General features: G+C 62.3%; 56 protein-coding genes and 1 tRNA gene (1 of these 57 running past the window's edge). 15 read left to right on the top strand and 42 right to left on the bottom strand.

What is annotated here, in order from left to right:
- Nucleotides 1-493, top strand: the final stretch of a protein-coding gene (gene lysA / locus LQT98_RS15020; RefSeq protein WP_048409608.1) for a diaminopimelate decarboxylase. It extends 743 nt beyond the left edge of the window; 493 of the gene's 1236 nt are visible here — the last part of the coding sequence; its start codon lies beyond the left edge, outside the window; its stop codon occupies nt 491-493.
- Nucleotides 494-530: 37 nt separating this feature from the next.
- Here the strand turns inward: lysA and LQT98_RS15015 are convergent, their stop codons facing one another.
- Together LQT98_RS15015 and LQT98_RS15010 are read right to left on the bottom strand one after the other, a co-directional pair.
- Entirely contained in the window at nt 531-827 is a 297-nt protein-coding gene (locus LQT98_RS15015) for a hypothetical protein (protein WP_156183829.1), read from the bottom strand.
- Nucleotides 828-1182: 355 nt separating this feature from the next.
- Nucleotides 1183-1476 (bottom strand): BON domain-containing protein, encoded by a 294-nt coding sequence (locus tag LQT98_RS15010; protein ID WP_048409606.1) that lies wholly within the window; start codon nt 1474-1476, stop codon nt 1183-1185.
- A gap of 268 nt (nt 1477-1744) precedes the next feature.
- On the opposite strand from LQT98_RS15010, the gene mltA reads away from it, so the two are divergent.
- From mltA to tyrS, 5 genes are all read left to right on the top strand, one after another.
- Nucleotides 1745-2956, top strand: coding sequence for a murein transglycosylase A (gene mltA, locus LQT98_RS15005; protein WP_231463241.1), 1212 nt, complete (start codon nt 1745-1747; stop codon nt 2954-2956).
- Nucleotides 2957-3394: 438 nt separating this feature from the next.
- The gene (locus tag LQT98_RS15000) at nt 3395-4861 is read left to right on the top strand and encodes an amino acid permease (RefSeq protein WP_053074351.1); all 1467 of its coding nucleotides are present in this window, start codon (nt 3395-3397) and stop codon (nt 4859-4861) included.
- Nucleotides 4862-4906: 45 nt separating this feature from the next.
- Nucleotides 4907-6829, top strand: a complete 1923-nt coding sequence (locus LQT98_RS14995; protein WP_231463239.1) for a pyridoxal phosphate-dependent decarboxylase family protein — start codon at nt 4907-4909, stop codon at nt 6827-6829.
- A 121-nt stretch (nt 6830-6950) separates the two neighbouring features.
- Nucleotides 6951-8180, top strand: coding sequence for an aromatic amino acid transport family protein (locus LQT98_RS14990; protein ID WP_231463237.1), 1230 nt, complete (start codon nt 6951-6953; stop codon nt 8178-8180).
- 72 nt (nt 8181-8252) lie between these two features.
- On the top strand, nt 8253-9527 hold the full coding sequence (tyrS, locus tag LQT98_RS14985) for a tyrosine--tRNA ligase (protein WP_048409601.1): 1275 nt from the start codon (nt 8253-8255) through the stop codon (nt 9525-9527).
- A gap of 109 nt (nt 9528-9636) precedes the next feature.
- Here tyrS and LQT98_RS14980 read toward each other — a convergent pair whose 3' ends face one another.
- From LQT98_RS14980 to LQT98_RS14925, 12 genes are all read right to left on the bottom strand, one after another.
- Nucleotides 9637-10317, bottom strand: coding sequence for an FCD domain-containing protein (locus LQT98_RS14980; protein WP_231463235.1), 681 nt, complete (start codon nt 10315-10317; stop codon nt 9637-9639).
- Between the two features lie 312 nt (nt 10318-10629).
- Nucleotides 10630-10708: transfer RNA gene (locus LQT98_RS14975), tRNA-Ile, on the bottom strand.
- Nucleotides 10709-10818: 110 nt separating this feature from the next.
- On the bottom strand, nt 10819-12750 hold the full coding sequence (gene rpoD, locus LQT98_RS14970) for an RNA polymerase sigma factor RpoD (RefSeq protein WP_048409600.1): 1932 nt from the start codon (nt 12748-12750) through the stop codon (nt 10819-10821).
- A 166-nt stretch (nt 12751-12916) separates the two neighbouring features.
- On the bottom strand, nt 12917-14701 hold the full coding sequence (gene dnaG / locus LQT98_RS14965) for a DNA primase (RefSeq protein ID WP_048409599.1): 1785 nt from the start codon (nt 14699-14701) through the stop codon (nt 12917-12919).
- 43 nt (nt 14702-14744) lie between these two features.
- Nucleotides 14745-15191, bottom strand: a complete 447-nt coding sequence (locus LQT98_RS14960; protein WP_231463233.1) for a GatB/YqeY domain-containing protein — start codon at nt 15189-15191, stop codon at nt 14745-14747.
- A gap of 188 nt (nt 15192-15379) precedes the next feature.
- The gene (rpsU, locus tag LQT98_RS14955) at nt 15380-15592 is read right to left on the bottom strand and encodes a 30S ribosomal protein S21 (RefSeq protein ID WP_039756346.1); all 213 of its coding nucleotides are present in this window, start codon (nt 15590-15592) and stop codon (nt 15380-15382) included.
- Nucleotides 15593-15721: 129 nt separating this feature from the next.
- The gene (locus LQT98_RS14950) at nt 15722-16516 is read right to left on the bottom strand and encodes a thiazole synthase (RefSeq protein ID WP_231463231.1); all 795 of its coding nucleotides are present in this window, start codon (nt 16514-16516) and stop codon (nt 15722-15724) included.
- Nucleotides 16517-16541: 25 nt separating this feature from the next.
- The gene (gene thiS, locus LQT98_RS14945; RefSeq protein WP_269326037.1) at nt 16542-16745 is read right to left on the bottom strand and encodes a sulfur carrier protein ThiS; all 204 of its coding nucleotides are present in this window, start codon (nt 16743-16745) and stop codon (nt 16542-16544) included.
- Between the two features lie 3 nt (nt 16746-16748).
- Nucleotides 16749-18905, bottom strand: a complete 2157-nt coding sequence (locus tag LQT98_RS14940; protein WP_048409595.1) for a RelA/SpoT family protein — start codon at nt 18903-18905, stop codon at nt 16749-16751.
- A 20-nt stretch (nt 18906-18925) separates the two neighbouring features.
- On the bottom strand, nt 18926-19132 hold the full coding sequence (gene rpoZ / locus LQT98_RS14935; protein WP_019103869.1) for a DNA-directed RNA polymerase subunit omega: 207 nt from the start codon (nt 19130-19132) through the stop codon (nt 18926-18928).
- A 137-nt stretch (nt 19133-19269) separates the two neighbouring features.
- Entirely contained in the window at nt 19270-19896 is a 627-nt protein-coding gene (gmk, locus tag LQT98_RS14930) for a guanylate kinase (protein WP_048409594.1), read from the bottom strand.
- Nucleotides 19893-20063, bottom strand: coding sequence for a hypothetical protein (locus tag LQT98_RS14925; RefSeq protein ID WP_156183828.1), 171 nt, complete (start codon nt 20061-20063; stop codon nt 19893-19895). The genes gmk and LQT98_RS14925 overlap by 4 nt, the downstream gene beginning before the upstream one ends.
- On the opposite strand from LQT98_RS14925, the gene LQT98_RS14920 reads away from it, so the two are divergent.
- The gene (locus tag LQT98_RS14920; protein WP_048409593.1) at nt 20062-21360 is read left to right on the top strand and encodes an NCS2 family permease; all 1299 of its coding nucleotides are present in this window, start codon (nt 20062-20064) and stop codon (nt 21358-21360) included. The genes LQT98_RS14925 and LQT98_RS14920 overlap by 2 nt on opposite strands.
- Nucleotides 21361-21463: 103 nt before the next feature.
- Nucleotides 21464-22012, top strand: coding sequence for an adenine phosphoribosyltransferase (locus LQT98_RS14915; RefSeq protein WP_019103866.1), 549 nt, complete (start codon nt 21464-21466; stop codon nt 22010-22012).
- Nucleotides 22013-22077: 65 nt separating this feature from the next.
- Here LQT98_RS14915 and LQT98_RS14910 read toward each other — a convergent pair whose 3' ends face one another.
- From LQT98_RS14910 to LQT98_RS14895, 4 genes are read right to left on the bottom strand one after another with little or no spacing between them, the layout of a single operon-like run.
- Nucleotides 22078-22839: a DUF4097 family beta strand repeat-containing protein gene (locus LQT98_RS14910; RefSeq protein WP_048409592.1), complete on the bottom strand. Its 762-nt coding sequence runs from the start codon at nt 22837-22839 to the stop codon at nt 22078-22080.
- 57 nt (nt 22840-22896) lie between these two features.
- Nucleotides 22897-23190 (bottom strand): hypothetical protein, encoded by a 294-nt coding sequence (locus tag LQT98_RS14905; protein ID WP_156183827.1) that lies wholly within the window; start codon nt 23188-23190, stop codon nt 22897-22899.
- A 34-nt stretch (nt 23191-23224) separates the two neighbouring features.
- Entirely contained in the window at nt 23225-24313 is a 1089-nt protein-coding gene (locus LQT98_RS14900) for a DUF1700 domain-containing protein (RefSeq protein ID WP_231463229.1), read from the bottom strand.
- 2 nt (nt 24314-24315) lie between these two features.
- Complete coding sequence (locus LQT98_RS14895; RefSeq protein ID WP_048409590.1) at nt 24316-24654, bottom strand: PadR family transcriptional regulator; 339 nt, start codon at nt 24652-24654, stop codon at nt 24316-24318.
- Nucleotides 24655-24980: 326 nt separating this feature from the next.
- Between LQT98_RS14895 and LQT98_RS14890 the strand changes: the two genes are divergently transcribed.
- On the top strand, nt 24981-26018 hold the full coding sequence (locus LQT98_RS14890) for a patatin-like phospholipase family protein (RefSeq protein WP_231463227.1): 1038 nt from the start codon (nt 24981-24983) through the stop codon (nt 26016-26018).
- 57 nt (nt 26019-26075) lie between these two features.
- Here LQT98_RS14890 and arcC read toward each other — a convergent pair whose 3' ends face one another.
- The 6 genes from arcC to LQT98_RS14860 form a co-directional block, all read right to left on the bottom strand.
- Complete coding sequence (gene arcC, locus LQT98_RS14885; protein WP_043591311.1) at nt 26076-27020, bottom strand: carbamate kinase; 945 nt, start codon at nt 27018-27020, stop codon at nt 26076-26078.
- A 133-nt stretch (nt 27021-27153) separates the two neighbouring features.
- The gene (locus tag LQT98_RS14880; RefSeq protein WP_048409588.1) at nt 27154-28164 is read right to left on the bottom strand and encodes an ornithine carbamoyltransferase; all 1011 of its coding nucleotides are present in this window, start codon (nt 28162-28164) and stop codon (nt 27154-27156) included.
- Between the two features lie 133 nt (nt 28165-28297).
- Nucleotides 28298-29530: an arginine deiminase gene (locus LQT98_RS14875; protein ID WP_048409587.1), complete on the bottom strand. Its 1233-nt coding sequence runs from the start codon at nt 29528-29530 to the stop codon at nt 28298-28300.
- An 84-nt stretch (nt 29531-29614) separates the two neighbouring features.
- Nucleotides 29615-31054 carry an arginine-ornithine antiporter gene (gene arcD, locus LQT98_RS14870; RefSeq protein ID WP_048409586.1) on the bottom strand — a complete coding sequence of 480 codons (1440 nt, stop codon included), beginning with the start codon at nt 31052-31054 and terminating at the stop codon, nt 29615-29617.
- Between the two features lie 508 nt (nt 31055-31562).
- Entirely contained in the window at nt 31563-31691 is a 129-nt protein-coding gene (locus LQT98_RS14865) for a DUF3149 domain-containing protein (protein ID WP_019103856.1), read from the bottom strand.
- Between the two features lie 250 nt (nt 31692-31941).
- Nucleotides 31942-32970 (bottom strand): CDP-6-deoxy-delta-3,4-glucoseen reductase, encoded by a 1029-nt coding sequence (locus LQT98_RS14860; RefSeq protein ID WP_231463225.1) that lies wholly within the window; start codon nt 32968-32970, stop codon nt 31942-31944.
- 38 nt (nt 32971-33008) lie between these two features.
- Here LQT98_RS14860 and LQT98_RS14855 point away from each other — a divergent pair, with 38 nt between their 5' ends.
- Nucleotides 33009-33929 carry an NAD-dependent epimerase/dehydratase family protein gene (locus LQT98_RS14855; protein WP_231463223.1) on the top strand — a complete coding sequence of 307 codons (921 nt, stop codon included), beginning with the start codon at nt 33009-33011 and terminating at the stop codon, nt 33927-33929.
- 38 nt (nt 33930-33967) lie between these two features.
- Nucleotides 33968-34648, top strand: a complete 681-nt coding sequence (gene trmB / locus LQT98_RS14850) for a tRNA (guanosine(46)-N7)-methyltransferase TrmB (RefSeq protein WP_231463221.1) — start codon at nt 33968-33970, stop codon at nt 34646-34648.
- Between the two features lie 32 nt (nt 34649-34680).
- Here the strand turns inward: trmB and LQT98_RS14845 are convergent, their stop codons facing one another.
- Nucleotides 34681-35166: a glutathione peroxidase gene (locus LQT98_RS14845; RefSeq protein WP_048409582.1), complete on the bottom strand. Its 486-nt coding sequence runs from the start codon at nt 35164-35166 to the stop codon at nt 34681-34683.
- Between the two features lie 57 nt (nt 35167-35223).
- Here LQT98_RS14845 and LQT98_RS14840 point away from each other — a divergent pair, with 57 nt between their 5' ends.
- Complete coding sequence (locus LQT98_RS14840) at nt 35224-35703, top strand: DUF1841 family protein (protein WP_048409581.1); 480 nt, start codon at nt 35224-35226, stop codon at nt 35701-35703.
- 299 nt (nt 35704-36002) lie between these two features.
- Here LQT98_RS14840 and LQT98_RS14835 read toward each other — a convergent pair whose 3' ends face one another.
- Both LQT98_RS14835 and LQT98_RS14830 read right to left on the bottom strand, forming a co-directional pair.
- Entirely contained in the window at nt 36003-36953 is a 951-nt protein-coding gene (locus tag LQT98_RS14835) for a D-2-hydroxyacid dehydrogenase (protein WP_231463219.1), read from the bottom strand.
- 11 nt (nt 36954-36964) lie between these two features.
- Nucleotides 36965-37747 (bottom strand): DUF2189 domain-containing protein, encoded by a 783-nt coding sequence (locus tag LQT98_RS14830; RefSeq protein WP_048409579.1) that lies wholly within the window; start codon nt 37745-37747, stop codon nt 36965-36967.
- 171 nt (nt 37748-37918) lie between these two features.
- Between LQT98_RS14830 and LQT98_RS14825 the strand changes: the two genes are divergently transcribed.
- Nucleotides 37919-38245 (top strand): FKBP-type peptidyl-prolyl cis-trans isomerase, encoded by a 327-nt coding sequence (locus LQT98_RS14825; protein ID WP_048409578.1) that lies wholly within the window; start codon nt 37919-37921, stop codon nt 38243-38245.
- A 66-nt stretch (nt 38246-38311) separates the two neighbouring features.
- Here LQT98_RS14825 and LQT98_RS14820 read toward each other — a convergent pair whose 3' ends face one another.
- Nucleotides 38312-38932: a DedA family protein gene (locus LQT98_RS14820; protein WP_231463218.1), complete on the bottom strand. Its 621-nt coding sequence runs from the start codon at nt 38930-38932 to the stop codon at nt 38312-38314.
- Nucleotides 38933-39045: 113 nt separating this feature from the next.
- Between LQT98_RS14820 and alr the strand changes: the two genes are divergently transcribed.
- The gene (gene alr / locus LQT98_RS14815) at nt 39046-40119 is read left to right on the top strand and encodes an alanine racemase (RefSeq protein WP_231463216.1); all 1074 of its coding nucleotides are present in this window, start codon (nt 39046-39048) and stop codon (nt 40117-40119) included.
- On the opposite strand, the gene LQT98_RS14810 is transcribed toward alr, so the two are convergent.
- From LQT98_RS14810 to rlmE, 6 genes are all read right to left on the bottom strand, one after another.
- Nucleotides 40065-40646, bottom strand: a complete 582-nt coding sequence (locus LQT98_RS14810; protein ID WP_231463214.1) for a rhomboid family intramembrane serine protease — start codon at nt 40644-40646, stop codon at nt 40065-40067. The genes alr and LQT98_RS14810 overlap by 55 nt on opposite strands.
- On the bottom strand, nt 40628-42571 hold the full coding sequence (locus LQT98_RS14805) for an ExeM/NucH family extracellular endonuclease (RefSeq protein ID WP_231463212.1): 1944 nt from the start codon (nt 42569-42571) through the stop codon (nt 40628-40630). Before LQT98_RS14805 ends, LQT98_RS14810 begins: the two co-directional genes overlap by 19 nt.
- Before the next feature lie 216 nt (nt 42572-42787).
- A complete protein-coding gene (glmM, locus tag LQT98_RS14800; RefSeq protein ID WP_231463210.1) occupies nt 42788-44122 on the bottom strand; it encodes a phosphoglucosamine mutase in 1335 nt (444 codons plus the stop codon).
- A 78-nt stretch (nt 44123-44200) separates the two neighbouring features.
- A complete protein-coding gene (gene folP / locus LQT98_RS14795) occupies nt 44201-45043 on the bottom strand; it encodes a dihydropteroate synthase (RefSeq protein ID WP_231463208.1) in 843 nt (280 codons plus the stop codon).
- Between the two features lie 89 nt (nt 45044-45132).
- Nucleotides 45133-47043: an ATP-dependent zinc metalloprotease FtsH gene (ftsH, locus tag LQT98_RS14790; RefSeq protein WP_048409572.1), complete on the bottom strand. Its 1911-nt coding sequence runs from the start codon at nt 47041-47043 to the stop codon at nt 45133-45135.
- Nucleotides 47044-47126: 83 nt separating this feature from the next.
- The gene (gene rlmE / locus LQT98_RS14785) at nt 47127-47744 is read right to left on the bottom strand and encodes a 23S rRNA (uridine(2552)-2'-O)-methyltransferase RlmE (RefSeq protein ID WP_048409571.1); all 618 of its coding nucleotides are present in this window, start codon (nt 47742-47744) and stop codon (nt 47127-47129) included.
- Between the two features lie 133 nt (nt 47745-47877).
- Here rlmE and yhbY point away from each other — a divergent pair, with 133 nt between their 5' ends.
- A complete protein-coding gene (gene yhbY, locus LQT98_RS14780; protein WP_048409570.1) occupies nt 47878-48198 on the top strand; it encodes a ribosome assembly RNA-binding protein YhbY in 321 nt (106 codons plus the stop codon).
- A 98-nt stretch (nt 48199-48296) separates the two neighbouring features.
- On the opposite strand, the gene LQT98_RS14775 is transcribed toward yhbY, so the two are convergent.
- The 8 genes from LQT98_RS14775 to LQT98_RS14740 form a co-directional block, all read right to left on the bottom strand.
- Nucleotides 48297-48725: a DUF4149 domain-containing protein gene (locus tag LQT98_RS14775; protein ID WP_048409569.1), complete on the bottom strand. Its 429-nt coding sequence runs from the start codon at nt 48723-48725 to the stop codon at nt 48297-48299.
- Nucleotides 48726-48784: 59 nt separating this feature from the next.
- Nucleotides 48785-49261 carry a transcription elongation factor GreA gene (gene greA, locus LQT98_RS14770; protein WP_048409568.1) on the bottom strand — a complete coding sequence of 159 codons (477 nt, stop codon included), beginning with the start codon at nt 49259-49261 and terminating at the stop codon, nt 48785-48787.
- 150 nt (nt 49262-49411) lie between these two features.
- Nucleotides 49412-52621, bottom strand: coding sequence for a carbamoyl-phosphate synthase large subunit (carB, locus tag LQT98_RS14765; RefSeq protein ID WP_048409567.1), 3210 nt, complete (start codon nt 52619-52621; stop codon nt 49412-49414).
- 91 nt (nt 52622-52712) lie between these two features.
- Nucleotides 52713-53363 carry a leucine efflux protein LeuE gene (leuE, locus tag LQT98_RS14760; protein ID WP_048409566.1) on the bottom strand — a complete coding sequence of 217 codons (651 nt, stop codon included), beginning with the start codon at nt 53361-53363 and terminating at the stop codon, nt 52713-52715.
- Between the two features lie 15 nt (nt 53364-53378).
- Entirely contained in the window at nt 53379-54506 is a 1128-nt protein-coding gene (carA, locus tag LQT98_RS14755; protein WP_231463206.1) for a glutamine-hydrolyzing carbamoyl-phosphate synthase small subunit, read from the bottom strand.
- A gap of 270 nt (nt 54507-54776) precedes the next feature.
- Nucleotides 54777-55526 (bottom strand): type II secretion system protein N, encoded by a 750-nt coding sequence (locus LQT98_RS14750; RefSeq protein ID WP_231463204.1) that lies wholly within the window; start codon nt 55524-55526, stop codon nt 54777-54779.
- The gene (gene gspM / locus LQT98_RS14745) at nt 55523-56032 is read right to left on the bottom strand and encodes a type II secretion system protein GspM (RefSeq protein ID WP_053074347.1); all 510 of its coding nucleotides are present in this window, start codon (nt 56030-56032) and stop codon (nt 55523-55525) included. The genes LQT98_RS14750 and gspM overlap by 4 nt, the downstream gene beginning before the upstream one ends.
- A gap of 1 nt (nt 56033) precedes the next feature.
- Nucleotides 56034-56801 (bottom strand): type II secretion system protein L (locus tag LQT98_RS14740; protein WP_231463202.1); only part of this gene is annotated, 768 nt, incomplete at its 5' end.

The raw sequence follows: 56801 nt of genomic DNA, 5'->3' as shown, positions 1-56801 counted from the left end.
CGCAAGCCGGCTAGGCCATCCGGTACGGCTGGAAATCGAGCCCGGCCGCTTCCTGGTGGCCGAGGCCGGGGCGCTGATCAGCGAAGTGCGTGCAGTCAAGATGATGGGCAGCCGCCATTTCGTACTCGTGGATGCCGGCTTCAATGACCTGATGCGGCCCGCGCTGTATGGCAGCCATCACGAGATTTCAGTGCTGACGGCTGAGGGCGAGCAGAAGAGCGGGAACATTCCCAGCGTGGTGGCCGGTCCCTTGTGCGAATCGGGCGATGTATTCACCCAGCAAGAAGGCGGCCTGGTGGAAAGCCGCATGCTGCCCGATGCCCAGGTTGGCGATTTGCTGGTGTTCCACGACGCCGGCGCTTACGGCGCCGCGATGTCCTCCAACTACAACAGCCGCCCGCTGTTGGCAGAAGTCCTAGTGGATGGCGACACCAGCCGCCTGATCCGCCGCCGCCAGACGATGGCGGAACTGCTGGCCTTGGAACAGGTGTAGCGCGAACCACGCGGCCGGCTCAAAGCCGGCCGCGCGCTCAGCACAATTTCAAATCCGCCAGCGTTTCCTGAAACGCCTGAAAAATATCCTGGTAGCTGGCGTAACCATCGAAGACCCCCACTACTTGCGGTGCCTGTAGGCCACGCGCCAGCAATTGCTGGCCGCGGCGCGAGCGTGGACTCAGCGCGCGCAGCCGCTGGCTGCGCTCGTCCCAGTAGACCAGCTTGGCCTCTTCCGAGCCCTCCAGTCTGGAAATCAGTTTGTCCACTTGCTCCGCCGGCTGTTGCTGCATGCGGTGAGAGAAGGTCCTGCCAAGTAGGGGTGCGTATGCCATGAGTCTGTGCCCGGTGCTTTGCAGTTGGACGGCATCCGCGCCAAACCGCTAATTTAAAAACCATGATCCGGCCACAGCCCCATTCCGGCGCCCATATGCCGCCAGCAAAAGCGGCCCCCGCCTCAAACAGGGGATTCAAGGCTGTCGGCCGACAGCACCTGACATTTTTCTGAATATGAGACGCCGCCACAATCGGATTAATCTTAAATTCAGCGCATAGATCCAACGCTAGCACGGCGGATATTCGTCTCGTGTTCCCGCCTGATCACCACATGGCGGTGGAAATGACGACAGGGCGCCAAAGCGCCCTGTCGCGTTGTGCTGGCCCGCCCAGCCGGCAGGAAGACCCGCTAGCTCAGTTCTTCGGCACCATATTGTTGATGACGAATTTGACGCCCGGCACTTTCTCGGCGATCTGACCGGCCTTGAACATCTGCTGATCGTCGGTCATGCCGCCTTCTATCGTCACTTCGCTCTTCTTGCTGCTCACTTTCAGCCCCAGCGTCTGCAGTTCGGCATCGCTGTTCAGCGCCTGCTGCACGCTGGCGGCCAGTTCTTCATCGGTCGGCGGGGTCTGTTCGGCATGGGCCAGGGCGGCAACGGACAACAGGGAACTCAACAGCAGCGCGCGAATGCAAAAACGTTTCATCAGTCTCTCCAGTGATATGGCCTGCAAGCGCTCAAGCCTCGGGCTCCAGCGCAAAAGTTTTACCGCATACTAGCGAGGAAACTTTTCAATTTTGTTGCCGGTCCATGACAACGTAGCGCAATGGCCGCGTCATTGGCGGCGACGCAACAATTGCTGACGCACGCAATCCCCCGTCATGCTTGGCGCAGCGTAGAATCAAGCCGGTTCGCAATCACCCCGTTGTCCAGTCCCGTTTCAGAGAATCGTCCGCATGTTAAGAAAATGGTTGTTGTTGCTGCTCGTCATCGGCCTCGCCGCCTGTTCCACCTCCAGCCCTCCCGGCAAGCCCGGCGGTGGGCCGCGGGACACCGGAACACCAAACGCGCTGCCGGCCTGGGGCCAGCAGGAGCTGGGCGATACGCTGGCCGCCTTGAAACAGAGCTGCAAGGCCATCGCCAAAAAACCCGGCTGGGCGGATGTCTGTCGCCAGGCGGATGGCATTTCCAATGAGAACGCCCCGGCCGTGCGCCAGTTTTTCGAAAACCGCTTTGCCGCCTGGAAAGTCAATGACGGCAGCCGCGATAGCGGGCTGATCACCGGTTATTACGAGCCGCTGCTCAGCGGCAGCCGCATGCGCAGCGCGCGCACGCCCTGGCCGGTCTACGGCATTCCGGCGGACTTTTACAGCGTGGACGTGCCGCAGGCGGCGCGCGGCAAGTCCAGCCTGATGGCTCGTCGCAGCGGCCCCAACCGGCTGACGCTGAGCCCGACCGGCGATATTGAAGTCCGCCCCGCCGACTTTCCCGCCGACGCGCGCGGCACGCGCTTGAAAGGCCGGCTGGACGGCAAGCGTCTGCTGCCATACTACACTCGCGCCGAAATCAATCAGGGCAAGGGTGTGGCCAATGCGCCCATTCTCGCCTGGGTTGAAGACCCGGTGGAGTTGTTCTTCCTGCAAGTGCAAGGTTCCGGCCGCATCCAGCTGGATGACGGCAGCTTCGTCCACATCGGCTACGCCGAACAGAACGGCTATGGCTATCAATCGATAGGCAAGTGGCTGGTGGACAAGGGCGAACTGACCATGAGCAATGCATCGATGCAGGGCATCAAGGACTGGCTGGCGCGCAACCCGCAGCGCCAGCAGGAACTGTTCGCGGTCAACCCCAGCTATGTGTTCTTCAAGACCTTGCCCGGAGACAACGGCGGTCCGGTGGGCGCCTTGGGCGTGCCGCTGACCGGCGGCTACAGCATCGCGGTCGATCCGCGCTACATCCCTCTGGGCGCGCCGGTCTATCTCGTCACCACCTGGCCGCACTCGAGCCAGCCGCTGGCGCGGCTGGTTCACGCCCAGGATACCGGCAGCGCGATCAAGGGCGCCGTGCGCGCTGATTTCTTCTGGGGCTACGGCACCGAGGCCGGCATGTACGCGGGCAGGATGAAGCAGCAAGGCAATCTGTGGATGCTGCTGCCCAAAGGCATGAACCCTTCCCAGGCGCTGTAAAACCTGTTTCGAGTCCACCGCGCATCATGACTCGGAACACGTTTTTCAGCCGCAACGCCTTGTTTCGCTCTTGCCCGAGACTTTGAGCAAGCGCTAAAAAGCCAGCCCTCTTCCGCGGCGCAGTCTCTTCGGCGCCGCGCTTGCTTTGTCTTCCCTGCCGGTCTCCCGACGCGTTCTCTCTTCCCCGTCTCACTGCGCATCGCGCGAAGTCCAGTCAAACCCCCTCCATCGCCGGATCCGCGAGCATAAGGCTCCAACTTAGGGAAACCCTTGCCAGACAAGGTTTTCCCCTGTCTTTTCAAATATTCCATGCGAATTATCTTTTATTGCATTTTCCTAATGTTGACTTTCATCAAATGGACACAAAGGCGAAATTACTAAGATTTTCGAAATTTTTAGTTTGAACGTTTTTATTGTTTTATTCGATGGAGATCAAAAATGACGACCGTAGATAAGACGCCTCCCAAGATCAGCGTCTTCGCCTTCGTCATGATCACCGCCGCCGTAGTCGTCAGCGTCCGCACGCTGCCGATGACCGCGCAGCCGGGGATGATGACGATTTTTCTAACACTGGCAGCCGCCTTGCTGTTCCTGGTTCCCACCGCGCTGGTGTCGGCCGAGCTCGCCACCGCCTGGCCGCAGGACGGCGGCCTGTTCATCTGGGTGCGCGAGGCCTTCGGCGAGCGCATGGGCTTTGTCGCGGTGTGGATGCAGTGGATACAGATGGTGTTCGGCATGACCTCCATCATCATGATCATCGCCGCCACTTTCGCCTATGTGTTCAACCCGGCCCTGGCCAGCAACAAGCTCTACATGCTGGCGATGATCCTGGGCATCTGGTGGGCTTGCACCCTGGTGAACATGCGCGGCGTGAAAACCCTGGGCTGGGTGTCCACCATCTGCGTGAGCCTGGGCGTATTCATGCCCGGCGTGGTGCTGATCGGCTGCGGCATCGCCTATCTGGCCGGCGGCCACCCGATCATGACCGATGTGTCCTGGAGCTGGAACAACCTGGTGCCTAGCTTTAGCGACAGCGGCACCCTGGGCTTGTTCATCGGCTTCATCTTCGTGGTGATGGGCATGGAAGTGTCCGCGTCCAACGTCTCCTCCATCAAGGATGCCCGCCGCAATTACCCGATCGCCATCATCCTGGTGTCGGTGATCATGGTGCTGCTGTCGGTGATCGGTTCCGCCGCCATCTTCGTCGCCATTCCCAAAGAAAAGATCTCGATGACCGCCGGCCTGATGCAGGCGTTCGAGCTCTATTTCAATCAATGGGGCATGGGCTGGCTCGCTCCGGTCATGGGCTTGTGCATCGGCCTGGGCCTGGTTGGCCAAGTGAACTCCTGGGTGCTGGGCCCGGTGCGCGGCCTGCAAGCCACCGCCGACTCCGGCGCGCTGCCGGAATTCCTGCAAAAGACCAATCGTCACGGCGTGCCGGTGACCCTGGTGCTGATCCAGGCGGTGGCCATCACCATCGTCGGCGTGCTGATCACCGTGATGCCCAATGTGGATAACTTCTACTTCATGTTGATGGGCCTGACCGGGCTCGTCTACCTGGTGGCTTACCTGTTCATGTTCTCCGCCGCCATCTATCTGCGCTACAAGCGCCCGGACGTGGAACGCAGCTTCCGCGTTCCCGGCGGCAAGCTCGGCATGTGGATCTGCTCCGGGCTCGGCCTCGCCATCTCGCTGCTGGCCGGCTACCTGGGCTTCATCCCGCCCGGCAGCTTCCATGGCTCCGCCCATGAATACCTGCAGTTCCAGCTCATCGGCCTCGCCGTCATGGTGGTGATCCCCTTCCTGGTTTACGCCTATGGCCAAAAGGCCAAGCACGCCCGCTCCGCCGGCGTCGCGCCGCGTACCTCGCCCGCCAGCAAGGCGCGTCCCGCCGAAGGCAAATGAACCCGCTGCTTCAGCCTCACTATCAAATTACAAGGTAAATCCGACATGACCAGCCAGAATTCTTCCTCGCTCAACGTCGATGCTCTGTTCATCGGCCCCAAATCCGAAAACCGCGTGTTCTTCAAGGAAATGATGGAATACGCCGTCTCCGAGCACCTGCACTGGCGCGCCGACTTCCACCCGGAAGACCCGGCGCTGGTGACACCGGTGGAGCAGCACGCCACCGACTTTCGCCAAACCCTGTACCGCACCGAAGGCATCCTGCGCCAGCTGTCTTCCAAGCTGAAGAACACCTCGGTGCCCTGGTTCTCCCCGCGCTATCTGGGCCACATGAATGCCGACACGCTGATGGTGTCGAACCTGGCCTACGTGATGACCATGATGTACAACCCGAACAACTGCGCGCACGAAGCCTCGCCCACCACCACCGAGCTGGAAGTGGAAGCCGGCCTCGATCTGTGCCGGATGTTCGGCTACGACCCCAAGCGCGGCTGGGGCCACATCACCTCCGGCGGCACCGTGGCCAACTATGAAGGCATGTGGGTGGCGCGCAATCTGAAGACCATTCCGCTGGCCATCGCCCAGCATGAAAAAGCGCGCGACCTGGTGGCCGGCAAGAGCGAACGCGAACTGCTGAACCTATCCCCCAGCGCGGTACTGGACCTGACCGACGAATTGAAAAAGCGTGGTCTGTTCGAAGAAGTGCGCGCGCTGTCCTGCCGCGGCGTCGGCATCAAGCAAGGCTCGCTGGGCAAGATCCTGGTGCCGCAGTCCAAGCATTACTCGTGGATGAAGGCGATGGACGTGCTGGGCATCGGCCAGGAACACATCGTGCCGCTGCCGGTGGACGAGAACTACCGCACCGACGTGGCCAAGATGCGCGAAATCACCTTCCGCCTGATCGAGGAAGGCCACCCCATCCTGGCCATGGTGTCCGTGGTGGGTACCACCGAGGAAGGCTCCATCGATCATGTCGATGAGGTGATCAAGCTGCGCGCCGAGTGCGAGCAGAAATACGGCGCCTCCTTCTACGTGCATGTGGACGCGGCCTACGGCGGCTATGTCCGCGCGATGTTCCTCGACGAAAACAATCAGTTCATGGACTACGACGCGCTGGTGGCGCGCTACCGCGCCGAGGACATCATCCCGGCCGGCGTGACCTGGCCCAAGCGCGAAGTCTATGAAGGCTTCAAGGCGATGGCCGAGGCCGACTCCATCACCGTGGACCCGCACAAGGTGGGCTACATCCAGTACGCGGCCGGCGCCGTGTGCATGAAGGACAAGCGCATCGTCGACCTGATCTCCTACCACGCCGCCTATGTGTTCGAAGAAGTGGACGAGGACGCCGGCGCCGACACCAAGGTGGTGCTGGGCTCCTCCATCATGGAAGGCTCCAAGGCCGGCGCCACCGCCGCCGCGGTATGGGCCGCCCATCGCCTGGTGCCGCTGAACATCGGCGGCTACGGCAAGGTGATCGCCCGCGGCATCGTGACCGCCGACTGGTTCGCCCAGCGCCTGGCCACGGCCAAGCCGCTGACCGTGGGCCGCCGCCAGTTTGAAGTGCGCCCCATCATGCATCCGGACTTCCACATGGTGAACTTCACCTTCAAGGAAATCGGCAACGACAGTCTGGAAGACCACAACCGCTTGAACAAGAAGATGTACGAGATCTGCTCCTACGCTTCCGGCCGCACCTACACCAACGACTTCCTGACCTCCTCGACTTCGCTGTCGGTGGAAGAGTATGGCGACACCCCGTGGCACTACGTGGCCAGCCGCGGCTTCAGCCGCGCCGAATGGGACAAGGTGGAAAGCGTCTACATCCTGCGCGCCGCGGTGATGACCCACTTCCTGCGCAAGGCCGAAGACTTCGACGCCTACTGGGAACAGTTGCAAAGCGTCTTCGCCGCCAAGCTGGCCCAGATCGTCGATCTCGACGACAAGGCCGATGCGCGCATCGCCGCCTGATACAAGCGCTCCCGGCCTGGCCGGGAGCTTTTTTTCATTACCAGACCCAACGCTGACTATGAGTTTGTCCGGCTTTTACGAACGCATCCTTCTCTTCATCAAGGATGGTTGAGGATTCCCCATGCAAGTCAATTTCAAGGCCATAGGCGCCACCTTGCTGATTTCCGGCACCATGCTGGGCGCCGGCATGCTGGCGCTGCCGCTGGTTTCCGCCGGCATGGGTTTCGGCTATGCCTGCCTGACCCTGTTTCTGATCTGGATGTTGATGACCTATACCGGGCTGATGCTGCTCGAGGTCTGTCTGTCCTTCCCCGAAGGCTACGGTTTCGACGCCATCGCCAAGGCGCTGTTCGACACCAAGGGCAGCTATCTGATCAACGCCAGCCTGCTGCTGCTGCTCTACGCGCTCTCCTCCGCCTACATTTCCGGCGGCGGCTCCACCTATAAATCCAATCTGCACCAGTACCTGGGCCTGTCGCTGTCCCCGGCCCTGGTATCGCTGGCCTTCACCCTGCTGATAGGCGGCATCGTCTTCGTCAGCACCAATGCGGTGGACAAGGTCAACCGGCTGCTGTTCAGCCTCAATGTCCTGATCTTCCTCACGCTCAGCACCGTGATCCAGCCCTATGTCGATACCGGCAATCTGTCGGAAAACTCGGACTCGGCCAAATACATGCTGGCCGCCATCCCGATGTTTCTGACCGCCTTCGGCTTCCACGGCAGCGTGCCCAGCATGGTCAAATACCTGGGCCGCGACCAGCCGCGCACGCTGCGCAATGTGTTCATCGCCGGCAGCCTGATCCCGATGGGCATCTATCTGCTGTGGGTGTTCAACACCCTGGGCGCGCTGCCGCGCTACGGCAGCCACAGCTTCCAGGCCATTTCCTCGCATAACGGCTCGGTGGGCATGTTCCTGGACGAGTTCCACGCGCTGGTGCCCACGCCGCAGGTCCCCTCACTGCTGTCCGCCTTCTCGTCCATCGCGCTGTTCACGTCCTATCTTTGCGTATCGCTCGGCCTGTTCGACGCCATGGCCAGCACGCTGAAACGCAGCGACGACACCCGCCAGCGCCTGCAGACCGCGCTGATCACCTATCTGCCGCCACTGGGATTCGCGCTGTTCTTCCCCAGCGGCTTCGTCGCCGCGCTGGGCGCCGCGGCCATCTTCCTGGTGATCCTGGCCATCCTGTTCCCGGCGCTGGCGCTGATCAAGCTGCGCCGCCAGGAAGATTACCAGCCCAGCTATCAAGTCAGCGGCGGCGGCACCCTGCACTGGGCGATAGGCGGCGCCGGCATCGCCATCATTCTGTTCCAGCTCTTGGTGATGCAGGGGCTGCTGCCCGTGTTCTGACGGCGCGTCCGCGCCGTCGTCCGGATGCGCGGCCGTAAACGCCGCGCATCGCAATCATGGAGGTACAACGATATGAAGCAATCGACCCTGATCCGGGATCTGCAGCAACGCGGCCTGATCTCGCAAGTCACCGACGCGGCGGCGCTCGACGCGCTGCTGTCCCGGGAAAAGGTCACCCTGTACTGCGGTTTCGATCCCACGGCCGACAGCCTGCACCTTGGGCATCTGGTGCCGCTGTTGCTGCTCAAGCGCTTCCAGATGGCCGGCCACCGTCCGATCGCCCTGGTCGGCGGCGCCACCGGCATGATAGGCGACCCAAGCTTCAAGGCCAGCGAGCGCAAGCTCAACACCGCCGATGTCGTGGCCGGCTGGGTGGAAAAAATCCGCCGCCAGGTTGAGCCTTTCCTCAGCTTCGAAGGCGACAACGCCGCATGCATGGCGAATAACCACGACTGGTTCGCCGCCATGAACGTGCTGGATTTCCTGCGTGACGTCGGCAAGCACTTCTCGGTCAACGCCATGATCAAGAAAGAATCGGTGCAACAGCGAATCAACCGCGACGACATGGGCATCTCTTTCACCGAGTTCGCCTACAGCTTGCTGCAAGGGCATGACTTCGTGGAATTGAACCGTCGTTTCGGCTGCAAGCTGCAGATCGGCGGCTCCGATCAATGGGGCAATATCACCGCCGGCATCGACCTGGTCAGACGGGTGAGCCAGCAGCAGGCATTCGGCCTGACCATGCCGTTGATCACCAATAGCGACGGCACCAAGTTTGGCAAGAGCGAAGGCAACGCGGTCTGGCTGGACCCGAGCAAATGTTCGCCCTACGCCTTCTACCAGTTCTGGCTGGGCGCGGCCGACGCCGACGTCTACCGCTTCCTGCGTTACTTCACCTTCCTGTCCAACGAGGAAATCGAAGTGATCGAGGCCGAAGACCGCGCCTCCGGAGGCAAGCCGCGAGCACAACGCATCCTGGCCGAGCAAGTGACCGAGCTGGTGCATGGCCAGGCCGCGCTGGCCGCCGCCCAGAGAATCACGCTCAGCCTGTTCGACAACGATGTCGAACAGCTCCGCGCCGAGGACTTCGCCCAGTTGGCCCAGGACGGCGTGCCGCGGCTGGTCTTGCCGCTGCAGCCCACCTCGCTGATCGACGCGCTGGCGGCCAGCGGCCTGGCCGCGTCCAAAAGCGAAGCCCGCACCCTGCTGCAAAGCGGCGCGGTCAGCGTCAACGGCGCCAAGGTGGATGCGCTGGAAGCCAGCCTTGGACAAGCCGAACGTCGCCATCAGCGCTATACGCTGTTGCGACGCGGTAAAAAGCAGTATTGCCTGTTGATTTGGGAGTAAGCGAGCCAGCCTGAAATCCGCTGCCGCGGGCTCCAGGCTGGAATGGCATCCGGCCGCCGCGCGGCGGCCGGATCGCGGCTAGCGTTTAAATAGATAGGGAGACGCGGCATCAGCCGGAAGGGAAAGTCTCCGCGCTCAGCCCTTCCACCACGCGCATCACATGGGAATAATGCTGATCCAGCAATTGCAGCGTCAAATCGGCATCCCTGGCCAGCACCGCCTGCATGATGGCGGTGTGCTCGCCTTCGTCGCTGTAGCGCTTGGAAGCCGGCAGCGCCGGATCGAACCAGATATGGCGGTAGCGCTCCAGGCGGTTGTACAAAGACTCCATCAAATCCAGGATCACCGATGAATGGCTGCCGCTGATGATGGCGAGGTGAAACGCCATGTGGCGGTCGGCCCAGGCCTGCAGATCCACTTCCGGGTCGTCCAGATCAATGCGGCTCAAACGGTGGTAGCTGGCCAGCACCTCCAGTTCCCAGGCCTCGTCGCCCTGCTCCAGCGAGCGCCTCACCGCCTCTTCGGCCAGCGCCCGCCGCACCAGCAGAATGTCGTGCAGCTCATGCCGGGAAATGGGCGCCACCCAGAAACCGCGCTGCGGCTCCATCACCACGTATTTGGACCAGCTCAAACGCAGCAGCGCCTCCCTGATCGGCGAGCCGCCGGCGTCGTAACGCGTCTTGAGTTCATGCAGCAATAGCTTCTGCGACGGGCGATACACGCCCAGCAGAATATCGCGCCGCAACTCCAGAAACACTTTTTCGGCCAATGTGGCGTTGCTGCTTGCCACCTTTTTTTCCTTCCGGGGCATTCGGTCTCTTCCACATGCTAATGCGCGACGATGCGCAAAACGCTAGATGATAACTTAAAAATTACATGTATATTGATTTTCGCCATCGGTATGGCGTGGGAATAGCTAAAAGCTACGTCCATTTGGCATGGAGATCAATAGGCGAAGATCAATTCAGTGAGATGGGCTGTTCGATGGCGAAGCAAACGCGGAGTCGCGGCTGCGGCACGGTTCCGAAAAACAAAAAGCCGACGAATCGTCGGCTTTTTGTTTTACATGCGGCATGCGCCGCCGCACGATTTGCGGGAATCCTGGTGGGCCCCCGGGGAGTCGAACCCCGCACCAACGGATTATGAGTCCGCTGCTCTAACCAAGCATGAGCTAGAGGCCCAGAGCAGCGCATTATAACAGCCCAAAAGCAAAACCCCAAGCGCCGAATACCGACAGCTTGGGGTTTTCATACCGTTCAGACCATTAGCCTAGACCGGTGTCGCAATCAGATCACTGGCCGCCCGGCTCATTGTCCAGGAAGCTGCGCAAGCGCTCCGAACGGGTGGGATGACGCAGCTTGCGCAATGCCTTGGCTTCGATCTGACGAATACGCTCACGCGTCACATCGAACTGCTTGCCCACCTCTTCCAGCGTATGGTCGGTGTTCATGTCGATGCCGAAACGCATGCGCAGCACCTTGGCTTCGCGCGGCGTCAACGTGTCCAGCACTTCCTTGGTGGCGTCCTTCAGGCTGGAATACATCGCAGCATCGGACGGCGCCAGGTTGTTCTGGTCTTCGATGAAGTCGCCCAGATGGGAATCGTCGTCATCGCCGATCGGCGTTTCCATGGAGATGGGCTCCTTGGAAATCTTCATGATCTTGCGAATCTTCTCTTCCGGCATTTCCATCTTTTCCGCCAGCTCGGCCGGATCCGGCTCGTGGCCGGTTTCCTGCAGAATCTGACGGCTGATGCGGTTCATCTTGTTGATGGTCTCGATCATGTGCACCGGAATGCGGATGGTGCGCGCCTGGTCCGCGATGGAGCGGGTGATCGCCTGGCGAATCCACCAAGTGGCATAGGTCGAGAACTTGTAGCCGCGACGATATTCGAACTTGTCCACCGCCTTCATCAGGCCGATATTGCCTTCCTGGATCAGATCGAGGAATTGCAGGCCGCGGTTGGTGTACTTCTTGGCAATCGAGATCACCAGGCGCAGGTTGGCCTCGATCATCTCTTTCTTGGCGCGGCGCGCCTTGGATTCGCCCGCCGACATCTGGCGGTTGATTTCCTTCAGCGCCTTGATCGGCAGCATCGCGCGGTCCTGCAGTTCGGACAGCTTGGTCTGCTTTTCAATGATCGCGTACTTGAAGCGAGTCAACGCCTCGGCCCAGGCCTTGCCCGAATTGATTTCGGTTTCGACCCAATCCGTATTGGTCTCGTTGCCCGGGAACACCTTGATGAAGTGGGCACGCTCCATGCGCACGCGGCTGACGCAGATGTCCTGAATGTCGCGTTCGTAGGTGCGGATTTCATTGACGCGGCTGCGCAGCGAGTCGCACAGGCTTTCCACCTGACGGGTGGAGAAGCGCACCAGCATGAACTCGGTGGTGATCGCGTCCTGCAGCTCCAGGTATTCCTTGCTCTGGGCACCCTTGCTGGACAGCACCTTGACCATCTTGTCGAACAGCATGCGCACGCCGGTGAAGTGTTCCAGCGCTTGCTGCTTCAGTTCTTCCAGGTTGACGCCGGAAGCATCGCCGGCTTCGCCGTCTTCCTCTTCGCCTTCCTCTTCTTCCTCTTCCTCGGCGTCGAGCAGCTCATCCTCGTCCACCGGCTCGGCATAGGCCGCGTCCGCTTCGGTAGGCGCGTTCAGGTCGATGAAGCCGTCGACGACCTCGTCGACGCGCACCTCGTCGCGGCTGACGCGTTCCACCAGCTCCAGCACTTCGGCGATGGTGCCCGGACAAGCCGAGATCGCCTGAATCATGTATTTCAGGCCATCTTCGATGCGCTTGGCGATTTCGATCTCGCCTTCGCGGGTCAGCAGTTCCACCGAACCCATCTCGCGCATATACATGCGCACCGGGTCCGTGGTGCGACCGAACTCGGAATCCACCGAGGACAACGCCGCTTCGGCTTCTTCCACGGCGTCTTCGTCGGCCACCGGCGGGGTGGAGTCGGACATCAGCAGCGTGTCGGCATCCGGCGCTTCGTCGTAAACCTGGATGCCCAGACCGGCAATCATCGTGACGATGTTTTCGATCTGCTCTGCGTCGGACACATCTTCCGGCAGGTGGTCGTTGATTTCCGCGTAGGTCAGATACCCACGCTCCTTGCCCAAGGCGATCAGCTGGCGCAGGCGTTTACGCTGCTCTTCCAGGCTCATCACTTCGGTTTCGTTTTCCTGCACATCTTTTTGATTTTCGGGAGAGGCCGCCATTTCGCTTCCTGCTTGAAATAAGCCGAAAAAAACAGTTGATAATAACACAAGCAAGCAATGCTGTTTGTGTAGCCCTGCGGGGCGCTTTCAAAAAGCCGCTGCATCGCTTGTCGGCGCGCCGGGCATGCCCGGCCGCCAAGCGGTCTGCCGCGGTAAGGCGACGTCGTCAAACATTCGGCGCCAGCAAATCCCGCAGCAATTCCCCTAACAATCTGACTTCTTCCGGAGTCAGGCCTTCGTTCCGGTCTTTTTGTTTTAGCCGCTCCACCTGAGTTTGACGCATCATTTTCAGGAGCTTGGCCGCGCCGTCCTGAAACTGCTGTCTGTCTTCCTCGCTGGGATCGGCAAACTCGTCCGGATCCTGCATGGCCTGCTGCAGAACACTATCCACCAGCCCTTCATATGGAGTGCCACGCAGGCTTTCCATCAATTGCGCCGTATTCGGCGGCTGGTCGTGCCCTTGCACGCATTCGGCCAACATGGCAAAACAAGCAAGCTCATCGGACAGTGCCATGCTGTCCGGCAAACGCACATCGCCGGCCCAAGCCGGGTTCAGCAGCAGCCATTTGATCAGCCGCGTCACAATGGACGCCTGAGGTGGGCGATGCGATGCCTCCGGCAAACGGTATTCCCGCTTGCCCTTGCGCTCCGGTTTCTTCTGGCCTGTCGTCAACATGTCGAATTCGTCGACATCCACACCGGCGAGTTCCGCCAGTCTTTTCTTGATGATGAAGCCGAGAGCCGGAGCGGCAATCTGTGCCAGCAGGGGGGCGGCCTGGCGAATCAGGTCGGCCTTGCCCTCCGGCGTGGTCAGGTTCACCTCGCGGCACAGCTCGCGGGTGAAGTAAACGGACAGAGGCAGACTCTGTTCTTCCAATACTTTTTCGAACGCTTCCGCGCCAAACTCGCGGATATAGCTGTCCGGATCGTGTTCCTGCGGCAGGAACAGGAAATTCAAGGCCTTGCCATCCTGCAATTGTGGCAGGCTGTTTTCCAGCGCCCGCCACGCCGCCTTCTGTCCGGCCTTGTCGCCGTCGAAGCAGAAATAGACTTGGTCCGCATGGCGCATCAGCTTGCGCGCGTGCTCGCCGGTGGTGGCGGTGCCCAGCGTGGCGACCGCGTAAGCGACGCCGAATTGCGCCAGCGCCACCACGTCCATATAGCCTTCGACCACCAATACGCGGTTTTTATCCCGTATCGCCTGGCGTGCCTCGTACAAGCCATACAGCTCGCGGCCCTTCTCGAACAGCGGCGTCTCCGGCGAGTTCAGGTATTTCGGTTCGCCCTTGCCCATCACTCGGCCGCCAAAGCCGATGATGGCGCCGCGCTGGTTGCGAATCGGGAACATCACCCGATCGCGGAAGCGGTCGTAACGCTGGCCCTTTTCCTCATTGACGATGACCAGGCCGGTATCGATCAGCTTGTCGTCCTGATAGTCGGGGAATACCGCTTCCAGGCTCTGCCAGCCATCCGGCGCGTAGCCCAGCCCGAAACGGGCGGCCACTTCTCCGCTCAAACCCCGCCCTTTCAGATAGGAAATGGCGTTGGGAGCGGATTTCAACTGCTGCTTGTAGTAGCCTGCGGCCATCTGCATCATCTGCTCAAGCGACAGCTTGCGCTCGCGCGCCGCGCGGCTGGCTTCCGGGTTGGCGTGGGCGCGGCTGTCCGGCACTTGCATGCCGACGCCTTCGGCCAGCAGCTTGACGGCATCGACAAAACCCAGCCCCTGGTATTCCATCACGAAGCCGATGGCCGAGCCATGCGCGCCGCAGCCAAAGCAGTGATAGAACTGTTTGGACTGGCTCACCGTGAACGATGGCGACTTTTCCTTGTGGAAGGGGCAGCAGGCCAGATAGTTCTGGCCGCCCTTCTTCAAGGGGACGTAACGATCCACCACGTCGATGATATCGACGCGGGACAACAACTGATCAACGAAATCCTGAGGAATCAAAAAGCGTCACCAAGGCGGGCCGCCTGCGCGGCCCGAATCCGGCTCAGGCGGCCAGCTTGGCCTTGATGCGGGCGGATACCAGCGCCATGTCGGCGCGGCCGGCCAGTTGCGGCCGCAACAGGCCCATCACCTTGCCCATGTCCTGCATACCGGCGGCGCCGCTGTCGGCGATGGCCTTGGCCACCAGCGCGTCGATCTCATCGGCGGACAATTGCTGCGGCATATAGGCCATCAGCACGTCCATCTCGAATTTTTCCTTGTCCGCCAGATCCTGGCGCTGAGCCGCTTCGTATTGGCTGACCGAATCCCGGCGCTGCTTGAGCATCTTGTCGATGACGGCGACGATGCCGACATCATCCAGCTCCACGCGCTCGTCCACTTCCTTCTGCTTGATGGCAGCCAGCAACAGGCGGATGGCCGCCAATTTGTCGCTTTCCCGCGCTTTCATCGCAGATTTCATGTCGTCGCTGATTCGCTGTTTGAGGCTCATTGCTAGCTTTCCGGAGAAGACCGCCACCCGTCGCGGGCGGCAAGTGCGCACAGATAGAGATTCAAACCCTGATGACATTGATTTTGGGCTGATCCAAAACCCATGCCGTCAGAGTCTGCAAACGGGAAACTACAAATGGCAAAACCGCAGGCTAGGCCTGCGGTCCTGCTTACTGACCGGAGGAACTCTTAGTAGAGTTTCGGCGGCAGCATCTGGCTGCGGATGCGCTTGTAGTGGCGCTTAACCGCGGCAGCGTGCTTGCGCTTGCGCTCGGCAGTCGGTTTTTCGTAGAACTCGCGGGCGCGCAGTTCGGTCAGCAGACCGGTTTTTTCCACTGCGCGCTTGAAGCGGCGCATTGCAACTTCAAACGGCTCGTTCTCTTTAACACGAATGTTCGGCATTGAATCAAGTATCCTTAGTTCCTAGCGTCCAGACGTGACTGGAGCTATAAAAAACAGCATTTTAACAACGTTACGCGGTTTGGAAAAGTCTGAAGCGTTCCGACCAAGTAATCTGTGGCGCTTTACGCATCACGGCTTGGCGGAAGAAATCACCCCCTCACTAGGAGAACTAGGTACTGCACTATAAAAACGTTTCGGCATCCGGCCGGCAAGATATGCCGAGCGGCCTGCTTCTACAGCCTGTTTCATGGCATGCGCCATCAACACCGGTTGTTGCGCGGCGGCAATCGCGGTGTTCATCAGCACGCCATCGCAGCCCAACTCCATGGCGATCGCCGCGTCGGACGCGGTGCCAACGCCAGCGTCAACCAGCACGGGAACCCTGGACTGCTCGATAATCAACTTCAAATTCCACGGATTCAAAATACCCATGCCAGAGCCGATCAGACTGGCCAGCGGCATGATGGCGCAGCAGCCCATTTGCTCCAGCTCGCGGGCGATGATGGGATCATCCGAGGTATACACCATCACGTCGAAACCTTCGGCGACCAGCACTTCGGCGGCCTTCAGCGTTTCCCTGACGTTGGGGAACAAGGTATTCGGGTCGCCAAGCACTTCCAGCTTGACCAAACGATGGTCATCCAGAAGCTCCCTGGCCAGACGCAAAGTACGAATGGCGTCATCGGCGGAATAGCATCCCGCCGTATTGGGGAGAAGGTTATACCGGTTTTTCGGCAAAAAGTCCAGCAAATTGGGCTCACCGGCATTCTGCCCCAGGTTGACCCGGCGAATCGCGACGGTGACGATTTCGGTGCCGGACGCATCCAGCGCTTGCGCGGTTTCCTCGAAATCCCGGTATTTGCCGGTACCCACCAGCAAACGCGAATTATAGGCCTTGCCTGCGATGATCAGTTGATCCGCCACTTCTGCACCTCTGTCAGCTTGCCGCTCAGCCTCCGCCGACGGCCACTACGATTTCGAGCTCGTCGCCGTCCGCCAGCCCCACCTTCGGGTATTGGCTGCGCGGCACGATCTCGCCATTCTTTTCCAGCGCCACGCGCTTGCCGCTCAGGCCCAGCGCCACCACGAGGTCGGCCACGCAGGCCACCGCGTCCAACTGCCGGCTCTCGCCGTTGATCCTAAGTGTCAGCATGTCTTATCTCCGTTGCACGCGCTGCACCACCGGCAGCAGCCTGATCGCGCCCAGCACCCGCTCCAGATGTTCGACGCCTTCCACTTGCAAGCGGAAGTGGATATTGAACAAGCCGTCGCCATCGCGGCTGCTGTCCTGGGTGTCGGCGCTTTCGATATTGGCCGAGGCCTGGGAGATCGCGGTGGCGATATCGGCCAGCGCGCCGCGCTCGTTGCGGGACAACACGCCGACGGTGACGCCGAACATGCGGTCGCGCTGCGCTTCCCAGTTGACGTCCAGCAGCTTGTCGTGATCGGCGCGCCGTGCGTTCGGGCAGCCCTTGCGGTGGATGACCAGACCCTGGCCCTTGGTGATCACCCCGAGGATGTCGTCGCCCGGCAGCGGATTGCAACACGGCGACAGCTGCACCATGCCGCCCTCGTTGCCGCGTATGGTCACCGGCCCCACTTTCACTTCCTCGCCCAAGCGTTCGCCGGCCAGTTCCAGCAAGCGTCGCGCCACCACGATGGGCATCAGCTTGCCGGCGCCGATGTCGGCCAGCACTTCCTTGTGCGAAGCCAGCTTCTCGCCGAAGGCGGCCAGATACTCCACCCACAACTCATCGCTCAAGGCCAGCGGCGTCACCGCCAGCGCGCCTATCGCCTGCTTCAGCAGTTTCTCGCCCAGACCCACCGCCTCTTCCTGCTGCAGGCTCTTCAGATAATTGCGGATGCCGGAGCGGGCGCGACCGCTTTGCACGAAGGTCAGCCAGGACGGATTGGGCTTGGCCTGGGTGGAGGTGATGATTTCCACGGTGTCGCCATTGCGCAGCACGGTGCGCAGCGGCACCAGCGCGTGGTTGACGCGGGCGGCGATGCAGCGGTGGCCGACATCGGTATGCACCGCGTAGGCGAAGTCCACCGGAGTGGCGCCTTGCGGCATCACCATGATCTTGCCCTTGGGCGTGAACACATAGACCTCGTCCGGGAATAGATCGATCTTGATGTGCTCGAGGAACTCGACCGGATCGTCGCTCTCCTCCTGCATGTCGAGGATTTTCTGCAGCCACTGATGGGTGCGCTGCTGCGCGGTATTGACACCGTCGCCGCTCTTGTACATCCAGTGCGAGGCGACGCCGGCCTCGGCGACGCTGTTCATCTCGCGGGTACGGATCTGCATTTCCACCGGCGTGCCATAGGGGCCAAACAAGGTGGTGTGCAAACTCTGGTAGCCATTGCCCTTGGGAATGGCGATGTAATCCTTGAATTTGCCGGGAATCGGCTTGTACAGGCTGTGCAACGCGCCCAGCGCCAGATAGCAGCCGGGAATGTCGTTGACGACGACGCGGAAGCCATAGATGTCCAGCACCTCGGAAAACGACAGGTGTTTCTCCTGCATTTTCTTGTAGATGCTGTAGAGGTTCTTTTCCCGCCCCTTGATGGTGGCTTCGATATTGCTCTGCACCAGCTTCTGGCTGACCGATTGCAAAATCTTGGTCACCACTTCGCGGCGATTGCCGCGCGCGGCGCGCACCGCCTTGGACAATACGCCATAGCGATGCGGATGCAAGTGCTTGAACGCCAGGTCCTGCAGCTCGCGGTAAACCTTGTTCAGGCCGATGCGGTTGGCGATCGGCGCGTAGATTTCCAGGGTTTCCAGCGCGATGCGGCGGCGCTTGTCCTCGCGCATGGAGTCCAGCGTGCGCATATTGTGCAACCGGTCAGCCAGCTTGACGATGATGACGCGGATGTCGCGCGCCATCGCCAGCACCATCTTGCGGAAGCTTTCCGCTTGCGCGGTTTCCTTGGTCTGGTACTCCAGCCGCTCCAGCTTGGACAGGCCATCGACGAGATCGGCGATGATCTTGCCGAACTTCTCGATCAGCGTCGGCTTGGTGACGCCGGTGTCTTCCAGCACATCATGCAGCAAGGCGGCGGCGAGACCCTGCACGTCCAGCCGCCACTCGGCCAGCATGCCGGCCACCGCCAGCGGATGGGTGATGTAGGGCTCGCCGCTCTTGCGGGTCTGCCCTTCATGGGCCGCGCGGCTGACCTCGAAAGCCTGCCGCAACAGCTGGACGTCTTCCGGCTTGAGATAACGCGCGACCGACTCGAAGAACGCTTGCGCTTCGCTGTCGATCAGGGCGTCGTAGTCGATTTCATCCTCAATGCCGGTTGCCATAACCCACCACCCACTTGCTATCAGGCTTTGCCGCGGCTCAGAACTTCCTTGCCGACGTGGCCGGCGGCGATTTCACGCAGCGCGACGACGGTGGGCTTGTGGCGGCCGGCTTCAACGAAGGGGCTGGCGCCGGAAGCAACCTGGCGCGCGCGGTAGGCGGCGGCCAGGGTCAGGTCGAAACGGTTCTGGATGCGGTCCAGGCAATCGTCAACAGTAATACGGGCCATGTGTTTTCTTTCCAATCAAGTTGCCAAGGGCGTTGTCGGTCGCCATGCTCGCGGCCGCAGCAACGCCCAGAGGGATCACTATATCTAAATTTTAGCCGACTCACCAACAGCGGCACAGGTCGGAGGCGAACTGGCGTTCAGCCGCCCTGCCCCATGCGCGCCAGCATGGTCGCCAGCTTGCGACACTGAATGGCGCTGCGCAGGCGGTTGGCGCGCACGATGCTGATCAAGTCGAGCCGGGCACGTTCGAAATCGTCATTGACCACGATGTAGTCGTACTCGGCGATCTTGTCGATCTCGGCGCGGGCGGAAGCCAGCCGGCGACGGATCACTTCCTCGCTGTCGGTGGCGCGGCCGCGCAGACGGCGCTCCAACTCTTCGATCGACGGCGGCGCGATGAAGATGCCGATCGCGTCCGGGAAGGTCTTGCGCACCTGCTCGGCGCCCTGCCAGTCTATCTCCAGCAGAATGTCCTGCCCCACGTCCAGGCGGCTGCGTATCCACGGCGCGCTGGTGCCATAGTAGTTGCCGTAGACTTCGGCGTGCTCGAGGAAATCGCCACGGTCTATCATGGACTTGAAGACCGCCTGATCGACGAAGTGATAATGCTTGCCGTCCACCTCTCCCGTGCGCGGCGGGCGCGTGCTATAGGAAATGGACAGTTCCACCGTAGGCTCGGCGGCTAGCAGCGCCGCCACCAGCGAGGTTTTCCCCGCGCCGGACGGAGCGACCACGATAAAGATATTACCGGTTGGCTGGCTCATGAGAAGGTGTTTTCCTGCCAAATGAGTAATTCTCCAGAATACCACAAGCCGCCATCCGCTGTTAATCGCCAAGTTATTTTCACGTCAAGATTTAGGTAAATCTCTTCAGGCTGAATAAAATGGCACGTTTTTTCTATCCCTATCGCCCCTGGAGCGCGTTTCGCCATGCAATTCCTTGACAGCTTCTTCAAGCTGAAAGAAAACGGCACCACGGTGAAGACGGAAGTCATCGCCGGCTTTACCACCTTCCTGACCATGGCCTACATCATCCTGGTCAATCCCTTGATCCTGTCCAGCACCGGCATGGACCTGAACGCGGTCTTCGTCGCCACCTGTCTGGCGGCCGCGCTGGGCACCGCCATCATGGGCCTGGTGGCCAATTACCCGATCGCGCTGGCGCCGGGCATGGGCCTGAACGCCTACTTCACCTTCAGCGTGGTCAAGGGCATGGGGCTGTCGTGGGAAACCGCGCTGGGCGCGGTCTTCATCTCCGGCATCGTGTTCCTGGCGGTCAGCCTGTTCCGCGTGCGCGAGGCCATCGTCAACGCGATCCCGCAGTCGCTGAAATTCGCCATCTCAGCCGGCGTCGGCATGTTCCTAGCCATCATCGCGCTGAAGAACGCCGGCGTGATCGCGCCGCATCCGGAAACCTATCTGACCCTGGGCGACATCCACAAGCCCACCACCCTGCTGGCCATCCTGGGTTTCTTCCTGATCGTGGCGCTGGAATACCGCAAGGTGCCGGGCTCCATCATCATCGGCATCCTGGTGGTGACGGTGCTGTCCATCGCCATGGGCCTGTCTCCGTTCAAGGGCGTGGTGGCGCCGGTGCCCAGCATGGCGCCGACCTTCATGCAGATGGACATCGCCGGCGCGCTGCAAGCCGGCCTGATCGGTGTGATCTTTGTCTTCTTCTTCGTTGACCTGTTCGACACCACCGGCACCCTGGTCGGCGTATCGCATCGCGCCGGCCTACTGGACAAGGACGGCAAGCTGCCGCGCCTGAAGCGCGCGCTGCTGGCCGACTCGGTGGCGATCACCGCCGGCGCGGTGATGGGCACTTCGTCCACCACCGCCTATGTGGAGTCCGCCGCCGGCACCGCCGTCGGCGGCCGTACCGGCCTGACCGCCATGGTGGTGGCCTTGCTGTTCCTGGCTTCGCTGTGGCTGTCGCCGCTGGCAGCCACCGTGCCCGCCTACGCCACCGCTCCGGCGCTGTGCTATGTGGCGGTGCTGATGGCGCGCGGCCTGGCCGAGATCGACTGGAGCGACCTGACCGAGTCCGCGCCGGCGGTGATGACCGCGCTGGCGATGCCGTTCACTTTCTCCATCGCCGACGGCATCGCCTTCGGCTTCATCAGCTACGCGGTGATCAAGATCCTGGCCGGCCGCTTCGCCGACCTCAAGCCGCCGGTGCTGATCATTGCCGCGCTGTGGGTATTCAAGCTGGCTTTCTTCCACTGAAACATCAATAATTGATGCGGACCCCAAGCCTGCCGCGCCGCGCGGCGGGCTTTTTCTTGCGGGCCGCGCCGCGACTCTCTTCATTTCGAAGTACAATTAGGCCATGGAAAACCTTAGTAATCTCGACTACTCCAGCTATCTGAAGGGCTGGATTCGCACTGTGCCCAACTGGCCGCAACAAGGCGTGATGTTCCGCGACATCACCCCGCTGCTGCAGAACCCCAAAACCTTCCGCATGCTGATCGACATCTATGTGCACCGCTACATGATGGAGAAGGTGGACCTGGTGGCGGGCCTGGACGCGCGCGGCTTCATCATCGGCTCGGTGCTGGCCTATGAGCTGAACGTCGGTTTCGTGCCGATCCGCAAGCGCGGCAAGCTGCCCTTCACCACGGTGGAAGAGGAATACGAGCTGGAATACGGCAATGCCGCGGTGGAAATGCACACCGACGCCTGCAAGCCCGGCGACCGCGTGATCCTGATCGACGATCTGGTCGCCACCGGCGGCACCATGATGGCCGGCTACAAGCTGCTCAAGCGCATGGGCGCCGATGTGTTGGAAGCGGCCGCCATCATTGAGTTGCCGGAGCTAGGCGGCGGCAAGCTGGTGCGCGATGGCGGCCTGGAGCTGTTCACCGTCTGCGCTTACTAAGCATCCGCTAGCGCCATGTGAAAACGGAGCCTCAGGGCTCCGTTTCGCTTTGATCCCAGCCTGCCTCAGTCGGCCACCACCTCTACCTTCAAGGCCTGGCCGCGCGCGTTCAGTTTGAGCGGCGCGCCCGCGGTGCTGGGCAGCTTGCTGTCCACCGCCGACGCGGTGCCGCGCACCTCGTATTGCAGGCTGGCGGATTTCGGCAACGACAGCTTCAAGGAGCCCGAGGTCGCGTCCAGCGCCAAGGTGCCGCTGGGCTTGGGATCGGTCAGTTTCAACTCCGCCTTCACCGCCTGGCCGTCCAGGCTGAGTTCGCGGCTGCGGCCTTCAAAGCCCAGTTTCAACGCCTGCCCCTTCAACACCAGCTTGTCGTAAGCGCCCTTGGCCTGTGCCTTGATCGCGCTGCCGGCCAAAGTCAGATTACCGGCCTTGCCGGCCAGCTCCAACTCCAGCGCCTGGCTGTCCACGCTGACCGCCTTGTATTCGCCGTTGATCGAACCCTTGACCGCGTTAAGGCTGACTTCCAGCAGCTTGCCCGGCTTTAGATTACCGGCGATTTCCAAGCGGCAACTCTTACCCAGCAGCTTGTCATTGAGCTTGACCGTGATGGTGACCACGCCGCCCTCCTGCCGTGCCTGGGCGCTGCACTTGCCCTCGTCCCAGCCGCTCTTGTTCAGGTCCAGCCGGTAGGGCTTCTGCGCATCCGTGCTCAGCTTCAGCACCGCCGCGTCACCCTTGATCACCAGCTTGTCTATCGTCCCCTCGGCGGCCAGCGCCGCTCCGGTCCACAACAGGCCCGCCAGCGCCAGCATCGTTTCCCTCTTCATCACGCATCTCCTTCTTTTTAGTGTCGAAGCCGCCGCAGAACCGGCGGCGCTCGTCCATCATTGCAGAAACAGCCAATACATCGCCACCACGCCGCAGGCGGCGGCCATCCCACCCAGCGCGTGGCGAGCCAGGCGCGCGCACTGGGCGCGCAGCAGACGCCGCCGGGCAAAGGCCGCAACCGCCAACTGCCGGGAATCCGCCAATGCGGCGATCAGCCGGCCCTCATTGCGTGGGTCCGCCACCGCATCGCGGATGTAGTCGCGGTATTCATCCAGGATCTTGCGCAGCTCCGCTTCCGGCAAGCGCACCATGGTCAGTTGCAACTGTTGAATGCATGCATCGTGTTTCATGTTTCTCTCCCAAATTCCGTTCAGATCCAGCGAGTCAAACCACGTTACCGCCCACCCCTTTACCTGCCACCAAGTCCATTTGATAGCGCACATAATTCACCAGGCCACGCCAGGTCAGCCGCGTCAGCCACAGGCAGAACATCAGCCCCAGCGCGCCTATCACCAACAGGATGAAGCCGCTTACCGCCGCTGAACTCCGCAGGGACAAGCCCGGGATGCCGTCGATCTCGAAATGCCCGTCGCCATCGTTCAACGACAGCCGGTTGTCGCGGATCACCAGCGAGCTGTCGCCATCGCGCAGCACCAGATTGGTCGGCTTGCTGGCCTCCCCCATGCTGGTGGCAGCCTCCGCCGAAATCATCCGCCAACGCAGCGACTCCCCGTCACCGCCCTGCACCAACTCCATGCGATCACCGTCACCCGACACCAGCACCAGCGATTTCAGTTCCGCGCGCTCCACGCTGACCGCGTGCTCGCCCTCCTGCTGGATCAAGCGCCGCGCCGCCGGAGCGCTGGCATCCACTCTCAGTTCGCCGTCGTCGTAGCTGACGGCAACCGGATCGCCGGCGCGGGTGCGCAGGCTGGCGCTCTCATCCGGGTCCAGGTTCAGCACCACCCGGCCCTGTCTCAAGGTGACGCCATGCACCAGTTCGCCGGCCGGACGCACTTGCAACTCAAAGTCGCCACCCTTGGGCGACAAGCTGGGCTCCAGCTCCGGCCAGCCAAACAAGGTGTTGCCGCCCCAGGCCGCCACCACCACCACGCCAGCGATCAGCAAGCTGCCGGACACCATGTAGCCGATGGACAGGCATAGCAGATAGAGCATGAAGGGCAGCGCCAGGAAGAAGTTCAACACCCCCAAGCCTGCCACCGCCGCGACCACCCGCATCAGGTTGCCGATGGAGCGATGGTTCTCCCATTGACGGTAACGCGCCTGCGCCTTCAACTCCTTGGCCAGTTTCTGCGGGCTGCCCAGCGCGGCCACCACTTCGTCCTCCGCGCGACCAGCCTCCAGCGCGTCATGGAAATACTCTTGGTAGTCGGCGAGGATTTCGCCGATTTCCTCGGCCGGCATGCCCGCCAGCGCCTGTTCCAGCTGGCTCAAGAATGTCTTGCGGTTCATGATTATTGTTCTCCCGACTGGTCTGCCACCGGCAGACGACTCAATACGCTGTTCACTTCATTGACGAATTCCCGCCACTCGCCCCGCATCACTTCAAGTTCCCGTCTGCCCGTCTCGCTCAGCGTGTAGTACTTGCGCGATGGTCCGGATGCCGACTCGACCAGATAGGTGCTGACCCAGGATTCATTCTGCAGCCGGCGCATCAGCGGATAGATCGTGCCTTCGCTGATTTCCATCGTTTGCGACAATTTGCTGACCAGTTCGTAGGCATAGCTGTCGGACTGGGCCAAAACCGCCAATACGCACATGTCCAGAGTCCCCTTCTTCAACTGGGTTTTCATTTCGTCCTTCCTTGAAACCGCCCGGTCCGGCTACCCGTCACTATCTTGCATTACACGATAGCTAATCGGACCAAGGCATCAATCTGCTAGTGATTGCACTATACGAACCACTACCTTGCAGCGCAAGGTATCTTTCATTGCTCAATGACAAACAGTTGAGTAGTGCATCTTTCTTGCAACAATAGTTTCCATCACATCCCATGCCATATTGCATTGCGGAATGCCGGCCAGCATCCATAATTCAAGCATGGCAATGACATGAAACTGCGTCGCGAACGCATCGTCAACGCATGGCGCAGCAGCGGCGACTCACCACGGGGATCTTCATGGCAATAGCAAACAAGCCCAGCATCGCGCTGGTATTGGGCGGTGGCGCCCCAAATGCAACCCTGATGGCCGGCGCGCTGGTGGCGCTGACCGAGGCCGGCGTCGAGTTCGACATCATCTCCGCCTCCGGCGCCGGCGCCATCGTCGGCCTCTTGTACGCGGCGCCGCGCAAGGGCACGCCGCTGGACAATTTGCGTCGCTTGTCCGATCTGGGCGTGTCCGACCCCATCTACCAACTGCTGCCGGTCAACTACAAGGTGTTCAACAAGCCGGGCCCCGCCGCCGAGTTGTGGCGCAGCTGGCAGAGCCAGAATCCGCTGCTGCAGAGCATTCAGCAACAGGCCGACCAGGGACCATGGCAACGGCTGCTGGCCGACTGGACTTCGCTGCTGCTGGCCACGCTGTGCCCCAGCGATCTGACGCCGTCCAGCCAAGGGCTGTGCGCGCACGTGCCCTTCATCGAACAAGTGGTGGATTTTGAACGCCTGCGCCAGATTGCGCCGCAGTTCTATCTGAACGCCTTCAATATCAGCCACGGCGAGATGCGCTGCTGGGACAAGAGCGAGATCAGCCACGAACACTTCCTGGCCGCGCTGTCCTTCCCCTTCATCTACCCGCCATACCGCCTGGACGACGGCGATTACATCGAGGGCGCCGCCATCGACACGCTGAACTTCAAGCAGCTGTTCCGCGATCATCACCACATCGACTACACCCTGGTGTTCGACGTGCTGGGCAGCGATCGCTTGCTGCACCCGCCGCGCAATCTCTACGATGCCTGGGTACAGTCCATCATCACCCCGCTGACCGAAATCGCGCGCGACGACCTGAAGTTGTTCGAAGCGCTGCACAACAAGGACGAGCACGGCCGGCCGCGCACCGAGGTATTGAAGATCCAGTTCGACGCGCTGATCGATCCCGAGCGCCAGCAGCAGGAACTGGACTGGTCCTACTCCAATCTGTCCCAGCTATACCAAATCGGCTACCAGGCCGGGCAGGACTTCATCCGTCTGCATCGCGCCAAGCTGCTGGGCTGAGATAAAAAAAAAGGCTGCCTGACGGCAGCCCTTGACGCTTGGCTAAGCACTCGCGATTCAGTACCAGCTGATGCCGGCCTTCTCGGTGGAGATCACCGTGCCGGCCTCGCCCTTGACGATCTTCTCGATGTCTTCCAGCGCGCCGATCACCGCTTTCTTGCCGGTCAGGCGGGCGAACTCGCAAGCGGCCTCCACTTTCGGGCCCATCGAGCCGGCGGCGAAACCCAGCTTGTCCATTTCGTCCGGATGCGCCTGCTTGATGGCCTTGGCTTCCGGCGTGCCCCAGCCGACGAACACGCTTTTCACGTCAGTGGCGATCACAAAATAATCAGCGTCGATTTCACGCGCCAGCAAGGCCGAGGCCAGATCCTTGTCGATCACCGCTTCCACGCCCACCAGCTTGTCGCCCTCGTACATGGTGGGAATGCCGCCGCCGCCGGCCGCGATCACGACCACGCCTTTTTCGATCAGCCATTTGATCGGGCGCATTTCGAAGATGCGCTTCGGTTTCGGGCTGGGCACCACGCGACGGAAGTATTCGCCATCGGCCTTCACGGTCCAGCCTTTTTCCGCGGCCAGCTTGTCGGCTTCTTCCTTGCTGTAGACCGGGCCGACGAATTTGGTCGGGTTCTTGAAGGCCGGATCGTTGGCATCCACTTCGGTCTGGGTCAGGATGGTGGCGATCGGCACTTCGAACGGCAGCACATTGCCGAGCTCCTGCTCGACCATGTAGCCGATCATGCCTTCGGTCTGCGCGCCCAGCACGTCCAGCGGATAGGGCGTCACTTTTTCGTCCACGTGGCGGGCGTAGGCATCGTTCTGCAGGCCCAGCAGGCCCACTTGCGGCCCGTTGCCGTGGCACATCACCAGGTTGTGGCCCAAGCGGGTCACGCCGGCCAGTTGTTCGGCGGCCACTTTGACGTTGGCGCGCTGGTTGTCGGCGGTCATGGCCTCGCCGCGACGTTGCAGGGCATTGCCGCCCAGAGCTACGACGACTCGCATATTCTGTTCCTTTTTTACTGCCGCGCCCGCCATTTGCAACGGCGAGCCGCGTTCTTGATGTGAAACCGGCCAAGGTTCCCGGTCAGGGAAGCCTTGGCCGGCAAAAGTGCAGCTAGGGATGCCTAGGGCCGGATCAATCGCCCAGCGTGGCCACCAGGATGGCCTTGATGGTGTGCATGCGGTTCTCCGCCTGCTCGAAGGCGATGCAAGCTTCGGACTCGAATACATCCTCGGTCACTTCGATGCCGTTGGCCAGGTCCGGGTATTGCGCGGCGATTTCCTTGCCCACCTTGGTTTCGCTGTTGTGGTAGGCCGGCAGGCAGTGCATGAACTTCACTTGCAGGTTTTCGGCGGCGGCCATCAGCGCGGCGTTCACTTGGTAAGGCTTCAGCAGCTTGATGCGTTCGGCCCAGACTTCGGCCGGCTCGCCCATGGACACCCATACGTCGGTGTGGATGAAGTCGGTGCCCTTGACCGCGGCCTTGGCATCTTCGGTCAAGGTGATGCGCGCGCCGGTCTTGGCGGCGATTTCACGGCACTGAGCAACCAGTTCGTCGGTCGGCCACAGGTGCTTGGGCGCGCCGATGCGCACGTCCATGCCCAGCTTGGCGCCGATCACCAGCAGGGAGTTGCCCATATTGTTGCGGGCGTCGCCCAGGTAGGTGTAGCTGATCTGGGAGATGGGCTTGTCGCTGTTTTCCCACATGGTCAGCACGTCGGCCAGCATCTGGGTCGGGTGCCATTCATCGGTCAGGCCGTTGTATACCGGCACGCCGGCGAACTTGGCCAGCTCGGTTTCCACCATGTGCTGGTCGAAGCCGCGGTATTCGATCGCGTCGTACATGCGGCCCAACACGCGGGCGGTATCCTTCATCGATTCCTTGATGCCGATTTGCGAACCGGACGGCCCAAGGTAAGTCACGTTGGCGCCCTGGTCGTAGCAGGCCACTTCAAACGCGCAACGGGTGCGGGTAGAGGTTTTTTCAAAGATCAGGGCGATGTTCTTGCCCTTCAGGTGCTGCTGTTCGGTGCCGGTGTACTTGGCGCGCTTCAGGTCGCGGGCCAGGTCGAGCATGTAGCGGATTTCGCGCGGGGTGAAGTCCAGCATGCGGAGGAAGTTACGGTTGCGCAGATTGAAAGCCATGATATTGCTCCTGATTAGAGTCTGGGCAAGCCGGCCGTCGTTTCCGGGGAAACCGGCGGTCAACCTGTCTTTTTGCACATGAATCTTGGGTTTTCCTCCCGGCCGCGCCCGCGGCCGGGACACTACAGCTGAATTACAGTTTCACTTCGTCGCGAGTGATCGGGCAGGTCATGCAGTGACCGCCGCCGCGGCCGCGGCCCAGCTCGGAAGCCGGAATCTCGATCACTTCCACGCCATGCTCGCGCATCAGGCGGTTGGTGTAGGTGTTGCGGTCATAAGCCACCACCACGCGGCGATCCAGCGCCACCACGTTGTTGCCGTCGTCCCACTGCTCGCGTTCGCGCTGGTAGGCGTCGCCGCCGGTCTGGATCACGCGGATTTCCTTGAGACCCAGCGCCTGGCGCACCACTTCCACCAGGTGCACGCCTTCGTGGCGTTCGAAACGGATTTCACCTTCACGATCACCGGCGTACATACTGGTGCAAGTGATGTCGTCCACCACGTCCGGGAACAGCGACAGCAGGTCGATGTCGAGGAAGCTGAACACGGTGTCCAGGTGCATCGCCGCGCGGGACTTAGGCATCTGGCAAGCGATCACGCGAGTGGCGCCGCCTTCCTTGCCCAGCACGCGCTTGGCCACTTGCACCACGGCCTGCGGGCTGGTGCGTTCGCCCATGCCGATCAGCACCACGCCGTTGCCGATAGGCATCACGTCGCCGCCTTCCAGCGTGGCCGGGCCATGTTCCTGGTCGCAGTCACCCCACCATACTTTCACCTTGCCGGCGAACATCGGATGGAATTTGTAGATGGATTGCAGGATCAGGGTTTCCTGACGGCGAGCCGGCCAGTACATCGGGTTCAGCGTCACGCCCTCATAGATCCAGCAAGACGGGTCGCGCTGGAACAGGCTGTTCGGCACCGGCGGCAGCACGAACTCGGACTGGTCCAGATAGCCGCCGAACAGGCCTTTCGGGTCGAATGGCAGTTCGAACTTGGCGATACCGCCCACCATGTGCTCGGCCAGTTGTGAAGACGGCATTTCATCCAGCCAGCTGCGCAGATCGTGCAGCATGCCGATACCTACGTTGTCGGCCTTGACCTTGCGATCCAGGATCCAGGCGCGGGAAGCCTTGTCATCCAATACCTTGGCCAGCGCCTCATGCACTTCCACCACTTCGATGCCGCGGGAGCGCATTTGCTCGACCATGTAAGCATGGTCTTTTTGTGCGCGTTCCACCCAGATCACGTCATCGAACAACAGGCCGTGGCAGTTGTCCGGGGTCAGGCGCTTATGCGCCAGGCCAGGACGGCACACCATCACAGTTCGCAACTTGCCGCACTCGGAATGAACACCAAACTTGGTCATGACAAACTCCTTAATGATATTGGGGGAGCTGGTGGAGGCCCGTGGATCTCGCGCGCCTCCGGTAATCTGCTACAGGGTTCCGGCTTAGAGCGTCAGCGCTCCGGTAGCCAGTTCATAGGCGGCGAACAAGCCCGCCACTACTATCAGTGCCGCCAGTACCGCTTCGGCGCCGGTGAATGCTTTCTCGCCGCGTTCCTTGCGAGCCCACAGGTAGAACAGCAGGCCCGGGGCGTACAGCACCATGGACAGGAACAGATACTTCAGGCCGGCGGCGTAGATCAGCCAGATGCCGTAGACCGAGGCGATGGCAGCGATGCTGAACTCTTTGCCGCTGGACTCGCCCTGGGCGTAGCCTTCACCGCGCTTGGCCACCAGCAAGGCATAGCCGGCACACAACAGGTAGGGAATCAGAATCATCGAGGTGGCCAGCGACAGCAGCGCCAGGTAGCCCGCGGAGCTGAACAGCGTGATGATCAAGAACAGTTGGATCAGGCCGTTGGTCAGCCACAGCGAGGCGGCCGGGGAGCCATTGGCATTGGTGGTGCCGAACACTTTGGGCATCACGCCGTCCTTGCCCGCCAGGTAGGGCGCTTCGGAAGCCAGCAGCGTCCAGGCTAGCAGCGCGCCGCCCACCGAAATCACCAGACCCGCGTTCATCAGGTTGGCGCCCCAGGGACCGATGGCTTTTTCCAGCACATAAGCGGTGGACGGGTTCTTCAGCGCGGCCAATTCAGTCTGGGACATCACGCCCAGCGACAGCACCGATACCGCAACCAGCAGGGCGATGGTCAGCAGGAAGCCGATCACGGTGGCCTTGCCCACTTCTTTCATGTTTTCCGCACGGCTGGAGAACATCGACGCGCCTTCGATGCCGATGAACACCCACACCGTCACCAGCATGGTGCTCTTGACCTGATCAACGACCGAGCCGAGCTTGGCCGAACCCCAGAAGTCCAGATTAAAGGTCTCCACCTTGAAGGCGAAAATGACCAGCAGGATGAACAGCGCCAGCGGCACCAGCTTGGCCACGGTGGTAATGGTGTTGATGAAGGCCGCGCCATGCACGCCGCGCAGCACCAGGAAGTGCAAGGCCCACAACAGGATGGACGCGCAGACGATGGCGGTGGTGGTATTGCCCTCGCCGAACACCGGGAACCAGAAGGCCAGCGCCGAGAACATCACCACAAAGTAGGACACATTGCCGATCCAGGCCGAAATCCAGTAACCCCAGGCCGAGTTGAAGCCCATGTAGTTGCCGAAGCCCGCCTTGGCGTAGCCATACACGCCGCCTTCCACTTCCGGCTTGCGATTGGCCAACATCTGGAAGGCGAATGCCAGGGTCAGCATCCCGAAGAAGGTGATGACCCAACCGATCAGGATGGCGCCGGCTCCGGCGCCCGCGGCCATGTTCTGCGGCAATGAGAAGATACCGCCGCCGATCATGGAGCCCACCACCAGAGCGGTCAGCGCGCCAAGCTTGAGCTTGGGAGCGCCGCCGCCTTGGGTTTCAGTTTCCGTAGACATTTTCGTTCTCCGTGAGAGTACATTAACCTGCAAATCTGTTGTTATATAATTAAATTCTTATCATCTGAGACAATGGTATACCCCGGATTTAGTCATCGCCAGAACAGTCGAACATCCGTTTGACCTGCGTCAAATAGCGCTGTTACATCGCATCCGCCCCATACGGACAATAGAACAAAAGCTTTATAAAAGCCCTGCTCCCAAATAGCAGGGCAATCCATGTTGCTGCGCACAAAATAGTTAATTAACTATGAATTTAATTTTTCTTATAAATAAAACGCAATATCAGCCGGCAATGGAATCATCAAAACGGAAAAAGCACGCTTGGTGTCGGAGGGGGAATCAGCCAGCAGCCAGCCGATATTTGGAACAAGGCAAGAAAAGCGGCAAGTGCAGGCAAAGCATGAATGCTGAGCGACGGAGCAAAAAAAAAGTGGATGCGGCCCACCACCGCATCCACCAACACACACATCAAGAGGATTGATTAAAGACTGTCCAGGTGGACGCCCTATTCCGGCTTTTTCACATTCTTGAAAATCGCCACCAAAGCGCCCAACACCACCAGCGTGGTCACCACAATGGTCACCAGGCTCAAAATACCGACGTCGTCGGAGAGAAGCAGAGTCAGAAGTTCCATCGCTACTCCTTAATCCGGGGCCATGCCCCATGTAGGTTTCTTGACCCTCATCTTAGCCAGTCCTGCCTGGAATCCATTGACCCAAATCAAACGGCATTATTCGTAAATTTGATGCAAGACAAATAACAAAGCCCTTGGCTATCGCCAAGGGCTCTTTTCTGAAAAATCAGTAATTTAGATCATTACAGTTTTAAATTCAGCAATACAGTTCGCGACGTCGGCACATAAAAAAACGTCCGCTGTCATTCCCTTACTTGCTGCCGCTCATGTCCTTGGACAGGAAGAAGGCGTCGGAGAAGAACTCATCTTCCGGCAAGCCGCACTCGCGGGTGAAGCTGCCATGCGCCGCCTCCACCATGACCGGCGCGCCGCAGGCATAGACCTGGTAACCGGACAGATCGGCGAAGTCTTCCAGCACCGCCTGGTGAACAAAGCCGACGCGGCCCGCCCACTCGTCGCCAGGCAGCGCGTCGGACAGCACCGGGATGAAGGTGATGTTGGGGTTCTGTGCCTGCCAACCACCGGCCAGTTCGGCCATATAAAGGTCGGCCTTGGTGCGCGCGCCCCAGTAGAACACCATCTCGCGTTGGATGCCGCTGTGGATCGCGTGTTCGATAATGCCCTTGACCGGCGCGAAACCGGTGCCGCTGGCAACGAAGATGATGGGCTTGTCGGAATCCTCGCGCAGGAAGAAGGAACCCAGCGGTCCCTTGAAGCGCATGATCTCGCGCTCCTTCATCTGGCTGAACACATAATCGGAGAAGGAACCACCGGGCTGGTGACGGATATGCAGTTCCAGAAACGCGTCGTCGTGCGGCGCATTGGCGATGGAGAAGCTACGCTTCTTGCCATCCTTCATCAGGATGTCGATGTATTGACCCGCCTTGAACTGCAGGCGCTCCGACACCGGCAGCTTGAGCTTGAGCACCGCCACGTCGTGGATCTTCTCTATCTTCTCGACGCGGCACGGCAGGGTCTTGATCTGGATATCGCCGGCGCCGGCCACTTCGCGCGCCTCGATGGTGATGTCGCCCTGCGGCCGGGAACAACAGAACAGCGCCATGCCCTGGGCGCGCTCTGCCTCGGTCAAGGCTTTTTCCTGGTAACCGTCCTGGCTCACTTCGCCTTCCAGCACTTTACCCTTGCAAGCGCCGCAGGCGCCGTCACGGCAGCCGTAGGGCAGGCCCACGCCCTGGCGCAGCGCCGCCTCCAAAACAGTTTCATGCGGCTCGACGCCAAATGTGTGCCCACTGGGGAGCACTTTCACCTGCGCTGTCATCTATTTCCTCTACTCGATATCTGGCTACAATGCGCACTATGCGAACCTTGCTGATCATCAGCGCCGGCGATGTCGCGCGCCGCGCCCTGCCTGAACTGGTCCGCCACTGGCGGGTACTGGCGCTATGCCGCTCCAGCGCCGCGGCGGCGGAACTGCGCCGTCAGGGCGTCACGCCCATCCGCGGCGACCTGGACCATCCCGCCTCTTTGCGCCGGCTGGCCGGCCTGGCCGACGATCTATTGCTGACCGCTCCCCCCCAGGAAACCGGCCGCAAGGACTTGCGCATGCGCAAGTTGTTGTCTGCGTTGGCAAAAGGTTGCAGGATACCACAGCGCTTGGTCTACATCAGCACCAGCGGCGTGTACGGCGACGCCGGTGGCGCCTGGCTGAACGAAAGCGCCCGCCCCCGTCCGCGCAACGACCGCGCCTGGCGTCGGCTGGACGCCGAGACCCAGCTGCGCCGCTTCGCCGCCGCCCACGGCAGCCAGCTCGTGGTGTTGCGCGCGCCGGGCATTTACGCTGACGAGCGCCTGCCGCTGAGCCGCTTCGCCACCCAGGCCCCGCTGATCGTTCCCGAGGAAGACAGTTGGAGCAACCACATCCACGCCGACGACCTCGCCGCCGCCTGCGTGGCGGCGCTGCAACAATGCCGCGGCGGAAGCCGCGTCTACAATGCCTGCGACGATCAACCGCTGCAAGTCAGCGCCTGGTATCGCCAACTATCCGCCACTCTGACGCTGCCACTGCCGCCGCTGCTGCCCCGCGACGCCGTCCGTAGCCAGCTCTCCGCGGGTCTATGGTCTTATCTGGCGGAATCGCGGCGGCTGGACAACCGACGCCTGCGCAGCGAATTGCTACCCCGGCTGCGCTGGCCAAGCACCGCCGACTATCTGGCCGCGCTGGCCCAAGCGCCGGAACGCATCACCGCCGTGCTCGCCTCGACGGCCAAGATTCGGTAACATCGCGGTTTTTTTGAGTTTTCAGCAGGCTTCACTCTATGGAAAATCCGGCATTTCAACGCGCCATCCGCAGCTTTGTACTACGTCAAGGCCACCTGTCTCCCGGCCAACAGCGCGCGATGGATGAAGGCATGCCGCGCTGGGGCATCGAATACCGCCCCGAGCGCGTCGACCTGGAACAGGCCTTCGGTCGCGCGGCGCCCAAGATTCTGGAGATCGGCTTCGGCATGGGCGGCGCCACCGCCGAAATCGCCGCGGCCAATCCGGACAAGGACTATCTTGGCGTGGAAGTGCACTCGCCCGGCGTCGGCAATCTGTGCAAGCTGATCGCGGAAAAGGAATTGAGCAATCTGCGCATCATCCGCCACGACGCGGTGGAGGTGCTGGACCATATGCTGGCCGACGGCAGCCTGGACGGCGTGCACATATTCTTCCCCGACCCGTGGCACAAGAAACGCCATAACAAGCGCCGCCTGATCCAGGCGCCGCTGGTGGAAAAGCTGATCACCAAGCTCAAACCCGGTGGCTACCTGCACGCCGCCACCGACTGGGAAGACTACGCGCTGCAGATCATGGAAGTCTTCAGCGCCCAGCCGCTGCTGGCCAACAGCGCCGACGGCTACGCGCCGCGCCCGGACTACCGCCCGCTGACCAAGTTTGAAGCCCGCGGCATCAAGCTGGGCCACGGCGTGTGGGACGTGATTTTCCGCCGGCGCTGATGCCCGCCCGGACCCGCCGCCAGCGGCGGGTCTCAGTCCTCTCTAGGCAGCAAGGCCTTGATATCCTCCAGCAGTTCATGCGGCTCCACCGCCGGCTCGTAACGCTTGAGCACCCTGCCCTTGCCATCGATCAGGAATTTGGTGAAGTTCCATTTCACAGGATGCGGATGGGTGGAATCGGCCTGAGTCAGCCAGCGCCATAGCGGGTGCGCTCGCGGCCCGTTGACGTCCAGCTTGGCGAACAAGGGAAAACTCACCTCGAAGCGTGTCCGGCAAAAACGCTCGATCTCGGCTTCGCCTCCCGGCTCCTGACCGCCGAACTGATTGCAGGGGAAACCCAGCACCACCAGCCCGCGGTCGCCCAGGCTTTGCTGCAAGTCCTGCAAGCCAGCGTATTGCCGGGTATAACCGCACTCGCTGGCGGTATTCACCACCAGGACGACTTGGCCGGTGTACGCCGACAGCGGCTGCTCGCTGCCGTCTATGCGCGCGGCGGAGAAATCGTAAAGCGTGGTCATGGCCACCTCCGTCTCGTATAATAAGGGCTCCCGAGAATCCACTCAGGCACTATCCGAATGTTGTTCAATCCCAGCCGGCAAGACGCCCGGCGCTTCTTTTTCGACACCTGGCAGAAATCCAAATCCGGCGCGGACTTGTCCGATCTGGAAAAGATGGTGCTTCCCATTCTTATAGACCACCCGGAGTATCACGCCATTCTGGATCGTCCGGAACAGTATATGGAACAGGAGTGGACGCCGGAAATGGGCCAGAGCAACCCCTTCCTGCATCTGGGCCTGCATGTGGCGATAGAGGAACAACGCTCCATCGACCAACCCTTCGGCATCCGTTCCTTGTATGCGCAGCTAGCCTTGCGCCACGGCAGCGAGCACCAGGCACAACACTCAATGATGGACTGTCTGGGCGAAATGATCTGGCATGCGCAGCGCCACGGCGGCGGTCCGGACGTGAACCGTTATATCGGCTGCATCCGCGGCAAGCTGGGCATGGGCGCGGAGGAGCAAGCGCGCGTCAATCCCAATGAAATCCCGGACTGAAGCGAAGCCGGCCCCCAGCCTCACCCACACGCCCGGCCCTGCCGGGCGTGTGGCATTGGCGCGAGCTTCAGGCAAAAAAAGAGCCGTGGGGGGAAACCCTCCACGGCGATCAAGCGGGGCAGCTCATACTGGCAGAGCCAGAAGAGCAACATCATCCTATTCTCATATTAAACATATTGCAAATTGTTTTTAAATAGTTAACAACAAATAAATTATAAAATCATTTATATAAACTATACGTTTAAAATATCGCCCATAAAAAAGCCGGCATGACGCCGACTCTTTCACCCCGCTCCACCTCAAACCAGGCGGTTGCGCGATTCCCCAGCCACGAAGGCGCCGATATTCTCCACCAATTGCGCGGCCAGCCGCTCCATCGCCTGCCGGCTGGCCCAGCTGATATGCGGTGTCACAATCAGATTGGGCAGGCGGGTCTTCAGCAAGGGATTACCGTTCACCGGCGGCTCCTCACTGAGCACGTCAACACCCGCGCCACCCAGTTGCCCGTATTTCAGCGCGGCCACCAGATCCGCCTCGTTGACCAGCCCCCCGCGAGCGGTATTGATCAATAGAGCACCGGGTTTCATCGCAATCAACTCCGGCTGCGCGATCAAATCGCGCGTTTCCTCGCTCAGCGGGCAATGCAGCGAAATCACGTCGGCCTGCGCCAGCACCGCGGCGAAAGCCGCATAGCCGGGTCTGACTTCGCTGGCGCCCTTGCGCTCGGCGAACAAGACCCGCATGCCCAGCGCGGCGGCCAGTTCACCCAAGCGCCGTCCGATGCCGCCCGCGCCGATGATGCCCAGCGTCGCGCCGCGCAAATCGCGGATCGGCGCGCCAAAATGGCAGAACTGCCGCGACTGCTGCCAGATGCCGGCGGCAACGTCGCGCTGATAAGCCGGCAGATTCTTGGCCAGCGCCAGCATCAGCGTCAACGCGTGCTCGGCCACGGTGTCATCGCCATAGTTGCGGATATTGCATACCGCGATGCCCAGTTCGCGACAGGCGTCCAGATCGACATGGTTGTAACCGGTGGCGGCGATGGCCACCAGTTTCAGGCCCGGCAACTGTTCCAGCGTGTCGCGGCGCAGTGGTACCTTATTGCTGATGACGATGTCGGCGCCCGAGCAATTCATCGCCGCGTCTTCGACGCTGGTGGACGGGAATTCATGGTACTCGGCCGGGAACGGCAGAAGCGGAACCGGGACAGGCAAGCTGTCCCGGTCAAGAAATACGACGGAGTGGGTCATCAGCTATTCAGTCATCTCTCGAAGGTGATCAAATCGCGGTAAGCATGCCAGCTGGCCAGCGCCAACACCGGCATGATGATGATCAGACCGAGAAAATAGGTCACGAAGCCCACCGCGCTCAGCGCCACAATGATAGCCGCCCATATCCCCATCGTCAGCACATTCTTCAGCACCGCCTGCACGCTGGCGATCATCGCGGTGACGGTATCGACTTCCTTGTCCAGCATCAGCGGGATGGACACCACGCTGACCGAAAACACCACTTGGGCAAACAGAAAGCCGACCGCGAAATAGGCGACCAGGAAGACGATATTATCCGGGTTGAACGCATTGACGACGATATCGTTCAAGGATGGCAGCGCAGCGGTGTCGTAGAACAGCGCGAACATCAGCAAGGACACGCGGAACCAGCCGAACACCAGCACCGCCAGCAAGGCCGCGTACAAGGTGAAGGCCGGCAGGTTCACTCGCCAGGCGGACATGCTGTGCGCCAGCTTGACCCGGCCGTGGCCGTCGAAGGCCTCCATCTGCTTGGCGATATCGTACAAGCCTATCGCCAGGAAGGGGCCGGCCAGCAGGAAGATGGTGGCGAAGGTGATGATCAATTCCGGCGAATGCTCGGAATACAAGGTCAGCAGATAGCCCATCAGCACGAACACCGCGCCGTAGAACAGGCAGTCGGCCGGCGCTTTCTGGAAATCGCGGAAGCCTTTTTTCAGCCACTGCAGCGGCCGCAGGGTTTCCACTTTGCGCGCAACCGGGCGGTCGCGCGGGATATCGTGAGTCACGTCCATGGCAAGTCCCCCTCAGGTATGGTGCGAGCAGCCCCGCATCCATTCCGTTATACCCCACGCGATGCAAAACACAAGCTGGCCATCCGGCTGCTATAATCCGCCGATTAGCACGGGGCCGCGCCCGGCCGCCTTGGCCCGGCCCCATCCCGCGCATCCGCGAAAGGAATTCCAATGAGCGAACTGATTATTGAAGAACTGGCAATCGGCGACGGCGCGGAAGCCGTCAGCGGCCAGGAAGTCACCGTGCATTACACCGGCTGGCTGACCGACGGCACCAAGTTCGACTCCAGCAAGGACCGCTTCCAGCCGTTCAGCTTCCCGCTGGGCGCCGGCTATGTGATCAAGGGCTGGGACCAGGGCGTGCTCGGCATGAAGGTGGGCGGCAAACGCAAGCTGACCATCCCGGCCGAACTGGGCTATGGCGCGCGTGGCGCCGGCGGCGTGATTCCGCCCAATGCCACTCTGGTATTCGAAGTGGAACTGCTGCAAGTGGGTTGAACCCCAACCACGCAAGGACGTAAAAAAAGCTTCCCCTGGGAAGCTTTTTTCATTGGTGGCGCTGGCTTATTTCTTCACGCACTGATGCTGGCGCCGGCGGCGCATCCAGACAAAGGCCACGCCCAGCAGCAAGGCCGCCACCACCGCCAGGATGCCGGCCTGGCCGCGATGCACCATGGTCATCAGCCACTCGCGATTGGCGGCGCCGTAATAGCCTAGATACACCCAGACCGGCACCGAGATCAACGCGGCGAAACCGTCCATCACCAGGAAACGCCAGTAGGACACCCGCCGTGTCATGCCGGCGGTGATGAAGATGGGGGAACGCAGGCCCGGCAGGAAGCGGGCGACGAACAGCACCCAATTGCCGTATTTTTCGAACTTCTCCTGCACCGCCTCGAAGCGCTCCTGGGTCAGGATGCGCGCGATGGGCCGGAATTTCAGCACTCGGTTGCCGAACACCCGCCCGGCGGTGAACATGATGCCGTCGCCGGCCAGCACGCCGGCCATGCCGACCACGAACATCCAATGCACATTGGTATAGCCTAGGCCGGAGATGATGCCTCCGGCCACCAGGGTGATGTCTTCCGGAATCGGCACGCCGAAACCGCATACCAGCAACACAGTGAACACGGCGAAATAGCCGTAGCCAGTGAAAAAATCGAGAAGTATTTGCAGAGTGTCCATTTTATTCCGCTTGCCGCCATGTCTCCGTTCAGGACGATCCTGGCGCGGCTGCGTTATCGGGGTACATCACCAGGGGCTTATAATAGCACACCTCCAACGCAGACTTTCTTGACATGACTCGCCCTATCCAGGTGGAAATCCACCGCTCCGCCATCCGCCACAACTACCTGCTGTCCCGTGCCCAGGCGCCGCAATCCAAGGCTTACGCCGTGCTCAAGGCCAACGCCTACGGCCATGGCCTGCTCGACGCGGTCCAGGCCTTGGCCGATGTCGCCGACGGCTTCGCCCTGCTCAATATCGAGGATGCCATCCGCCTGCGCCAAGCCGGCGTCCAGCAGGACATCGTGCTGCTGGAAGGCGCTTTCGACGCCGAGGAAGCCGCGGCGATGGCGCATTACCGGCTGGGCGGCGCGGTACATTCCCAACAACAGATAAGCTGGCTGGCCAAAGGTTCCGCCCAACAGCCGGTTTCTTGCTGGCTCAAGATCAATAGCGGCATGAATCGGCTGGGTTTCACGCCGGCCGAAGCCGCCGCCGCGCTGGCGCAATTGCGCGCGCAGCCCGGCGCGCGCGTCGACGCCCTGATGACTCACTTCGCCAGCGCCGACGACGACTACGGCGTCGCCGAACAATGGGGGCGCTTCCAGCCGCTGATCGCGCCCAGCGGTCTGCCGGTCAGCGCCGCCAACTCCGCCGCGCTGTTCCGCCACCCGCATACCCACGGCGCCATCGTGCGCCCCGGCATCGTGCTCTACGGCAGTTCGCCGTTTGCCGACACCGATGCCGCCGGCCTGGGCCTGCGTCCGGCGATGACGCTGAGCAGCCGCGTCATCGCGGTGCAAAAGGTGCCGGCCGGCGATGCCGTCGGCTACGGCCGCCGCCTGGTGGCCGAAGGCGAGATGCGCATCGGCATCGTCGCCTGCGGCTATGCCGACGGCTATCCGCGCATCGCCGCCAACGGCACGCCGGTCGCGGTGGACGGCCACCCGACGGGCACGGTCGGCCGGGTATCGATGGACATGCTGGCGGTGGATTTGAGCGAGCTGCCGCAGGCCGGCATCGGCAGCCGGGTCGAACTATGGGGCCCGCAAGTGCCGATAGAACGCGTCGCGGCTGGCGCCGACACCCTGGGCTATGAGCTGATGTGCGCGGTGGCACCGCGGGTGCCGCGCCTCGTCCATAACTGAAGCCAGCCGCAAGCGGCCAGCAAACCCAAGGCGGCGCCGCTCCAGTGCGCCGATACCAATACCGGTTCGCCGCCGCTCCAGCTAAGCGGGAACAGGCTCTGCCACGCCAGCCGCCCCAGCAAGACGGCCAGCCACAGGCCGCGCCAGCGCGGCTGGGTCAGCGCCAGCGCCGCCCACCAGCAGTAGACCAGGCCGGAGGCGCCGACGAAGGCCTGCGGCGCCGGCCACAGCCATTGCATCGCGGCGATGGCCGGCGGCGCCGCCAAGGCCAGCGTCAGCAGCAGCGGCGCTCTATCCCGCCCCAGCCATGCCAGCAAGGCCAGCGCCGCGCTATTGAGGCAGGCGTGGCGCGCGTCGGCGTGCACCCAGCCCCCACTCAGTAACCGCCACCACTCCGCGGCGTTCCACGGCTCGAAGCGCCATGACAGCGCCGCCGCGCCCCAGGGCGCGGCCAGCGGCAGCATGACGACGACGAGCAGCCATGGCCAGCCGTCGATGCTCCCCGGTTTCAGCTCTTGCGGCGCCACGCCGCCATCGCTGCCACCGCGCCAAGGCCCAGCAGCATGAGCAGCCCACCCTCGTCCGCCGCCGCCACCGCGTTGCCGCGGCGCGCCACATCGACGTACAAGGGATCATGGTCGGAGGAACGATAGGCATCCGCCGCATAGTACTTCTGCTGCTGTTCCGCGCTCTTGAACTCGCTGCTGTACTCCAGCGCCGTCGGCTCGTCGGCGTTGATGTGCCACTCCCCCGCGGCCAGCACCATGGAACTCAGCGCCTTGTCGGCCAAGGCGTGGTCCAGATTGCCGGACTCGCCGTTGAACACATAGGAATAGGCGTCGCGGCTCCAGCGCGCCAGCAGATTGTTGAAGCCGGCGCTTTCAAACGCGCGGATCGGATCTTCCTTAGCGTAGGAGTTCATATCTCCCAGCAGCAGCATGCCATCGTTGGGGCCGGGCTGCGGCCGGGTGGCGTACCAGGCCATCAGATCGCGCACTGCTTGCACCCGGGTCAGATTGCAATTGCCCTGGCCGTCGCCCTTGTCCACGTCGGACTGGCCGTCCACCACCTGGTCGGCGCAGCTGCTGCCCTTGGACTTCAGGTGATTGACCGCCACGGTAACCCGGCTCTTGCTCTTGGCGTCGAGCACAAAGGTCTGCAGCAATGCCGGCCGGTTCTTCTGCGGATTGCCTATCACCCTCACCTCGGCCTTGCCCTCCGCCGTCACCGTGGCCGGACGGTAGATCAGGCCGGTGGTGATCGCGTCGCTGCCCACCTGCGGCAGGCCGGGATTGGCGAAACGGTATTGCTTGGGCTGCGGCTGGCCCTGGTTCAAGGCGTTGACCAGGTCCTGGATCGCCGAATAGCGGTCGAAGCCGTCATTCTCGATTTCCATCAGTCCGACCACATCGGCGTCCAACTGACGAATCGCCGCCACGATCTTGGCTCGCTGACGCTCGAAATCCTGCTGGGTCTTGGCGCCGCGCGGCGTCGGGAAGCCCTTGCCCTGGCCATCGCCATTGAAGAAATTGAGCACATTGAAGCTGGCGAAACGCACGCTTTCCGGCAGGCGCTTGGGCGCGCCGGGACGCGGATTGCTGGCCACCGCGCGCGGCGCGGCCAGCGGCTGCAGCCGGTATTTGCCGAAGGCGTAGCTGACCACGCCGGTCACGCCATCCAGACGATCACCGCTGCGCAAGGTCTGGCTGGCGGACAAGCCGCCGGGCGCCGGCAGCCAGGCATTGGCGTTCTGGATCTGCAGGCCGTCGTCCAGCGTCAGCTTATCCAGTTGATTGGCCTCGCTCAGCGCCTTGGCCTCGGCGCTGCCGGGCAGGAAACGCTGGGTCGCGGTCCACAACCGCGGCTGGCTGGACAGCGTCAATTCGCCATAGCGGCCGTAGTCGTAATTGGCGGCGACATAGACCGGGCCTTCCAGCCTCACCGCCATGCCGGCCAACGCTTCCAGCTGGGCGCTGGATTGCAGCGGCAGGCGCAGGCTGGCGTAGGTCAGCGGCTCGCGGTAGACGCACTGCTCCACCGCGGCGATGCTGGCCGGAGTGATCTGAGTTTCGCTGGCGGCGTCGCCCTTGCGGCTGTACTCGGACACCTTGCCGGTGACGCGCACCACGTCGCCGGGTTTAAGCGTCGGCGCGGCCAGATTGCCGAGAAACACGAAGATGCCTTCCGAGGTGGCCGGGTCTGCATCCTGGTCCCGCGCCTCTTCTTGCAGATAGAAGCCACGCAATTGGCCGGTTCCGGTGAAGGCGCCGCTGACCACGCCCTCCACGGTCACGGTCTTGCCTTGTAGCGGGCTGCCGACGACGCGGCCCTGCACATCATGGATCAGGGTGGCGCCGGCGGCGCCACAGGCGGCCTGAGCCAAGGCCGGAACCGCCAGCGCCACTGCCATGGCGACCGGGCTCAAGGCCTTGAATGCTTTTGCTGTTTTCATGGTCTGGTTTCATCACGAGCGTAAGGAGCGCTGATTCTAACCAGAGCGCAATGACAAAAAGATGTCATTAGATACAGTTGCACGCAAAGTCACTATCTGTATGTTTCGCTTAAAAACAATAAGCTCCATTTCTTTCCAAATTCAGGCAATAAAAAACGCCAAACAGAAATTGTTTGGCGTTTTCATGCTGATGCCGGCAGCCGCCGGCTGTCGCGCTCAAGCGACTTGCCGAATCGCCTCCGCAATCGTCTGCGCCCATTGATCGGCGAGGATCTTGTCGTCGGCCTCCACCATCACCCGCACCACCGGCTCGGTGCCGGACGGGCGCAACACCACGCGGCCTCGGCCTTGCAAGGCCTGCTCGGCGGCGGCCAGCGGCGCCGCGGACGCGCTCTTCCAGTCGCAGCCATTATGACGGACATTGATCAGCGTCTGCGGATAAGGCTGCCAGTCGCTGCAGGCATCGGCCAGGCTCATGCCCAGATCGGTCAGGCTGGCCAGTACTTGCAGGCTGGAGATGATGCCGTCGCCAGTGGAATGGCAATCCAGGCACAGGATGTGGCCGGAAGCTTCGCCGCCCACCTGCCAGCCCTGGCCGTGCAGCATTTCCAATACATAGCGGTCGCCGACCTTGGCGCGGCCAAAGGCCACGCCCTGCTTGTTCAGCGCCAGCTCCATCGCCAGATTGGTCATCACCGTGCCCACCACGCCGCCCTTGAGCTTGCCGGCCGCCGCGCGCGCCTTGGCGATCACGTAGATCAGCTGGTCGCCGTCGTACACCGTGCCGTCGCGGTCCACCATGATCAGGCGGTCGCCGTCGCCGTCCAGCGCGATGCCGTAATCGGCGTGATGCTCCAGCACCGCCACTTGCAGGGTCTTGGGATAGGTGGCGCCCACCTTCTCGTTGATATTGTAGCCATCCGGCTCGCCACCTATGGTCACCACCTCGGCGCCCAATTCGTGGAACACCTTGGGCGCCACGTGATAGGTGGCGCCGTGGGCGCAATCCACCACCAGCTTCAAGCCCTTCAGATCGCGGTCGTTGGGGAAGCTGCTCTTGCAGAATTCGATGTAGCGCTCCACCGCGCCCTCGATGCGACGCACCCGGCCCAATTGCTCGGAGGGATTGGTCGCCATCGGCTGCTCCAGCATCGCCTCGATTTCCAGTTCGACCGCATCATCCAGCTTCTTGCCGCCTTCGGCGAAGAACTTGATGCCGTTATCCTGGAAGGGATTGTGCGAGGCGGAGATCATTACCCCGGCCTCCAGGCGCAGCGCGCGGGTCAGGTAGGCGATGCCCGGCGTCGGCAGCGGGCCGGTCAACAGCACATTGACGCCGGCGGCGGAAAAGCCGGCTTGCAGCGCGGCTTCCAGCATATAGCCGGAAATCCGGGTGTCCTTGCCTATCAGCACCGTCGGACGATGCCCCTTATCGTGGTCCACCAGCACCCGACCGGCGGCATAGCCCAGTTTCATCACGAATTCCGGCGTGATCGGGAACTGGCCGACCTCGCCGCGCACGCCATCGGTGCCAAAGTATTTACGGCTCATGTTTTTCTCTCGAATCCGGCCGGCTTCTGGCCAACCGCGGTAATCGCTACGCCGGCTATTGTGCGCCAGGCGTACCCCTTAGTTCAATCCTTCCAAAGCGGCCAGCACTTGCAGCGCCTGATGCGTGGCCTTCACATCGTGCACGCGGATGATGCGCGCGCCGCGCCGCGCCGATTCCAGCGCTACCGCCACGCTGGCGCCCAGCCGCTCCGCCGGCACCGCTTCGCCGGTGATCGCGCCCAGCATGGACTTGCGGCTCAAGCCCACCAGCAGCGGCGAGCCGGCCGCGCGCTCGATCTCGGGCAGGCCGCGCAGCAGCGCCAAATTATGTTCCAGCGTCTTGCCGAAACCGAAACCGGGATCGGCCAGCAAACGCTCGCGGGCGACGCCGGCATCCAGGCACAGCTGGACGCGCCGCGCCAGGTAGCCGGCCACTTCGGCCACCACGTCAGCGTACTCCGGACGATCCTGCATGGTGTCCGGATTGCCCTGCTTGTGCATCAGGCAGATCGCCGCGTCCGCGCCCGCCACCAATTCCAGCGCGCCCGCGTCTTCCAGCGCCGACACATCGTTGACCAGGTCCACCGCGCCCAAGGCCAGCGCCTCGCGCATCACCGCCGTGCGGCGCGTGTCCAGCGACAGCGGCGCGCCCAGCTCGCGCAGGCGCTCCAGCACCGGCAGCACCCGCTCCATTTCCTGTTCCGGGCTGACATGGGGCGCATTGGGCCGCGTGGATTCGCCGCCGATGTCGAGGACAGCCGCGCCTTCGGCCAGCATCCGCTCGGCATGCCGTAAAGCCTGGTCCAAGGCGTTGAAGCGGCCGCCATCGGAAAAGGAGTCCGGGGTGACGTTCAGAATGCCCATCACCAGCGGACGGGACAGATCGAGCGTGAAGCGCCCGCATTGCAAAGAGGGTTTCATGATCTGACTACGCTCATGGATGGGTATGAATTGTCGCAAAAAAACCGGGCAAGCCCATCAAGGCTTGCCCGGCTTCTTCACTTAAGGTCTCAGACTTCCTGGGCCGGATCGGCGCTGACCTCCGCCGCCGGCGGCGTCGGCTTGTCTTCCTGCGGCTTGGCCGCGAAACCGGCGCCCGGCTTGGGCGGACGCGGCGGCTTGCCGTCCATCAGATCGTTGATCTGATCCGCGTCGATGGTTTCCCATTCCAGCAGCGCGGCGGTCATCGCTTCCACCTTGTCGCGGTTCTCTTCCAGCAGGCGGCGCGCCAGCGCGTACTGCTCGTCGATGATGCGGCGGATTTCAGCGTCCACCTGCTGCATGGTGGCTTCGGACAGGTTCTTGTGGGTGGTGATGGAGCGGCCGAGGAAGACTTCGCCCTCGTTCTCGCCGTACACCATCGGGCCCAGCTTGTCGCTCATGCCGTAGCGGGTCACCATGTCGCGCGCCATTTGCGTGGCGCGCTCGAAGTCATTGGAAGCGCCGGTGGTCATCTGGTTCATGAACAGCTCTTCCGCGATGCGGCCGCCAAACAGAATGGCGATGCGGTCCAGCAGATAGCCGCGATCATAGGCGAAGCGATCCTGTTCCGGCAGCTGCATGGTCACGCCCAGCGCGCGACCGCGCGGGATGATGGTGACCTTGTGCACCGGATCGGCCTTGGGCAACAGCTTGGCGACGACGGCGTGGCCGGACTCGTGATAAGCGGTGTTGCGCTTCTCTTCCTCGGTCATCACCATGCTGCGGCGCTCGGCGCCCATCATGATCTTGTCCTTGGCGGACTCCAGGTCCTCCATGTCCACCAGGCGCTTGTTGCGGCGCGCGGCGAACAAGGCGGCTTCGTTGATCAGGTTGGCAAGGTCGGCACCGGAGAAGCCCGGCGTACCGCGCGCGATCACCTCGGCGTTGACGTCGGCGGCGATAGGCACTTTGCGCATGTGCACGCCCAGGATCTGTTCACGGCCGCGGATGTCCGGCAACGGCACCACCACCTGGCGGTCGAAACGGCCAGGACGCTGCAGCGCCGGGTCCAGCACGTCCGGACGGTTGGTCGCGGCGATCACGATCACGGTGGAATTGGTGTCGAAACCGTCCATTTCCACCAACAGTTGGTTCAGCGTCTGTTCGCGCTCGTCGTTGCCACCGCCGAGACCGGCGCCGCGCTGACGACCGACCGCGTCGATCTCGTCGATGAAGATGATGCACGGCGAGTTCTTCTTGGCTTGCTCGAACATGTCGCGCACGCGGGCCGCGCCCACGCCGACGAACATTTCAACGAAGTCGGAGCCGGAGATGCTGAAGAACGGCACCTTGGCCTCGCCGGCGATGGCCTTGGCCAGCAAGGTCTTGCCGGTACCGGGCGAGCCGGCCAGCAGGATGCCGCGCGGAATGCGGCCGCCCAGGCTCTGGTAGCGGGAAGGATCGCGCAGGTAATCGACGATCTCCTTCACCTCTTCCTTGGCCTCGTCGCAGCCGGCGACATCGGCGAAGGTGACGGTGTTGGCGTCCTGGTCCAGCATCCTGGCCTTGCTCTTGCCGAAGGAGAACGCGCCGCCCTTGCCGCCGCCCTGCATCTGGCGCATGAAGAACACCCAGACGCCGATCAGCAACAGCATGGGGAACCAGCTGATGAAAATATTCATCAGCATGGACGGCTCTTCTTCCGGCTTGGCGGAGAAGCGGACGTTGTTCTTGATCAGGTCGTCGACCAGTTGCGGATCGTAGGGCGCGTAGGTGCTGAACGCGGAGCCGTCGGTCAGCTTGCCTTTCAGCCATTGCCCGCGCAGCGGGTGGCCTTCTATGGTCAGGGACTGGACCTTGCCGGACTCGACATCGCTGATGAACTGCGAATATTCAAGCTGATTCTGGGTATCCTGACGCTTGTTGAACTGATTGAATACCGTCATCAGTACCAAACCGATGATGACCCATATCGCGATGTTTTTGCCGATATTGTTCACGAGTAGCGGACTCCTCTGTGCCCTGACTTTTTGGTTGCTTGTCTAGATATTTGCTTTGATTGTACGCCGCGAGCCACTTTATGTCAGCGTCGGCCTTTGCCCAGCAGGTAAATTTCGCTGGAACGGTCGCGCGACGCTTTCGGCTTGCGGGTGACTACCTCGTCGAACAGCTCGCGCATGGACTTGAGATAGGCTTGGAAATCGCTGCCCTGGAACACTTTGACGAGAAAATGGCCGCCAGGTTTCAAATGATCCCGCGCAAATTCCAGCGCCAGCTCGCATAACAGGAAACTCCTGGCCTGGTCCATGGCGCTCATGCCTGACATATTGGGCGCCATATCGGAAATTACAAGGTCCAATTCGCGGCCGCCGAGCAATTGCACGAATTGCGCCAGCACTTCTTCCTCGCGGAAGTCGCCCTGGATGAAGTCGACGCCGGGCACCGGATCCATGTCCAGGATGTCGAGCGCGAATACCTTGCCGCTGTCGCCGACGATGCGCGCCGCCACCTGCGACCAGCTGCCGGGCGTGGAGCCGAGGTCGGCCAGCACCGTGCCGGGACGGATCAGCTTGTCCTTGTCGTTGATTTCCAGCAGCTTGTAAGCGGCGCGCGCGCGGTAGCCGTCTTTCTGCGCCTGGTTGACGTAGGGGTCGTTGACGTGTTCCTGCAGCCAGCCATTGCTGCTCTTGCTTCTAGCCATTGCGCTAGCTCCGTTGGTGGGACAACAGGCCAGCCGCGCTATCCTGTTGTTTTTCAGTTATTTTAGGCGCGGACTTTGGGAAAGCGCGCAAATTCGAGTAGAATCCGCTTTTGCTTTGTAAATCCGTATTTCCATGAAAATTGAACTCAAGCCGTTCCAGCGCAAACATTTGCAGGGACTGGCGCACGGCCTCAACCCGGTGGTGATGATAGGCAATAACGGCCTGACCGACGCGGTGATCCGCGAAATCGCCATCAATCTGGACGCGCACGAACTGATCAAGGTCCGCGTGCTGGGCGACGACCGCGAAGCGCGCGTCGCCATGTTCGAGCAGATCTGCGAAGACCTGGGCGCCGCCCCGGTTCAGCATATCGGCAAGCTGCTGGTGCTGTGGCGCCCCAGCGATAAGGAGCGCATCGTTCTGCCCAAGAACAAGCAAGCGCTGAAGGGCTGAACGCCGCTCGCGGCGATCGCGCTTCGTAGAAAAGCGGTGGCATGCCACCGCTTTTGTTTTGTCCCCTCCCAAGAGAGAGCGCTACGGCGAGCCGTAGCTTAATCGTTGCGCCAGACGTAGACCAAGCCCATCAGGCTCTGCACCAGATAGATCAGGCTGGAAATCGCGTGCCAGGTGGCGAAGCCTCCGCCGAACAGGCCTTCGGCCGCATGATTCATCTGCGCCTTGAGATTGGCGATGATGGGGGTGACGGCGAAGTGATTGATCAGCGTGCAGGCCAGCATGCCCATCACCAGCCAGAAGCCGCTTTCCTTGACCCCGGCCGCGCCGTTGCGGCGGATATGGTCGACCAGCAGGATCACCCCGCACACCAGCCCCACCCAGGCGATGCTGGCGAACAGCTTGCCGGCCACCATGCCGGCGGTGACCCGGTCCAGCATGGCGAACAGCACCGGCGCCACGATGATGCCTATCACCCACAAGCCGCCAATCCAGAAGGTCTTGGCGATGGAACGCAATCCATCCATGTCTCAGTCCTCTCCCGCGCCGCGCCGAGCGCCAGGCCTAGGCCCGCGCCCCGCCGCCATCAGATGTATTTGACGTCGAGCACTTCGTATTCGCGGATGCCGCCCGGAGCCACCACTTCGGCCACGTCGCCGGCTTCCTTGCCGATCAGCGCGCGCGCGATCGGGGAGTTCACCGATACCTTGCACACCTTGATGTCGGCTTCGTCGTCGCCGACGATCTGGTAGGTGACGTTTTCCTCGCTCTCCAGATCCATCAGTTCGACGGTGGCGCCGAACACCACGCGGCCATCGGCATCCAGCTCGGCCGGGTTCACGATCAGCGCATTGGAAATCTTGCCTTCCAGTTCCGCGATGCGGCCTTCGACAAAGCCCTGGCGTTCCTTGGCCGCGTCGTATTCGGCGTTCTCGGACAAGTCGCCATGCGAGCGGGCTTCGGCAATCGCCTCGATCACCGACGGACGTTCCACGCTCTTGAGGCGTTGCAGCTCTTCTTTCAGAAGTTCGGCACCGCGCACGGTCAACGGGACTTTGATCATTTCAGAATTCTCTCCAGAGGCGGCACTCCGCCTTCATCAAAAGCACAAGCCGCCGTACTGGACGGCGGCTTGAAGTAGCGGGTTATGGGGGGATTGTAACGGCAAACCGCTCCCGCTTCCAAGCCCCCACGGACTAAGCCGCCGTCAGTCTCAACCCTGGATCTGGCTGTGCAGCTCTTGCACGCTGTAGACGTCGAACTCCTCGGCGTGGGCCATGCCCACGCACACCGCCTTGGCGCCGGCCAGGGTGGTGTATTGCGGAATCCGTGCCTGCAAGGCCGAGCGGCGGATGGAGTGGCTGTCCTGAATCGCCTGGCGCTTCTCGTCCACGGTATTGATCAGCAGATCGATTTCCGAGTTCTTGATCATGTCGACGATGTGCGGACGGCCTTCATTGACCTTGTTGACCACCTGCACCACGATGCCGGCGGCGGACAAGTGCTTGGCGGTGCCGCGCGTCGCGCAGACGCCGAAGCCCAGGCGCTGCAGTTCGCGCGCCACTTCCACCGCGCCGTTCTTGTCGCTGTCGCGCACCGACAGGAACACCTTGCCGGTCTTGGGCAGGCGGTCGCCGGCGCCCAGCTGACCCTTGACGTAGGCTTCGGCGAAGGTCTTGCCCACGCCCATCACTTCGCCGGTGGACTTCATTTCCGGCCCCAGGATGGTGTCGACGCCGGGGAACTTGATGAAGGGGAAGACCGCTTCCTTCACCGCGTAGAACGGCGGGATCACTTCCTTGGTGAAGCCTTGCTCGACGAGACCGATGCCGGCCATCGCGCGCGCGGCGATCTTGGCCAGCGGCGCGGAAGTCACTTTGGAGACAAAGGGCACGGTGCGGCTGGCGCGCGGATTCACCTCCAGCACGTAGATGGTGTCGCCCTGGATGGCGAACTGCACATTCATCAGGCCGACCACGTTCAACGCGCGGGCCATGGCCACGGTCTGGCGGCGGATTTCGTCCTGCACCGCCGGGAACAGGCTGTAGGGCGGCAGCGAGCAAGCGGAGTCGCCGGAGTGGACGCCGGCCTGCTCCACGTGCTGCATGATGCCGCCGATCACCACGCTGTCGCCGTCGGACACGCAGTCGACGTCGACTTCGATCGCATCATTGAGGAAGCGGTCCAGCAGCACCGGGCTGTCGTTGGACACCTTCACCGCCTCGCGCATATAGCGTTCCAGGTCAGCCGGCTCATGGACGATTTCCATCGCGCGGCCGCCCAACACGTAGGACGGGCGCACCACCAGCGGGTAACCGATTTCCTCGGCCAGCTTCATCGCTTCGGCCGGCGCGCGCGCGGTGCGGTTGGGCGGCTGCTTCAGGCCCAGCTCGTTCAGCAGCTTCTGGAAGCGCTCGCGGTCCTCGGCGGCGTCTATCATGTCCGGCGTGGTGCCGATGATGGGCACGCCGTTGGCTTCCAGCGCGCGCGCCAGTTTCAGCGGAGTCTGGCCGCCGTACTGGACGATGACGCCGAACGGTTTTTCGATGCGGCAGATTTCCAGCACGTCTTCCAGCGTCAGCGGCTCGAAATACAGACGGTCCGAGGTATCGTAGTCGGTGGACACGGTTTCCGGGTTGCAGTTGACCATGATGGTCTCGAAACCGGATTCACGCAGCGCCAGCGCCGCGTGCACGCAGCAGTAGTCGAACTCGATGCCCTGGCCGATGCGGTTGGGCCCGCCGCCCAGCACCATCACCTTCTTGCGGTCGGACGGATTGGATTCGCACTCTTCTTCATAGCTCGAGTACATATAGGCGGTATTGGTGGCGAACTCGGCGGCGCAGGTGTCGACGCGCTTGTACACCGGGTGCAGGTTCAAGCTCCAGCGCTTGGCGCGCACCGCGGCCTGGTCCGAGCCCAACAGCTCGCCCAAACGGCGGTCGGAGAAGCCCTTGCGCTTCAGGCGACGCAATTCGGCGTAGTCCAGTTCTTCCACCTTGCGGCCGGCCAGCGCTTGTTCTTCGCCGATCAGGTCTTCGATCTGAGCCAGGAACCAGGGGTCGATCTTGCTGACCGCGTGGATGTCGTCGCGGCTCATGCCGATGCGGAAGGCGTCGGCCACGTATAGAATGCGCTCCGGTCCCGGCGTGCCCAGTTCGTGGCGGATCGCCGCTTCGTCGCTGGTCACCGGATCGAAGCCGGCCAGGCCGGTTTCCAGGCCGCGCAGCGCTTTCTGCATCGATTCCTGCAAGGTGCGGCCCATCGCCATCACTTCGCCCACCGATTTCATCTGGGTGGTCAGACGGTCGTCGGCCTGCGGGAATTTCTCGAAGGCGAAACGCGGAATCTTGGTGACCACGTAGTCGATGGACGGCTCGAAGGAGGCCGGGGTGGCGCCGCCGGTGATGTCGTTCTTCAGTTCATCCAGCGTGAAGCCCACCGCCAGCTTGGCGGCGATCTTGGCGATGGGGAAACCGGTGGCCTTGGACGCCAGCGCCGAGGAGCGGCTGACGCGCGGGTTCATTTCGATGACGATCATCTCGCCGGTGGCCGGATTGGTGGCGAACTGCACATTGGAGCCGCCGGTGTCCACGCCGATCTCGCGCAGCACCGCCAGGCTGGCGTTGCGCATGATCTGGTATTCCTTGTCGGTCAGCGTCTGCGCCGGCGCCACGGTGATGGAGTCGCCGGTGTGCACGCCCATCGGATCGAAGTTCTCGATCGAGCAGATGATGATGCAGTTGTCGTTCTTGTCGCGCACCACCTCCATCTCGTACTCTTTCCAGCCCAGCACCGATTGTTCGATCAGCAGCTCATGGGTGGGCGAGGCTTCGAAGCCGCGCTCGCAGATGGCCAGGAATTCTTCGCGGTTGTAGGCGATGCCGCCGCCGGAGCCGCCCATGGTGAAGGACGGGCGGATCAGCGTCGGGAAGCCCACCTTGGCCTGCGCTTCCAGCGACGCTTCCATGGTGTGGCAGACGAAGGACAGCGGGCAGGACAGGCCGATCTTGGCCATCGCCTCCTTGAAGCGGCCGCGGTCCTCGGCCTTGTCGATCGCGTCCTCGGTGGCGCCGATCAGCTCCACCTTGTATTTTTCCAGCACCCCGTTCTTGGCCAGGTCCAGCGCGCAGTTGAGCGCGGTCTGCCCGCCCATGGTCGGCAGGATGGCGTCCGGGCGCTCCTTGGCGATGATTTTTTCCACCACCTTCCAGGTGATGGGCTCGATGTAGGTGACATCGGCCATGTCCGGGTCGGTCATGATGGTGGCCGGGTTGGAGTTCACCAGGATGACTTTGTAGCCCTCTTCGCGCAGGGCCTTGCACGCTTGCGCGCCGGAGTAGTCGAATTCGCAGGCCTGGCCGATGACGATGGGGCCGGCTCCGATGATCAGAATGCTTTTGAGGTCGCTACGCTTTGGCATGGTTCTACTCTTTATGATTGCATTTTGTTTGCCGCGAAGCCCGGGCGCCTGGGACGCCCGGCGGCTTCTTGGCGAATATTAAATCTTGGTCTTACAGGCTGGCCGCCGCCAGCTTGGCGCCGAAGCCGACGAACAGCGCGCCCACCGAGCCGCCCAGCGCCGCGCTCAACCTGCGGCGGCGGCGGAAGGCCTGGGCCAGCCGGTGGCCGGCGACGATCAGCGCGGTCAGGTACAGTGTGCTGCACACTTCCACGATCAGCCCCAGCGCGACGAAGGTCAGCGCCGGATGCGGGTAGGCGGGATCGACGAACTGGACGAAGAAGGACACGAAAAACAGGATGGCCTTCGGATTCATCAGGCTGATCAGCAAGGCCTTGACGAAGGGGTTCTCCTCTCCCACCAGCACCGACTTGGCCTCGGCGGCTTCGCCGCGGGCGGCGCGGCGCCAGGCCGTCAGCGCGCCGCGCAGCATATTGAAGCCCAGCCAGGCCAGGTAGCCGCCGCCCAGATACTTGACCACGGCGAACAGCGCCGGATTGGCCTTCAGCAGGCCGGCCGCGCCGGTGGCCGCCAGCGTCATCAGGATGAAGTCGCCGATGATGATGCCGCCGGCGCCGGCAAAGCCGGCGCGAGTGCCGCGCTGCGCCGCCACCGACAGCACATACATGGAGTTGGGCCCCGGCAGCAGCACGATGACGATGGCGCCCAGCAGATAGGTGGTGAGATCGGTAATCCCCAGCATGTCCCCGCTCCCCGCTTAAACGCGTTCCGCCATCGAGGCGATGAAGCGGTCGAACAGATAGGCGACGTCTTCCGGACCCGGACTGGCTTCCGGATGGCCCTGGAAGGAGAAGGCCGGACGGTCGGTCAGCGCGATGCCCTGCACCGTGCCGTCGAACAGCGAGCGATGAGTGACGCGCACATTGGCCGGCAAGCTGGTTTCATCCACCTGGAAACCGTGGTTCTGGCTGGTGATCATCACCCGGCCGCTGTCCAGATCTTGCACCGGGTGGTTGGCGCCGTGGTGGCCGAACTTCATCTTGGACGTCTTGCCGCCGCTGGCCAGGCCCAGCAGTTGATGACCCAGGCAGATGCCGAACACCGGCAGCTTGGCGTCCAGGATGTCGCGAATGGCGGCGATGGCGTAATCACACGGTTCCGGATCGCCGGGACCGTTGGACAGGAACACGCCGTGCGGATTCAGCGCCAGCACATCGGCGGCCGGAGTCTTGGCCGGCACCACGGTCAGCTGACAGCCGCGCTCGGCCAGCATGCGCAGGATGTTGTGCTTGACGCCGAAGTCATAGGCAACCACGTGGAAACGAGTGGACGCCTGCACCTGATAGCCGGCGCCCAGCTTCCACTCGCGCTCGGTCCAGGCGTAAGGCTTGTCGCAGCTGACCACTTGGGCCAGATCCTGGCCGGCCATGGAGCCGAAACCGCGCGCCAGTTCCAGCGCGCGCGCCTCATCGATGTCCCCGGCCATCACGCAGCCGGCCTGGGCGCCCTTCTCGCGCAGGATGCGGGTCAGGCGGCGGGTGTCGATGTCGGCGATGGCGACGACATTGTGTCGCTTCAGATAAGCGGACAAGGAGTCTTCGGCGCGGAAGTTGCTGTGCAGCAGCGGCAGATCGCGAATGATCAGGCCGGATGCAAAAACGGCGCGAGATTCGGTGTCTTCCGAATTCGCGCCGACGTTGCCGATATGGGGATAAGTCAGGGTGACGATCTGTTTGGTATAGGAGGGGTCGGTCAAAATCTCCTGATAGCCGGTGATGGCGGTATTGAAAACCACCTCGCCCACCGTATGTCCGGCGGCCCCGATAGCACTGCCCTTGAACACGGTGCCATCGGCCAAGACAAGGATTGCGGGTACGGTTGACACAAGCTGCTCCTATTGCGTTTGCGGCGGGTAAGGAAAAACCGGCTGCGCCGGTTTTTGTTTGACCCCGTCCGCCGGCCCGGCCGCCTCGCTCGCGCAAGGCCTCCGCCGCGACAGATGGGATCTGTCCCTACCCTAAGTTTTCGAATTGCTTTATGTGAAGAACGGGACTCGATGCCTGGCGCATCAGTCCCGTTTGGTTAAACCTTTCTATAGTACCGCTGTGAAGAAAAAATCACAAGAAAATTCGATAACATGACGAATGAGCGGCGCTCAGACGCCTGGATGGATTTGCCATTGCACGCTGTTCGGCCCGCTCGGCTTGCCCAGCATCAGCATCAGCGGCTTCAAGGCGTCGTATTTTTCCGGCGGGCTGTCGGCGCTGCCGGCCAGCGCGAACGCGGCGCCCGGCTGCCACTGCCCCTGGCCGCTCAGATTCAACGGTCCGTCCAGCGTCGTCACGTTCAAACTCACCCCGGCGCCGGCGCCGTTGACTTCCAGTTGATAGGAACCAAACGGCGACAACGGACTCAAGGGCGAGGCCGCGCCCAGCCAGCTGACATGCAGATTGCCGTTCAATTGACCGCCCTTGCGGCTGAACTGGCCGATCTTGACCTGCAGATCCCCGCCAAGGCGCGCCGCCTGCCAGGTCTTGGACAGATTCGCCAGCGCCGCCACCGGCAAGGTCAGGTTGACGCCGTTCACTTCCACGCCGCCCCAGGCCCACTCCAGCTTGCCGTCCTGGCCGTCGCTCTCCAGCAGCCAGATCGCCCGCCCCGACAGCAAGGCCTTGGGCTGGAAATGCCAGCCTATCCGGCTCATCGGCAGCACTTCTCCCTTGTCGCCGACATAGACCAACTGCGTCTTGCCCTGCCACACCGTGCCTTGCGCGCCGCTGAACTGCCAGCGCTCGCCGGTGGCGCGCAGCAAGGGCAGCGACAGCAAGCTAGCCGGCAGCGCGGCGATCAGGCCGGCCAAGAACAAGACGCCCAGTAGCGCGCCTATCAGGATCTTCCGTTTCATGCGCCGCCTCCCGCATGGCCGAACAAGGCCTTGATATGCACCTGCCCCGGCATGGGCTGCGCCTCGGTCTGCACGCTGAGCACACGCACCTGGTGCTGAGCCGCCAACACGCCGGCCAGCTTGACCCAGGCATCGAAGGCCAGCACGCCTTCCAGCGCCACGCCGGATTCGCCCTCCGGACTCAGCCGCCAGCCGGCCTCGTTCAATCCCTGGCTTTGCGCCACCTGTCGGATCACCGGCATCAATTCCTTGGCCGGCAAGGCCGCCTGCGCCGGCTGCCGCTTCAGTTGCTCGGCTTCGCGCGCCAGGGACCCCACATAGCTCAGTTCGGCTTGCAAGCGCCCGACAGCGGCGCGGTTGCGCTCCACCGATTTGGCCGCAGGCTCCCACACCGCGGCGTAGAGCAGGCCGACGCCGAGCACCAGCGCCATTGCCGCCAGCAGCCCTTGTTCGCGGCGGCTGCGCTGCCGCCAGTAGACGGCGAATTGTTCACGGTATTGCTTCATTTCAAGGTTCTCGCGACAGGCTGAGTTCTTTGGTGCCCTGTTGGGTGGTGGCCACGTCCAGGCGGATCTGCTGGGCGGCCAATTGGCTGCGCCAGCGCTGCAGCGTGTCCGCCGGCACTTCCGCCACCTGCAGCTTGAGCCGGCCGCTGTCATAGCTGAGCGAACGGGTTTGCAGTTCGCGGCCGCTAAGCGCGGCCAGCGCGCCCATCAGTTCCAAGGCGTCGTCGCGCGCCGGCAGGCCGTGGCTCAGCCGCAATTTGTCCACCGCGCGCGTCATCGCCAACGCGCTGCTGCCCGGCATCGCCTGACCGCCGATCCAGGGCTTGGCGGCGGCGCGGATGTCCGCCGACAAGCTTTGTTTCTGCCAGGCGTACCAGCCGGCCTGGCCCAGGGTCAGCGCCAGCTGCGCCGCCAGCAGGCCACCCAGCGCCAAGCCGCTGCGCCGCAGCGCCGGTCCCCAGTCGCGCCAGCGGCGATTGGCCGCCAAATCGCCGTTGGCGAAGTCAAACGCTTGCTGTGCCTGGCCGCTGCACCAATCATGGGCGGCCAATTGCCTGGGTTCGCCCTGCCATGCCGGCAGGCGCGCGCCGACCAGGGCGGCGTCGGCGCCGCACACGCTCAGGCTGGCTGGCGGCCACTCCGCCGCCAGCCGAGCGAACAGCAGTTGCTCGGCCAACTCGCCGCAATACGGCAGGCGGATGGCGCGCGCCGCGCTCAGCCGCAACAGCCAGCCGTCGGCGCCGCGCGCCACGCTCCAGCCATCGCGCGC

The organism is Chromobacterium aquaticum, from assembly GCF_021129195.1.
GTDB lineage: Bacteria > Pseudomonadota > Gammaproteobacteria > Burkholderiales > Chromobacteriaceae > Chromobacterium > Chromobacterium aquaticum.
Note: the sequence above shows the minus strand (reverse complement) of the source record. Positions and strands in the feature narration are given on the sequence as shown.

Bases quoted from the DNA above. Each gene is read 5' to 3' on its own strand.
- LQT98_RS14805 (WP_231463212.1), bottom strand. From the start codon at position 42,571: ATGAAAACAGCAAAAGCATTCAAGGCCTTGAGCCCGGTCGCCATGGCA.
- alr (WP_231463216.1), top strand. From the start codon at position 39,046: ATGACTCGCCCTATCCAGGTGGAAATCCACCGCTCCGCCATCCGCCAC.
- LQT98_RS14990 (WP_231463237.1), top strand. From the start codon at position 6,951: ATGCAAGTCAATTTCAAGGCCATAGGCGCCACCTTGCTGATTTCCGGC.
- leuE (WP_048409566.1), bottom strand. From the start codon at position 53,363: ATGCTGGGGATTACCGATCTCACCACCTATCTGCTGGGCGCCATCGTC.
- glmM (WP_231463210.1), bottom strand. From the start codon at position 44,122: ATGAGCCGTAAATACTTTGGCACCGATGGCGTGCGCGGCGAGGTCGGC.
- LQT98_RS14920 (WP_048409593.1), top strand. From the start codon at position 20,062: ATGCAATTCCTTGACAGCTTCTTCAAGCTGAAAGAAAACGGCACCACG.
- gspM (WP_053074347.1), bottom strand. From the start codon at position 56,032: ATGAAGCAATACCGTGAACAATTCGCCGTCTACTGGCGGCAGCGCAGC.
- LQT98_RS14750 (WP_231463204.1), bottom strand. From the start codon at position 55,526: ATGAAACGGAAGATCCTGATAGGCGCGCTACTGGGCGTCTTGTTCTTG.
- LQT98_RS14820 (WP_231463218.1), bottom strand. From the start codon at position 38,932: ATGGACACTCTGCAAATACTTCTCGATTTTTTCACTGGCTACGGCTAT.
- arcC (WP_043591311.1), bottom strand. From the start codon at position 27,020: ATGCGAGTCGTCGTAGCTCTGGGCGGCAATGCCCTGCAACGTCGCGGC.
- carB (WP_048409567.1), bottom strand. From the start codon at position 52,621: ATGCCAAAGCGTAGCGACCTCAAAAGCATTCTGATCATCGGAGCCGGC.
- LQT98_RS14865 (WP_019103856.1), bottom strand. From the start codon at position 31,691: ATGGAACTTCTGACTCTGCTTCTCTCCGACGACGTCGGTATTTTGAGC.
- LQT98_RS14880 (WP_048409588.1), bottom strand. From the start codon at position 28,164: ATGGCTTTCAATCTGCGCAACCGTAACTTCCTCCGCATGCTGGACTTC.
- LQT98_RS14995 (WP_231463239.1), top strand. From the start codon at position 4,907: ATGACCAGCCAGAATTCTTCCTCGCTCAACGTCGATGCTCTGTTCATC.
- LQT98_RS14830 (WP_048409579.1), bottom strand. From the start codon at position 37,747: ATGGACGTGACTCACGATATCCCGCGCGACCGCCCGGTTGCGCGCAAA.
- trmB (WP_231463221.1), top strand. From the start codon at position 33,968: ATGGAAAATCCGGCATTTCAACGCGCCATCCGCAGCTTTGTACTACGT.
- LQT98_RS14915 (WP_019103866.1), top strand. From the start codon at position 21,464: ATGGAAAACCTTAGTAATCTCGACTACTCCAGCTATCTGAAGGGCTGG.
- LQT98_RS14835 (WP_231463219.1), bottom strand. From the start codon at position 36,953: ATGACCCACTCCGTCGTATTTCTTGACCGGGACAGCTTGCCTGTCCCG.
- LQT98_RS14960 (WP_231463233.1), bottom strand. From the start codon at position 15,191: ATGAGCCTCAAACAGCGAATCAGCGACGACATGAAATCTGCGATGAAA.
- LQT98_RS14840 (WP_048409581.1), top strand. From the start codon at position 35,224: ATGTTGTTCAATCCCAGCCGGCAAGACGCCCGGCGCTTCTTTTTCGAC.
- gmk (WP_048409594.1), bottom strand. From the start codon at position 19,896: ATGAGCCAGCCAACCGGTAATATCTTTATCGTGGTCGCTCCGTCCGGC.
- tyrS (WP_048409601.1), top strand. From the start codon at position 8,253: ATGAAGCAATCGACCCTGATCCGGGATCTGCAGCAACGCGGCCTGATC.
- LQT98_RS14845 (WP_048409582.1), bottom strand. From the start codon at position 35,166: ATGACCACGCTTTACGATTTCTCCGCCGCGCGCATAGACGGCAGCGAG.
- LQT98_RS14825 (WP_048409578.1), top strand. From the start codon at position 37,919: ATGAGCGAACTGATTATTGAAGAACTGGCAATCGGCGACGGCGCGGAA.
- LQT98_RS14890 (WP_231463227.1), top strand. From the start codon at position 24,981: ATGGCAATAGCAAACAAGCCCAGCATCGCGCTGGTATTGGGCGGTGGC.
- LQT98_RS15000 (WP_053074351.1), top strand. From the start codon at position 3,395: ATGACGACCGTAGATAAGACGCCTCCCAAGATCAGCGTCTTCGCCTTC.
- LQT98_RS14875 (WP_048409587.1), bottom strand. From the start codon at position 29,530: ATGACCAAGTTTGGTGTTCATTCCGAGTGCGGCAAGTTGCGAACTGTG.
- rlmE (WP_048409571.1), bottom strand. From the start codon at position 47,744: ATGGCTAGAAGCAAGAGCAGCAATGGCTGGCTGCAGGAACACGTCAAC.
- LQT98_RS14910 (WP_048409592.1), bottom strand. From the start codon at position 22,839: ATGAAGAGGGAAACGATGCTGGCGCTGGCGGGCCTGTTGTGGACCGGA.
- rpoD (WP_048409600.1), bottom strand. From the start codon at position 12,750: ATGGCGGCCTCTCCCGAAAATCAAAAAGATGTGCAGGAAAACGAAACC.
- LQT98_RS14940 (WP_048409595.1), bottom strand. From the start codon at position 18,905: ATGGCAACCGGCATTGAGGATGAAATCGACTACGACGCCCTGATCGAC.
- LQT98_RS14905 (WP_156183827.1), bottom strand. From the start codon at position 23,190: ATGAAACACGATGCATGCATTCAACAGTTGCAACTGACCATGGTGCGC.
- folP (WP_231463208.1), bottom strand. From the start codon at position 45,043: ATGAAACCCTCTTTGCAATGCGGGCGCTTCACGCTCGATCTGTCCCGT.
- LQT98_RS14860 (WP_231463225.1), bottom strand. From the start codon at position 32,970: ATGACAGCGCAGGTGAAAGTGCTCCCCAGTGGGCACACATTTGGCGTC.
- LQT98_RS14855 (WP_231463223.1), top strand. From the start codon at position 33,009: ATGCGAACCTTGCTGATCATCAGCGCCGGCGATGTCGCGCGCCGCGCC.
- LQT98_RS14895 (WP_048409590.1), bottom strand. From the start codon at position 24,654: ATGAAAACCCAGTTGAAGAAGGGGACTCTGGACATGTGCGTATTGGCG.
- greA (WP_048409568.1), bottom strand. From the start codon at position 49,261: ATGATCAAAGTCCCGTTGACCGTGCGCGGTGCCGAACTTCTGAAAGAA.
- LQT98_RS15015 (WP_156183829.1), bottom strand. From the start codon at position 827: ATGGCATACGCACCCCTACTTGGCAGGACCTTCTCTCACCGCATGCAG.
- rpoZ (WP_019103869.1), bottom strand. From the start codon at position 19,132: ATGGCCCGTATTACTGTTGACGATTGCCTGGACCGCATCCAGAACCGT.
- arcD (WP_048409586.1), bottom strand. From the start codon at position 31,054: ATGTCTACGGAAACTGAAACCCAAGGCGGCGGCGCTCCCAAGCTCAAG.
- yhbY (WP_048409570.1), top strand. From the start codon at position 47,878: ATGAAAATTGAACTCAAGCCGTTCCAGCGCAAACATTTGCAGGGACTG.
- LQT98_RS15010 (WP_048409606.1), bottom strand. From the start codon at position 1,476: ATGAAACGTTTTTGCATTCGCGCGCTGCTGTTGAGTTCCCTGTTGTCC.
- thiS (WP_269326037.1), bottom strand. From the start codon at position 16,745: ATGCTGACACTTAGGATCAACGGCGAGAGCCGGCAGTTGGACGCGGTG.
- rpsU (WP_039756346.1), bottom strand. From the start codon at position 15,592: ATGCCGAACATTCGTGTTAAAGAGAACGAGCCGTTTGAAGTTGCAATG.
- LQT98_RS14900 (WP_231463229.1), bottom strand. From the start codon at position 24,313: ATGAACCGCAAGACATTCTTGAGCCAGCTGGAACAGGCGCTGGCGGGC.
- LQT98_RS14775 (WP_048409569.1), bottom strand. From the start codon at position 48,725: ATGGATGGATTGCGTTCCATCGCCAAGACCTTCTGGATTGGCGGCTTG.
- LQT98_RS14925 (WP_156183828.1), bottom strand. From the start codon at position 20,063: ATGGCGAAACGCGCTCCAGGGGCGATAGGGATAGAAAAAACGTGCCAT.